At 52.4% G+C, this 57,671-nt stretch carries 53 protein-coding genes, 3 tRNA genes and 1 other RNA gene (1 of these 57 running past the window's edge); 19 read left to right on the forward strand and 38 right to left on the reverse strand.

The genetic code is table 11. The features are described from left to right. Positions 1 to 43 precede the first annotated feature (43 nt). Complete coding sequence (gene pgl, locus WCT94_RS07340) at positions 44 to 1,042, reverse strand: 6-phosphogluconolactonase (RefSeq protein WP_336868866.1); 999 nt, start codon at positions 1,040 to 1,042, stop codon at positions 44 to 46. 246 nt (positions 1,043 to 1,288) lie between these two features. Here pgl and WCT94_RS07345 point away from each other — a divergent pair, with 246 nt between their 5' ends. Then, positions 1,289 to 1,651, forward strand: coding sequence for a DUF4186 domain-containing protein (locus WCT94_RS07345; RefSeq protein ID WP_336868867.1), 363 nt, complete (start codon positions 1,289 to 1,291; stop codon positions 1,649 to 1,651). Between the two features lie 102 nt (positions 1,652 to 1,753). On the opposite strand, the gene WCT94_RS07350 is transcribed toward WCT94_RS07345, so the two are convergent. Next, positions 1,754 to 1,841: transfer RNA gene (locus WCT94_RS07350), tRNA-Ser, on the reverse strand. A 273-nt stretch (positions 1,842 to 2,114) separates the two neighbouring features. Between WCT94_RS07350 and WCT94_RS07355 the strand changes: the two genes are divergently transcribed. Further along, a complete protein-coding gene (locus WCT94_RS07355; protein ID WP_336868869.1) occupies positions 2,115 to 2,936 on the forward strand; it encodes a pyridoxal phosphatase in 822 nt (273 codons plus the stop codon). 71 nt (positions 2,937 to 3,007) lie between these two features. On the opposite strand, the gene glk is transcribed toward WCT94_RS07355, so the two are convergent. Beyond that, the gene (gene glk, locus WCT94_RS07360) at positions 3,008 to 3,973 is read right to left on the reverse strand and encodes a glucokinase (protein ID WP_336868871.1); all 966 of its coding nucleotides are present in this window, start codon (positions 3,971 to 3,973) and stop codon (positions 3,008 to 3,010) included. A 187-nt stretch (positions 3,974 to 4,160) separates the two neighbouring features. Here glk and WCT94_RS07365 point away from each other — a divergent pair, with 187 nt between their 5' ends. From WCT94_RS07365 to WCT94_RS07380, 4 genes are all read left to right on the forward strand, one after another. Further along, the gene (locus tag WCT94_RS07365; RefSeq protein ID WP_336868872.1) at positions 4,161 to 5,405 is read left to right on the forward strand and encodes an MFS transporter; all 1,245 of its coding nucleotides are present in this window, start codon (positions 4,161 to 4,163) and stop codon (positions 5,403 to 5,405) included. A gap of 138 nt (positions 5,406 to 5,543) precedes the next feature. Continuing rightward, complete coding sequence (locus tag WCT94_RS07370) at positions 5,544 to 6,614, forward strand: sugar phosphate isomerase/epimerase family protein (RefSeq protein ID WP_336868873.1); 1,071 nt, start codon at positions 5,544 to 5,546, stop codon at positions 6,612 to 6,614. Beyond that, on the forward strand, positions 6,611 to 7,762 hold the full coding sequence (locus tag WCT94_RS07375; protein ID WP_336868874.1) for a Gfo/Idh/MocA family protein: 1,152 nt from the start codon (positions 6,611 to 6,613) through the stop codon (positions 7,760 to 7,762). The genes WCT94_RS07370 and WCT94_RS07375 overlap by 4 nt, the downstream gene beginning before the upstream one ends. A 124-nt stretch (positions 7,763 to 7,886) precedes the next feature. After that, positions 7,887 to 8,867, forward strand: a complete 981-nt coding sequence (locus WCT94_RS07380) for a LacI family DNA-binding transcriptional regulator (protein WP_336868876.1) — start codon at positions 7,887 to 7,889, stop codon at positions 8,865 to 8,867. A 76-nt stretch (positions 8,868 to 8,943) separates the two neighbouring features. Here WCT94_RS07380 and WCT94_RS07385 read toward each other — a convergent pair whose 3' ends face one another. The 5 genes from WCT94_RS07385 to WCT94_RS07405 all read right to left on the reverse strand — a co-directional run bounded on the left by WCT94_RS07385 (position 8,944) and on the right by WCT94_RS07405 (position 12,985). Next, entirely contained in the window at positions 8,944 to 9,807 is an 864-nt protein-coding gene (locus tag WCT94_RS07385; protein WP_336868878.1) for a sugar phosphate isomerase/epimerase family protein, read from the reverse strand. 235 nt (positions 9,808 to 10,042) lie between these two features. Beyond that, positions 10,043 to 11,101, reverse strand: coding sequence for a molybdenum ABC transporter ATP-binding protein ModC (modC, locus tag WCT94_RS07390; protein ID WP_336868879.1), 1,059 nt, complete (start codon positions 11,099 to 11,101; stop codon positions 10,043 to 10,045). Continuing rightward, positions 11,101 to 11,790, reverse strand: a complete 690-nt coding sequence (modB, locus tag WCT94_RS07395) for a molybdate ABC transporter permease subunit (RefSeq protein ID WP_015839546.1) — start codon at positions 11,788 to 11,790, stop codon at positions 11,101 to 11,103. The genes modC and modB overlap by 1 nt, the downstream gene beginning before the upstream one ends. Further along, a complete protein-coding gene (gene modA / locus WCT94_RS07400) occupies positions 11,790 to 12,560 on the reverse strand; it encodes a molybdate ABC transporter substrate-binding protein (RefSeq protein ID WP_336868881.1) in 771 nt (256 codons plus the stop codon). The genes modB and modA overlap by 1 nt, the downstream gene beginning before the upstream one ends. A gap of 269 nt (positions 12,561 to 12,829) precedes the next feature. Then, on the reverse strand, positions 12,830 to 12,985 hold the full coding sequence (locus WCT94_RS07405; RefSeq protein ID WP_039275566.1) for an AcrZ family multidrug efflux pump-associated protein: 156 nt from the start codon (positions 12,983 to 12,985) through the stop codon (positions 12,830 to 12,832). Positions 12,986 to 13,305: 320 nt separating this feature from the next. Here WCT94_RS07405 and modE point away from each other — a divergent pair, with 320 nt between their 5' ends. The 10 genes from modE (at position 13,306) to gpmA (ending at position 25,887) form a co-directional block, all read left to right on the forward strand. Then, positions 13,306 to 14,097, forward strand: coding sequence for a molybdenum-dependent transcriptional regulator (gene modE, locus WCT94_RS07410; RefSeq protein WP_336868883.1), 792 nt, complete (start codon positions 13,306 to 13,308; stop codon positions 14,095 to 14,097). 49 nt (positions 14,098 to 14,146) lie between these two features. After that, positions 14,147 to 15,622, forward strand: coding sequence for a molybdate ABC transporter ATP-binding protein ModF (modF, locus tag WCT94_RS07415; protein WP_336868884.1), 1,476 nt, complete (start codon positions 14,147 to 14,149; stop codon positions 15,620 to 15,622). A 198-nt stretch (positions 15,623 to 15,820) separates the two neighbouring features. Beyond that, positions 15,821 to 16,840, forward strand: coding sequence for a UDP-glucose 4-epimerase GalE (gene galE / locus WCT94_RS07420; protein WP_336868885.1), 1,020 nt, complete (start codon positions 15,821 to 15,823; stop codon positions 16,838 to 16,840). Positions 16,841 to 17,026: 186 nt separating this feature from the next. Further along, a complete protein-coding gene (gene galM, locus WCT94_RS07425) occupies positions 17,027 to 18,073 on the forward strand; it encodes a galactose-1-epimerase (RefSeq protein WP_336868886.1) in 1,047 nt (348 codons plus the stop codon). A gap of 150 nt (positions 18,074 to 18,223) precedes the next feature. Further along, positions 18,224 to 18,676 (forward strand): hypothetical protein, encoded by a 453-nt coding sequence (locus tag WCT94_RS07430; RefSeq protein WP_336868887.1) that lies wholly within the window; start codon positions 18,224 to 18,226, stop codon positions 18,674 to 18,676. 74 nt (positions 18,677 to 18,750) lie between these two features. After that, complete coding sequence (locus WCT94_RS07435) at positions 18,751 to 19,101, forward strand: copper-binding protein (RefSeq protein ID WP_336868888.1); 351 nt, start codon at positions 18,751 to 18,753, stop codon at positions 19,099 to 19,101. Positions 19,102 to 19,113: 12 nt separating this feature from the next. Then, positions 19,114 to 20,373, forward strand: a complete 1,260-nt coding sequence (locus WCT94_RS07440) for a TolC family protein (RefSeq protein ID WP_336868889.1) — start codon at positions 19,114 to 19,116, stop codon at positions 20,371 to 20,373. Then, positions 20,370 to 21,863: an efflux RND transporter periplasmic adaptor subunit gene (locus WCT94_RS07445; RefSeq protein WP_336868890.1), complete on the forward strand. Its 1,494-nt coding sequence runs from the start codon at positions 20,370 to 20,372 to the stop codon at positions 21,861 to 21,863. Before WCT94_RS07440 ends, WCT94_RS07445 begins: the two co-directional genes overlap by 4 nt. Further along, positions 21,860 to 24,997, forward strand: coding sequence for an efflux RND transporter permease subunit (locus tag WCT94_RS07450; RefSeq protein ID WP_336868891.1), 3,138 nt, complete (start codon positions 21,860 to 21,862; stop codon positions 24,995 to 24,997). The genes WCT94_RS07445 and WCT94_RS07450 overlap by 4 nt, the downstream gene beginning before the upstream one ends. 137 nt (positions 24,998 to 25,134) lie before the next feature. After that, entirely contained in the window at positions 25,135 to 25,887 is a 753-nt protein-coding gene (gpmA, locus tag WCT94_RS07455; RefSeq protein ID WP_015839535.1) for a 2,3-diphosphoglycerate-dependent phosphoglycerate mutase, read from the forward strand. 84 nt (positions 25,888 to 25,971) lie between these two features. Here the strand turns inward: gpmA and aroG are convergent, their stop codons facing one another. After that, a complete protein-coding gene (gene aroG / locus WCT94_RS07460; protein WP_336868892.1) occupies positions 25,972 to 27,027 on the reverse strand; it encodes a 3-deoxy-7-phosphoheptulonate synthase AroG in 1,056 nt (351 codons plus the stop codon). 295 nt (positions 27,028 to 27,322) lie between these two features. Between aroG and zitB the strand changes: the two genes are divergently transcribed. After that, on the forward strand, positions 27,323 to 28,288 hold the full coding sequence (gene zitB, locus WCT94_RS07465) for a CDF family zinc transporter ZitB (RefSeq protein WP_336868894.1): 966 nt from the start codon (positions 27,323 to 27,325) through the stop codon (positions 28,286 to 28,288). Between the two features lie 7 nt (positions 28,289 to 28,295). Here the strand turns inward: zitB and pnuC are convergent, their stop codons facing one another. Next, a complete protein-coding gene (gene pnuC / locus WCT94_RS07470; RefSeq protein ID WP_336868896.1) occupies positions 28,296 to 29,021 on the reverse strand; it encodes a nicotinamide riboside transporter PnuC in 726 nt (241 codons plus the stop codon). 395 nt (positions 29,022 to 29,416) lie between these two features. Beyond that, complete coding sequence (gene nadA, locus WCT94_RS07475; protein ID WP_336868898.1) at positions 29,417 to 30,478, reverse strand: quinolinate synthase NadA; 1,062 nt, start codon at positions 30,476 to 30,478, stop codon at positions 29,417 to 29,419. A 227-nt stretch (positions 30,479 to 30,705) separates the two neighbouring features. Here nadA and WCT94_RS07480 point away from each other — a divergent pair, with 227 nt between their 5' ends. Continuing rightward, on the forward strand, positions 30,706 to 31,104 hold the full coding sequence (locus WCT94_RS07480; RefSeq protein ID WP_336868899.1) for a YjaA family stress response protein: 399 nt from the start codon (positions 30,706 to 30,708) through the stop codon (positions 31,102 to 31,104). Positions 31,105 to 31,118: 14 nt separating this feature from the next. Here WCT94_RS07480 and WCT94_RS07485 read toward each other — a convergent pair whose 3' ends face one another. The 24 genes from WCT94_RS07485 to sdhC all read right to left on the reverse strand — a co-directional run bounded on the left by WCT94_RS07485 (position 31,119) and on the right by sdhC (position 53,419). Then, positions 31,119 to 31,835: a DUF554 domain-containing protein gene (locus WCT94_RS07485; protein ID WP_336868901.1), complete on the reverse strand. Its 717-nt coding sequence runs from the start codon at positions 31,833 to 31,835 to the stop codon at positions 31,119 to 31,121. A 234-nt stretch (positions 31,836 to 32,069) separates the two neighbouring features. Beyond that, a non-coding RNA gene (locus WCT94_RS07490) (RtT sRNA) lies at positions 32,070 to 32,199 on the reverse strand. 118 nt (positions 32,200 to 32,317) lie between these two features. Next, positions 32,318 to 32,393, reverse strand: a tRNA-Lys gene (locus WCT94_RS07495). 37 nt (positions 32,394 to 32,430) lie between these two features. Beyond that, positions 32,431 to 32,506, reverse strand: a tRNA-Lys gene (locus WCT94_RS07500). A 175-nt stretch (positions 32,507 to 32,681) separates the two neighbouring features. Then, the gene (gene cpoB / locus WCT94_RS07505) at positions 32,682 to 33,458 is read right to left on the reverse strand and encodes a cell division protein CpoB (RefSeq protein ID WP_180742392.1); all 777 of its coding nucleotides are present in this window, start codon (positions 33,456 to 33,458) and stop codon (positions 32,682 to 32,684) included. Between the two features lie 9 nt (positions 33,459 to 33,467). Continuing rightward, the gene (pal, locus tag WCT94_RS07510; protein WP_010299226.1) at positions 33,468 to 33,977 is read right to left on the reverse strand and encodes a peptidoglycan-associated lipoprotein Pal; all 510 of its coding nucleotides are present in this window, start codon (positions 33,975 to 33,977) and stop codon (positions 33,468 to 33,470) included. Between the two features lie 40 nt (positions 33,978 to 34,017). Further along, a complete protein-coding gene (gene tolB, locus WCT94_RS07515; protein ID WP_336868903.1) occupies positions 34,018 to 35,310 on the reverse strand; it encodes a Tol-Pal system beta propeller repeat protein TolB in 1,293 nt (430 codons plus the stop codon). Positions 35,311 to 35,448: 138 nt separating this feature from the next. Then, the gene (tolA, locus tag WCT94_RS07520; RefSeq protein WP_336868904.1) at positions 35,449 to 36,636 is read right to left on the reverse strand and encodes a cell envelope integrity protein TolA; all 1,188 of its coding nucleotides are present in this window, start codon (positions 36,634 to 36,636) and stop codon (positions 35,449 to 35,451) included. Between the two features lie 64 nt (positions 36,637 to 36,700). Continuing rightward, entirely contained in the window at positions 36,701 to 37,126 is a 426-nt protein-coding gene (gene tolR / locus WCT94_RS07525) for a colicin uptake protein TolR (protein WP_005973933.1), read from the reverse strand. A 12-nt stretch (positions 37,127 to 37,138) separates the two neighbouring features. Further along, the gene (gene tolQ, locus WCT94_RS07530) at positions 37,139 to 37,825 is read right to left on the reverse strand and encodes a Tol-Pal system protein TolQ (RefSeq protein WP_129703655.1); all 687 of its coding nucleotides are present in this window, start codon (positions 37,823 to 37,825) and stop codon (positions 37,139 to 37,141) included. After that, a complete protein-coding gene (ybgC, locus tag WCT94_RS07535; protein WP_039348462.1) occupies positions 37,822 to 38,226 on the reverse strand; it encodes a tol-pal system-associated acyl-CoA thioesterase in 405 nt (134 codons plus the stop codon). The genes tolQ and ybgC overlap by 4 nt, the downstream gene beginning before the upstream one ends. A gap of 133 nt (positions 38,227 to 38,359) precedes the next feature. Then, the gene (gene ybgE, locus WCT94_RS07540; protein WP_039302106.1) at positions 38,360 to 38,653 is read right to left on the reverse strand and encodes a cyd operon protein YbgE; all 294 of its coding nucleotides are present in this window, start codon (positions 38,651 to 38,653) and stop codon (positions 38,360 to 38,362) included. Further along, complete coding sequence (gene cydX / locus WCT94_RS07545; protein WP_015839522.1) at positions 38,650 to 38,766, reverse strand: cytochrome bd-I oxidase subunit CydX; 117 nt, start codon at positions 38,764 to 38,766, stop codon at positions 38,650 to 38,652. The genes ybgE and cydX overlap by 4 nt, the downstream gene beginning before the upstream one ends. Positions 38,767 to 38,782: 16 nt before the next feature. Next, positions 38,783 to 39,922, reverse strand: a complete 1,140-nt coding sequence (cydB, locus tag WCT94_RS07550) for a cytochrome d ubiquinol oxidase subunit II (RefSeq protein WP_256599680.1) — start codon at positions 39,920 to 39,922, stop codon at positions 38,783 to 38,785. 13 nt (positions 39,923 to 39,935) lie between these two features. Next, positions 39,936 to 41,504, reverse strand: a complete 1,569-nt coding sequence (gene cydA / locus WCT94_RS07555; protein ID WP_319847086.1) for a cytochrome ubiquinol oxidase subunit I — start codon at positions 41,502 to 41,504, stop codon at positions 39,936 to 39,938. Between the two features lie 722 nt (positions 41,505 to 42,226). After that, on the reverse strand, positions 42,227 to 43,396 hold the full coding sequence (locus tag WCT94_RS07560; RefSeq protein ID WP_442955483.1) for a tetratricopeptide repeat protein: 1,170 nt from the start codon (positions 43,394 to 43,396) through the stop codon (positions 42,227 to 42,229). Between the two features lie 226 nt (positions 43,397 to 43,622). Beyond that, positions 43,623 to 44,495: a succinate--CoA ligase subunit alpha gene (sucD, locus tag WCT94_RS07565; RefSeq protein WP_014914674.1), complete on the reverse strand. Its 873-nt coding sequence runs from the start codon at positions 44,493 to 44,495 to the stop codon at positions 43,623 to 43,625. After that, positions 44,495 to 45,661 (reverse strand): ADP-forming succinate--CoA ligase subunit beta, encoded by a 1,167-nt coding sequence (gene sucC, locus WCT94_RS07570; RefSeq protein ID WP_015839518.1) that lies wholly within the window; start codon positions 45,659 to 45,661, stop codon positions 44,495 to 44,497. The genes sucD and sucC overlap by 1 nt, the downstream gene beginning before the upstream one ends. A gap of 207 nt (positions 45,662 to 45,868) precedes the next feature. Beyond that, entirely contained in the window at positions 45,869 to 47,092 is a 1,224-nt protein-coding gene (gene odhB, locus WCT94_RS07575; protein ID WP_040034611.1) for a 2-oxoglutarate dehydrogenase complex dihydrolipoyllysine-residue succinyltransferase, read from the reverse strand. A gap of 15 nt (positions 47,093 to 47,107) precedes the next feature. Continuing rightward, the gene (gene sucA / locus WCT94_RS07580) at positions 47,108 to 49,915 is read right to left on the reverse strand and encodes a 2-oxoglutarate dehydrogenase E1 component (RefSeq protein WP_336868906.1); all 2,808 of its coding nucleotides are present in this window, start codon (positions 49,913 to 49,915) and stop codon (positions 47,108 to 47,110) included. A gap of 274 nt (positions 49,916 to 50,189) precedes the next feature. Next, positions 50,190 to 50,906, reverse strand: coding sequence for a succinate dehydrogenase iron-sulfur subunit (locus WCT94_RS07585; RefSeq protein WP_319847083.1), 717 nt, complete (start codon positions 50,904 to 50,906; stop codon positions 50,190 to 50,192). 16 nt (positions 50,907 to 50,922) lie between these two features. After that, complete coding sequence (sdhA, locus tag WCT94_RS07590) at positions 50,923 to 52,689, reverse strand: succinate dehydrogenase flavoprotein subunit (protein ID WP_336868908.1); 1,767 nt, start codon at positions 52,687 to 52,689, stop codon at positions 50,923 to 50,925. Then, positions 52,689 to 53,036, reverse strand: a complete 348-nt coding sequence (gene sdhD / locus WCT94_RS07595; protein ID WP_010284997.1) for a succinate dehydrogenase membrane anchor subunit — start codon at positions 53,034 to 53,036, stop codon at positions 52,689 to 52,691. Before sdhD ends, sdhA begins: the two co-directional genes overlap by 1 nt. After that, on the reverse strand, positions 53,030 to 53,419 hold the full coding sequence (sdhC, locus tag WCT94_RS07600) for a succinate dehydrogenase cytochrome b556 subunit (protein WP_015839512.1): 390 nt from the start codon (positions 53,417 to 53,419) through the stop codon (positions 53,030 to 53,032). The genes sdhD and sdhC overlap by 7 nt, the downstream gene beginning before the upstream one ends. Before the next feature lie 653 nt (positions 53,420 to 54,072). Here sdhC and WCT94_RS07605 point away from each other — a divergent pair. Further along, complete coding sequence (locus WCT94_RS07605) at positions 54,073 to 55,359, forward strand: citrate synthase (protein ID WP_336868909.1); 1,287 nt, start codon at positions 54,073 to 54,075, stop codon at positions 55,357 to 55,359. A gap of 176 nt (positions 55,360 to 55,535) precedes the next feature. On the opposite strand, the gene nei is transcribed toward WCT94_RS07605, so the two are convergent. The 3 genes in view from nei to pxpA are tightly spaced (at most 43 nt apart) and all read right to left on the reverse strand, a layout consistent with a single transcriptional unit that may run on beyond the window. Beyond that, the gene (nei, locus tag WCT94_RS07610; RefSeq protein ID WP_336868910.1) at positions 55,536 to 56,327 is read right to left on the reverse strand and encodes an endonuclease VIII; all 792 of its coding nucleotides are present in this window, start codon (positions 56,325 to 56,327) and stop codon (positions 55,536 to 55,538) included. A gap of 43 nt (positions 56,328 to 56,370) precedes the next feature. Next, positions 56,371 to 57,018 (reverse strand): pyroglutamyl-peptidase I, encoded by a 648-nt coding sequence (gene pcp, locus WCT94_RS07615; RefSeq protein ID WP_336868912.1) that lies wholly within the window; start codon positions 57,016 to 57,018, stop codon positions 56,371 to 56,373. 30 nt (positions 57,019 to 57,048) lie between these two features. Further along, positions 57,049 to 57,671 carry the 3' portion of a 5-oxoprolinase subunit PxpA gene (gene pxpA, locus WCT94_RS07620; protein ID WP_336868914.1) on the reverse strand. It continues 115 nt past the right edge of the window, so only the last 623 of its 738 coding nucleotides appear in the window; its start codon lies off the right edge, out of view; the stop codon is at positions 57,049 to 57,051.

The raw sequence follows: 57,671 nt of genomic DNA on the forward strand, positions 1-57,671 counted from the left end.
CGGATCAATGCAGGGCTTAACCTCAATGTTGTGACTGGCTTGTTTAGTCCAGCGCCAACACCGACACCCACATTGGCCCCTGACCAACGGCGTAACGCGCCAGCGGTTGCAGATTGCCCGTATTCTGATCGATGTGATACACCTCGATGTGCTGAGATTTTTGGCCTGCTGAAATCAGGAACTCACCGGTGTTGTCGATATTGAAACCGCGCGGCTGCGTTTCGGTCGGCTGATGACCGGTCAGCGTTAACGTGCGGCCGTCTTCAGACACCTGGAAAACGCTCAGCAGGCTGGCAGTACGATCGCTGATATACAGGAAACGACCATTCGGCGTAATGTGAATATCTGCCGCCCAGCGCGTGTCGCTGAAACCTGCTGGCATGGCATCCAGCGTTTGTACTTTCTGCAATTCGCCGCTGGCTGCATCCAACTGATATACGTCTACCGAACTGTCCAGTTCATTCACACAATAGGCAAAACGCTGATTGGGGTGGAAAGCCATATGGCGTGGGCCAGCCCCCGCTACCGTCGTCATTTCGGCCTGACGATGCACACTCAATTCGCCCGTCTCATCCAGATCGTACAGGCGGATGCGGTCTTCTTTCAGGCAAGGAGCCCACACAACAGTATTCGTTGGATCAATATTGGTAGAGTGGCACCCTTCGAGTCCGTCCAGTTGTTGGATCGGCTCGCCGACAACGCCATCAGCACCAATCGGGCTAACGCTAACGCAAGCACCGCTGTAAGACGCGCTGAACAGGAAACGTCCGTCATTATCGGTAGACAGGTGCGTCGGGCTACCCGGTAAAGACGCCACACCCGCTTGCGCTAATTTACCCTGCTCATCAATACGATAGCTCAGAACCCTGAAATCAGGACGTACGCCGACATACAGATGACGCTTATTCGGTGCAATCACCATCGGCTGAACTTGCCCTGGAACCTCAACGGTCTGCAATAATGTCAGATTTCCCTGAGCACCGAGCTGCCAAACGTGGATCTGTTGGCTTTCCGGGCTGGCGACATAAACAACTTGCTGCATCGTATTCTCCTTATTTCACGCGAATGTGACGGCTCAGGAAGGCTCAAAAGCGGTTCATTGAAAGGATAACGAACTTGCTCAACCTGACGCACGGTATACCATAAATGACCAATCACTCTATTCTACAGAGACAGCGCAAGGCTACTATTGATTTAAGCAATGGCTGATTTAAGTCATGACTGATTGATACGGCAGCGTCCGCATGTCCCTATTTTTGCATCGTTCATGTTTTACGGACTTTAGGTTATGACCACGTTTGATTCGCTGTTTTCCCGGCTGTCGCGTTCCGCTTTCCGCCAGCGTTTTACGTTGGGTGCCAAAGAGCGTGACTATTGCTACAGCAAAGGTAAGGAAACGATCGCCACCCACGCCGCCGATTTTATCGCGCGTAGGCTGGCACCGGCGGATCCGGCCAATGATGGCAAGCAGACACCGATGCGCGGCCATCCCGTGTTTATTGCACAGCATGCCACCGCAACCTGCTGTCGGGGATGTCTGGAAAAATGGCATCACATCGCCCAACACCAGCCGCTGAGTGACGAAGAGCAGCGCTATGTCGTTGAAGTCATTCTGTACTGGCTGGAAAACGATTTGATCAGCAGACGCTAAAGATGCAGCGATGACAAATAAAGCAAAAATTATGACGGCGAATCGTCAGAGATAATCAAGAAGAGAGAGAATGAATGAAATAAGAAAGGTCAAGATTGAAAGTGGCGGAGGAGTAGAGATTCGAACTCTAGAACACTTTCGCGTCGCCGGTTTTCAAGACCGGTGCCTTCAACCACTCGGCCACTCCTCCGCAATGACGCGCACTATAAACAGTACATCGCACATTGTAAAGCCGCGTTTTGGTCAACTGCTTAAAAAATAGATGATAAACCGTTGAAAGCATAGAAAATCGACAACGGCATTGCCAAACTGTCTGTTTAGCTTACTTTTCCGCCGCCGCACGACACCTTTCGCCATCAAATGGACCTCAGGCACTTTTATCTCGTTGTTGTCTGTCTATTTTTCGCCGCGTCCTTTATCGTAAGGCTCATTCGATATCCACATTTTTATTTGCGAGACAACGATGACCTACCGAGTAATTGCACTTGATCTTGATGGTACGCTGCTGAATCAACAGAAAAAAATCCTGCCCGAATCGCTTAGCGCACTCGCGCTGGCCCGCCAGCAAGGTATCAAAGTGATGATCGTCACCGGGCGCCACCACTCTGCCATTCACCCTTTTTATCAGGGATTGCAGTTGGATACGCCCGCTATCTGCTGTAACGGCACCTATGTCTATGATTACCAGAAAGGCCAGGCATCGCACACCAATCCGCTCTCTGTTGAACAGGCAAAAAATGTCATCACGCTGCTAGAAGAATTTGATATTCACGGGCTGATGTATGCCGATGACGACATGTATTATCAGTACCCTACCGGACACGTAGTGCGCACGCTAGCGTGGGCGGCTAACCTGCCGGAGCAACAGCGTCCTCGCTTTGCACAGGTGGAAAATCTGGTGCGTCAAACGGAAGCATCGCACGCTATCTGGAAATTCGCGACCACGCACGCCGATGTCCCCACGCTGAACCATTTTGCCGCAGAAGTAGAAAAACAGCTCGGACTGGCCTGCGAGTGGTCGTGGCAAGATCAGGTTGATATTGCTCAAACAGGCAACAGCAAAGGCAAACTGCTTCAGCAATGGCTTGGCGAACAGGGCATCAGCATGAAAGACGTCGTGGCATTCGGCGACAACTTTAACGATATCAGCATGCTGGAAGGCGTAGGATTAGGTGTCGCCATGGGCAACAGCGCCGACGAAATCAAAGCGCGTGCCGATCTGGTGATTGGCAGCAATGAGGAACCCAGCATCGCCGATCTCATCCGCACCCGCATTCTGGCATAACCAACGATGATGCCATCAGGCGAGTGAGTCGCGCCTCACTTTGCCTGATGGCGTTTGACTATCAAGCTGACTTACAGCGCATTGCCCAGCACCTGTCTCAAGTAAGCGCCTGCCCCCATTAATCCCGGCTGTTCATGGGTAATCAGGTACACGGGAATATCCTGCATATAGCTTTTAAACCGCCCTTTGTCTTCAAAAGCTGCCCGAAAGCCGGAAGCTTTAAAAAACTCCAAAAAGCGCGGTACGATACCGCCCGCAATATACACACCACCAAATGTGCCTAAATTTAACGCCAGATTGCCACCGAAGCGTCCCATGATGACACAGAATAGCGACAGCGCGCGGCGACAATCCACATCCGAGTTGTTGACGGCCCGTTCGGTAATATCTTTCGGCTCCAGCGCCTCTGGCGTGCGGTCATCGGACAGCACCACGGCACGGTAAATATTCACCAGCCCCTGCCCAGAGAGTAAGCGCTCTGCGGAAACGTGCCCCAGCGACTGGCGCAATACCGCCAGAATGTTGTCTTCTTCGTCGCTATTAGACGCGAAATCCACGTGCCCGCCCTCACCCGGCAAACTAATCCATTGACCGGCAGCATGCACCAGATGAGCGACGCCTAACCCCGTACCTGCACCATATACGGCAACGGGCTTACCCGGCACAGGCTCCCCGCCACCGAACTGGAGCAGACTCTCACTCCCCATCACCGGCACCGCCATGGAAACGGCGGTAAAGTCGTTGATGACCTCAAAGTGGCGTAAGCCCAGGCTCGCTTTCATTTCAGCGATGGAAAATGCCCAGGTGTGGTTCGTCATCGCCACCCAGTCACCGGTAATCGGGCAGGCAATCGCGATACAGGCATCCTGCACCGTAACCTGTCGCGAATCGAGATAATCACGGACGGCCCCTTCCAGAGAAGGGAAATCCAGCCCGGAATAAGTCTCGATTTGCGACAGCTCGCCCGTCATGGCATCACACAGCGCCAAACGCGTATTGGTGCCACCGACATCGCCCACTAAAACAAAGTGCGTCATTCTTCTTTTCCCCTCAAGCAAAGCAGATACCCGATCATTGCGCGAAAACAGCCAGCTACGCTATGGCTATATAACTTTCTAGTGATAAGGATCTCATTTATGGCTAAAAGCTGCGGTTAAGTTAAAAGTAATCGATTACATTTAAAAAACACAGATTGTAATCGATTACTTTTAAGAGGGATACCACATGGTTTCTTCATCTGAAAACACAGCTACCAAATCGTTACAACCGGCCTTCGTAGTTCCCAGACTGTCACTCATGATGTTTTTAGAGTTCTTCATCTGGGGTTCATGGTCGGTTACGTTAGGCCTGGTTATGACACAGCATAATCTGGCTGCCATGATTGGCGACGCCTTCTCCGCCGCACCGATCGCCTCGATCCTGTCCCCGTTTGTACTGGGTATGGTGGTCGATCGCTTCTTCCCCTCGCAGAAAGTCATGGCGCTGCTGCATCTGGCAGGCGCTGTCATTCTGTTCTTTGTACCCAACGCGCTGATCAGCGAGAACGGCACACAGCTGCTGATCCTTCTGTTCGCCTACACGCTGTGCTTTATGCCTACGCTGGCATTAACCAACAACATTGCGTTCCATAACCTGAGCAACAGCGAGAAGAGCTTTCCTGTCGTACGGGTCTTCGGCACGATCGGCTGGATCGTCGCCGGTGTCTGTATCGGAATGGCGGGCATCTCCGCAAGCGTCACTATTTTCTACGTTGCTGCCGCATGTTCCGCCATTCTGGCGGCCTACAGCCTGACGCTACCGCATACCCCTGCCCCCGCAAAAGGCTTGCCGCTGGCGCTGCGCGATCTGTTCTGTGCCGATGCGTTTGCGCTGCTGAAGAAAAGCCATTTCCTGGTGTTTGCCATCTGCGCCATGCTGATCTCTATTCCGCTGGGCACCTACTACGCTTACACCGCATCCTTCCTGAGCGATGTCGGCATCAGCAACGTCAGCACCGCCATGTCATTCGGCCAGATGTCCGAAATCTTCTTCATGCTGATCATTCCGCTGCTGTTTAGAAGACTGGGCGTGAAATACATGCTGTTCATCGGCATGTTGGCGTGGTTCGTACGCTATGCGTTCTTCGCACTCGGCGTGAGCGAAGAAACCCGCTGGCTGCTCTATCTCGGCATCCTGCTGCACGGCGTGTGCTATGACTTCTTCTTCGTCATTGGCTTCATCTACACCGACCGCATCGCCGGAGAAAAAATCAAAGGTCAGGCACAAAGTCTGGTGGTTCTGTTCACCTACGGTATCGGCATGCTGCTCGGGTCACAGGTTTCCGGTGCAATTTATAACCGCCTCTTCGACAACGGTGCGCTAAATGAGCCCGCGATCTGGACGTCCTTCTGGTGGATCCCCGCCGTTGCCGCTGCCGCTATCGCCATCATTTTCCTCTTCTCGTTCAAATATAAAGAGGAGCGGGCCTAACCGTCTGATACAGATTATTTAAGGAGAAAACGGGATGAGGCCGCCTGGGGCACCTCATCCCAACGTATTTTTCGCTACGGCTATCGCAATCGTGCAACGGTACTCATAACCTCAACCCCGTTGCCAAAGGAGGTAATAATGAAAACGTTAAAAGGACCGGGTATTTTTCTCGCCCAGTATATTGGCGATCAGGCTCCCTTTAACACGCTGGAAAATCTGGCGCAATGGGCAGCCGGATTAGGCTTTAAAGCGCTGCAAATTCCCTGTAACCATCCACATATTTTCGATTTAGCAACGGCCGCCGATAGCCAAACTTACTGTGATGAGGTGAAAGGCCTGCTGGCACAGCACGGGCTGACCGTCAGCGAACTGTCGACCCATCTGGAAGGACAGCTCGTTGCCGTCCACCCCGCGTATGACGATGCCTTTGATGATTTCGCACCACCGGCTTACCGCCGCAATCCACAAGCTCGCCAGCAGTGGGCTATTGCGGCAATCAAGCAGGCAGCAAAAGCGTCTTCACGCTTAGGCCTAAGCGCCCATGCTACGTTTTCCGGTGCGCTGGCCTGGCCCTATTTTTACCCTTGGCCACCGCGTAAAGAAGCCCTGATTCAGGAGGCTTTTAAAGAACTCGGCCGCCTGTGGACGCCGATCCTCGACTGTTTTGACGAGCACGGTGTGGACGTGTGCTACGAGCTTCACCCCGGAGAGGATTTACACGACGGCGTGACCTTTGAACGCTTCCTTGATGTCGTCAATCATCATCCACGCGCCAACGTTCTTTACGATCCCAGCCATATGCATTTGCAGCAGATGGACTACCTCGGCTTTATCGATCGTTACCATGCGCGAATCAAAGCGTTCCATGTGAAAGATGCGGAATTTAACACGTCGAGCAAAAGCGGCGTCTACGGCGGCTATCAGTCATGGGCTGAACGCGCCGGGCGCTTCCGCTCTCCGGGAGATGGTCAGATCGATTTCGGCGGCATCTTCAGCAAGCTGGCCCAATACGACTACGACGGTTGGGCGGTACTGGAGTGGGAATGCTGCCTGAAAGACAGCAACTGCGGGGCGAAAGAAGGGGCGGCTTTTATCAATCGCCACATTATTCCCGTCGCAGGACGCGCTTTTGACGATTTCGCCGCCACCCGCGACGATCGCCCGTTGGTAAGAAAAATGTTGGGATTAAAAGAGGAGAACGCAGAATGATCCGCGTTGGCATTATTGGTTCCGGTTTTATTGGCCCGGCACATATAGAAGCGATTCGTCGCCTTGGTTTCGTTGAGGTGGTGGCGCTGGCAGAAAACTCGCTGGATATCGCTCAGCAGAAAGCCCTCCAGCTCAATATTCCTCATGCCTACGGCAGTGTCGCTGAGTTGTTAACTCATCCAGACCTCGACGCGATCCACAACTGCACACCAAACCATCTCCATGCCGCGATCAATAAACAGATTATTCAGGCCGGCAAGCATGTCTTTTCGGAAAAGCCGCTGTGTATGACCAGTGAAGAAGCGCGTGAACTGGTGGCGCTGGCGGAAGAAAAAGGCGTTGTTCACGGCGTCAGCTTTGTCTATCGCCAGTTTGGCATGGTGCAACAGGCTGCCAGCATGATTAAGCGTCAGGAGATCGGTCGCGTCTTTGCGGTACACGGCGGCTATCTGCAAGACTGGATGCTGCGCGATACCGACTATAACTGGCGCGTTGAACCGGAGTACGGCGGCATTTCCCGCGCGGTGGCCGACATCGGCTCGCACTGGTGCGATACGGTGCAGTTTATTTCTGGCCGGAAAATTGTCGAGGTTTTCGCGGATTTCGCTATCGTCCATCCGATCCGAAAATCCAACCGGAACGGCACTGCCACGTTTTCATCGTCCGATGCGCCACCCGAGTACGACGACAAGCCGGTCAAAACCGAAGATTACGCGACGGTTTTACTGCGTTTTGATGATGGCAGCCGCGGTTCCTTTACCGTTTCTCAGGTCAGCGCAGGTCGGAAAAACCGCCTGACGTTTGAAGTAAACGGCAGTGAACGATCGCTGGCCTGGGATCAGGAAACACCGCAGCAGCTGTGGATCGGTCATCGTGATAAGCCGAATCAACTATTGTCGGACGACCCTGGGTTACTGAACCCGGAAGCAGCCGCCGCCGTCCACTTCCCCGGTGGACATATCGAAGGCTGGCCGGATGCCTTTAAGAATATGATGGCGAATTTTTACGCCTATCTGCGCGACGGCAAACGTCCGGGCGTCGATCCGTTCAACTTTGCCACCTTCTATGACGGCGCGAACATCATGTTCATCATTGATGCCATCGTACAAAGCCATCAGCAGCAAACGTGGGTGAAGGTCGCTAATTAAGGCATCAGGCCGTTCATTCTCTTATGTTATTCATCCCGCAGGTGCGACGCCTGCGGGATGCAGCCAGAGATATTTATGGTAATCTGCTCAGCCAAGCATAAGTAGCGTGAGTGCCTTCTGAATTATGTCGATTCAAAAAATAGCACGGATAGCGGGTGTTTCGGTCGCCACCGTTTCACGGGTGTTGAATAACATCGATACCGTGAAGCCGCAAAACCGGGAACGTGTTCTCAATGCGATAAAAAGCAGCAACTATCAGCCGAACTTACTGGCCCGCCAGCTGCGTACCGCACGTAGCCATATGCTATTGGTCATGGTTTCCAACATTGCCAACCCCTTCTGCGCCGATGTGGTGAAAGGTATCGAGGCGGAAGCGGAAGAAAACGGCTACCGCATTCTTCTGTGTAATTCAGGCGCCGATATTGTTCGCGCCCACTCCAGCCTGCAATTACTGTCCGGTAAAATGGTCGATGGCGTAATCACCATGGACGCGATTTCAACGCTTTCCGCGCTTCAGGACATGATTGGCACCGCCCCTTGGGTACAGTGCGCCGAGCATGACGATACATCCGCTATTTCATCCGTTGGGATTGATAACGCGGAGGCATCCCGCTTTGTGATTAATCACTTTATTGGCAAAGGCCGTCGCCGTATCGCCATGATTAACCACGATATGAATTATCTCTACGCCCAGCAGCGAGAGAAAGGTTATCGCGATGCACTCGCGGAAAATGCGTTTGATTATGACAAAGTCGAATACGCCAGCACGTTAAGCTATCAGGGTGGAAAGGCGGCAATGGCGGCGCTGCTTAACGCGCCGGATCGGCCGGATGCCGTCTTTGTGGTGTCCGATACTTTGGCAGCAGGCGCACTGTCGGCAATCTGCGAGGCGGGGCTGAGCGCGCCGCAAGACATTGCGGTGATCGGTTTTGACGGCTCGGAGCTGGGTTACATCACCTCGCCCCAGCTCAGTACCATTCAGCAGCCGTCCGCACATATCGGCAGAGAAGCCGTGAAGCTGCTATTGCAACAGATTGACCAGCCTGACAGCAAAACAGAAAAACGCTTACTGGAATGGACGTTTGTCGAACGGGCATCCAGCTAGCCCACGCAACATTTACCTTTCGCTATCCCATTTCTGACCACCTGCGGTCCACTGACCGCAGGTGGATAGCGATTCCTTACTTACTCTTCACCTTACTCAGCTTTTCATACAGAGACTGGTAAGCAGCGGAAATAATGGCCTGCGGATCTTTCGGCAAGTCATGCTCAGCAACAAACCATTGCGTGCCCGCTCTGGACGCTGCCGGGATAATCTCTTCCCACGCCAGAATACCCTCGCCCGGTGGGGCAAAGTTCATTTCATCATCGCGGATACCGATGGAGGTATTGTCTTTCGCATGAATCGAGTAGATACGCCCTTTGTAGTGGCGCAGGAGACGCACCGGATCCTGCCCTCCCCGGGATACCCAGGCAACATCCATTTCCAGCATCAGATTCTCTGGCTCCGCGGCATCTAACATGATTTCCAGCGCCGTTTTACCGCGATACTTCTTCATCTCAAAATTATGGTTGTGATAAGCCAGTTGCATGCCCTGCTTCTTCAATTCACGCCCAAGATCGTTCATTTCCGCACCAAAGCGCTGCCATCCCTCTGCGCTATTCGGCCGGTCTTCAACATTGAGCCACGGCACGATAATCATGCGGTTGCCAATCGCTTTGTTAAAGGCGACAACCTCAGCCATATTGCTTTTCAGTTCGCCAAACTGGACATGTGCAGCAATGGCTTTCAACTGATATTTCCCCAGTAACCCCTTCATTTCTGAAGCGCTAATACCGTGCGTCCCCACCAGCTCAACGGCCTTAAACCCGGCATTGTGTGCCATGGAAAATTGCTCATCGAGCGTATTCAGGCTGCGCAGTGTATACATCTGCAACGCTATTTTCTGGTTTTCCGCCGGGCGCTCAGCAAGTGCCAAACCTGATGAAACCATTAATAACAGCGGTATAGCGAACGCTCGGCGCAATAACGTCATACAAGGCATGTCCTTCTCCTATTTTTATCCCGTAGCACAGGTGAAAATAAAAAGTAATCGATTACTTTTCATGATGAAAAAATAATAACGCGGAGATAATTTATCTGACTACCTTGTTCACACGGTAGAAAAAACGAATTGAAAATCACTCTCAATATTCATTTTGTTATCTTAGTCACAGAATAGCGCGAGGTTAACGCATCAAACCGAGCGATGTGGCACTGCCGCACCGCTCAGCCTGTATTTATGCCGTAATCGACACGCTCTTAACCTGCGCATAGAGCGTTTGCCCAGGATGGAGTGCGAGATCGTCCCGTGCCCACGGTGTGATACGGGACCACAGCGTCTGCTGACCGACCGCGAGTTTTACTTCAACCTGTCCGTCGACATCAAGGTATTCCACCACGCTGGCACACAGCACATTACGGATACTGCTTTTTTCCGGCGGCTGTAGTACCAGAGAGACATCAGCAGCATTCACACGAATGCGCAATGCAGCATCCTGCGGCAGTTCAACTTTACCGACCCATACCTTCTGGTCGCCTAATGCCAGCGCCGTCATCGCGTAATGTTCATGTTGAGCCAACACGCGCGCACTCAGAATACTGCTCTGCTCTTCTTTCGGTAACCAGGGGCGCAGTGCGCTGCTGGCCCACACCTCTTCCAGAACCCCTTGTGCTTTCACTTTGCCTTTATCGAGCACCACGACACGATCGGCTAGTCGGACAATCTCTTCCAGACTGTGGCTGACATACAGAATCGGAATATTGACCTCTTTCGCCAGACGCTCCAGATACGGCAACAGCTCACGCTTTCTGGGCAAATCCAACGACGCCAGCGGTTCATCCATGAGCAGCAGTTCCGGCGCAGTCAGCAATGCCCGACCAATCGCGACACGCTGTTTTTCTCCACCAGACAGCGTCCGTGGATAGCGATTCAGCAACGGTTCGATACCCAGTAAATTGACGATGTCATCGAACTGCGATTCCATGGTCTCAGCCATACCGTAGCGCAAATTGCCACGTACGCGATAATGCGGAAACAGGCGGGCGTCCTGAAATACATAGCCGATTCGACGCTTTTCCGGTGGAATAAAAATACGCTGCTGCGTATCCACCAAGACATGATTATTGAGCACAATTCGCCCGCTATCTGGGCGAGTCAGGCCAACAACGGCATTGATCAGCGACGTTTTCCCCGCCCCGGACACACCGAAAATCGCGGTAATCCCGTTCGCGGGCAGTTCAGACTGAACGCGGAGTTCGAGGCTGCCCAGCTGTTGATGAAAATCGAGTTGCAGCATTATCCCCCCAACCGCTTGCGGCTCCAGTTTGTTAACCATTCCGATGCCAACAGCGCTGCCAGCGACAAGACAATGGCAATGATACACAGTCTTGCTGCATCAGCCTCCGCGCCGGGCGTTTCAATCAGGGTATACATCGCCAGTGGAATGGTTCGGGTTTCGCCGGGAATATTAGAAACAAACGTAATTGTCGCGCCAAATTCACCAAGCGAACGGGCGAACGCCAATACGGTTCCCACAACAATGCCGGGAAAAGAGAGAGGTAATGTGATGGTGAAAAACACACGCCAGGGTGTGGCACCCAGTGTTCGTGCGGCCTGTTCCAGATGCTTATCGACAGCATCCAGTGACAGCCGAATCGCTCGAACCATCAGCGGGAACGCGACAATCGCCGACGCTAATGCGGCTCCGCGCCAGCTAAAACTAAAGCTGAAGCCGAACCAGTCATAGAGCCAGGAACCGATTACGCCGCGTCTTCCCATCGCCACCAGCAGCAGATAACCAATGACCACTGGCGGCAACACCAGTGGTAAATGGATAATGCTATCTAACAGCGATTTACCGGGGAATCGACAGCGCACCAAAATCCACGCCATCAGTATCCCAAACGGCAAGCTGCATGCCACCGCCACAACGGAAACTTTGAGGCTCAGCTCAACCGCCTGCCATTCGTAATCACTCAGCATCATTAACGTGGCGCGAAGCCATAGCGTTTAAATACGGCTGCCGCTTCCGGCGTTTTCAGGTAGTCATAAAAACCGGTAACCGCTGGGTTTTTATGTTCTTTTACTATCGCCATCGGATATTCAACAGGCTTATGGCTCGTTGCCGGGAATGTACCGACAACTTTAACTTTGTCGCTGGCAACCGCGTCAGAACCGTAAACAATGCCCAGAGGCGCTTCTTCACGTTCCACCAGCGCCATGGCTGCACGCACGTTGTTCGCCCGCGCCATCAGCGGGGAGAGTTCATCCCAGGCTTTCAGATTCTGTAACGCTTCTTTGGCATAGATGCCGGCAGGCACATGATCCGGGTCGCCAACAGCCAGACGTCCGCCTTTCAGCAGACTTTTCCAGTCAGTTTTATCGTCAATGTTGAGATCTTTCTGCGCACTCGCCTTCGGCGCAATCACCACCAGCTCATTGCCCAGCAGCGTGTGACGCGTGGCGGTATCCATCAGGTTTTTGTCCTGCGCGTAGTCCATCCACTGTTGGTCAGCGGAGATGAACAGATCGGCGGGCGCACCTTGCTCAATCTGACGTGCCAGTGTTGAAGAGGATGCGTAAGACGCCACGACGGCAACGTTTTTCTCTTTCTGATATTGCGTGGCAATGTCCTGCAACGCATTCGTCAATGATGCGGCGGCGAACACGGTAACTTTATCTTCTGCTGCCGCAGGCAGCGCCATTCCTGCACTGAGGGTCAGTGCGGCAAACCATTTTAACCATTGCTGCTTCATTCTTGTCTCCTGACAATTATCGTTGTGTAAATAATGATATAACGAATTATGAAGCAGTGTCATGCGCTTTAAAGAGGTAGATTACCCGTCATACTTCAAGTTGCATGTACGTTGGCTGCGTTCACTCACCCGAATCACTTACCTGAGTAAGCTCATCGGGACTCCTTCTCTTGCCGCCTTCCTGAAACTCGAATTATTTAGGGTATATAGGGAGTAGAAAAGAAATGTCCGGCAAGAAGCCGGACATCAAAATAGAAAAGGATCGTGAATCAGTGCTGATTCTTTGCGCGCTGACCGTCGGAATGGCCGATACGGGACAACACGTTAAACACTTCGCCCAGGCAATAAATCGCGCCCATGATAATCACCATCATCACAGGAACCATGGCAACTGCAAACAGCAGGCTCTTCAATAACTCCAACATGCTTACCTCACTTATTGCAACGGTTACCGCTACTTTAGCCCGTCTATCCCCGTCATACTTCAAGCTGCTTGTGCGTTGGCGCCCTTACTCACCCCAGTCACTTACTGGTGTAAGCTCCTGGGGATTCGCGCGATTGCCGCCTTCACGCAACCCGAATTATCTAGGGTAAAATGCGCTATTTCACTGTAAGCCGAGATCGTCGTAATTGCCACGTAGTCTACCGCAGTAATAGAAAATAGTGCGTCTATTTGTGCGATTTGCCCCTGATGAAGAAAATAGCGACAATACAGAGAATTAAACTCACCAACGGTGCCCTCACTATGCAGGCTGAAATTCTTCTCACCCTGAAACTCCAACAGCGTTTATTCGCCGATCCGCGGCGCATTGAATTGCTCAAGCAAATTCGTCATACCGGTTCAATCAGTCAGGGCGCCAAGCTGGCAGGGATTAGCTATAAAAGCGCATGGGATGCCATCAATGAGATGAATCAATTGGCCGAACAGACCATCGTCGAACGTATGACCGGTGGCAAAGGCGGTGGCGGGGCTCAGCTCACCCGCTACGGCGAACGTCTTCTCCAGCTGTACGATTTGCTCGCGCAGATTCAGCAAAAAGCCTTTGATGTCTTGCAGGAAGACGGGTTGCCGCTGGATAGCTTACTGGCAGCCATCGCGCGTTTCTCGCTGCAAACCAGCGCGCGTAACCAGTTTTTTGGAACCGTGCTCGCACGCGGTGAAGAACAGGTGCAACAACACCTGGATCTTTTACTCGCCGATGGTAAAACAACGATCAGCGCCCTGATTACGCAACAAAGCGCCGAGCGCCTGCAATTACAGAAAGGGAAAGAGGTGCTGGCACTGATTAAAGCACCGTGGATCGATGTGTACGCTGCCACGTCCGCTGCCCCCGCCGTTGATAACGTCTTATCAGGGCGAATTCAGACCATTCAGCACGGTGTGGAAAACAGTGAAGTTCTGATTACGCTGACAGGGGGAGAAACGCTGTGCGCTATGGTGCCGAACGCCCTGCTTGAGCAGCAAAAGCTGCAACAGGGAACGGACGTAAAGGCCTGTTTCAAGGCCGACAGGGTCATCATCGCCACGCTTTGTTAACATTTACCTTGCTTAACATTGCTTATCGCCGTCTGACGAAGGATAGAAAATGTCATTGTTAAAAATCACTCAGGGGCTGTTTCGTCTCAGCGACACCCGCATGCTGCGTCTGGACGAACTGACGCTCGACGAAAACCAGTGTTGGGCCTTTGTCGGGGCCAACGGGAGTGGTAAATCGGCGCTGGCGCGGGCGCTATCCGGCGAGCTGCCGCTATTGCGTGGTGAACGAACAACGGGATTCCAACGCCCCGTTCGTCTGTCGTTTGAACAATTACAAAAACTGGTTTCCGACGAATGGCAACGCAATAACACCGATCTACTGAGTGAAGGTGAAGATGACACCGGCCGCACCACGGCAGAAGTGATTCAGGACAGCTTCAATAACCCCGCACGTTGCCAACAGCTGGCACAGCAGTTTGGTATTGCACATTTGCTGGAGCGCCGTTTCAAGTACCTCTCTACGGGGGAAACCCGTAAGGCGATGCTGTGTCAGGCGCTGATGCCCCAGCCCGACTTGCTGATTCTGGATGAGCCTTTTGATGGGCTGGACGTTGCCTCGCGTCAGCAGCTTGCCGATGAGCTGCGGAAACTAGCCGGTACGGGTTATACGCTGGTGCTTATCCTCAATCGCTTTGACGACATCCCTGACTTTATCAACCATGTTGGTGTACTGGCAGACTGTACGCTGACCCGCCTCGGCGAGCGTGAAACAATCCTCTCAGAAGCGCTGGTGGCTCAGCTCGCGTTTAGTGAAAAACTGTCGGGAAGTTCGCTGCCAGAACCGGAAGATCCGCAGCGATACATGACACTTCCCGCTGACGAGGCCCGCATTCGGCTGCGTAACGGCGTAGTGCAGTATAACGATCGCCCTATTCTGCATGAGCTGACATGGGAAGTGCTACCTGGACAACATTGGCAGATTGTCGGCCCTAATGGTGCAGGAAAATCGACGCTGCTGAGTCTGATTACTGGCGATCATCCGCAAGGCTACAGTAACGATCTCACGCTGTTTGGCCGCAAACGCGGCAGTGGGGAAACCATCTGGGATATCAAGCGCCACATCGGCTACGTGAGCAGCAGTTTCCATCTGGATTACCGCGTCAGCACCAGCGTGCGCAACGTTATCCTGTCAGGCTTTTTTGACTCTATCGGCATTTATCAGGCCGTTTCCGACCGTCAGCGCCACCTGACCGAACAGTGGCTCGCCTTGCTTGGGCTTAATGGCGCGATCGCCGATACGCCATTTCAGTCGCTCTCCTGGGGTCAGCAGCGTCTGACGCTGATTGCTCGCGCGTTAGTCAAACACCCCGCCCTGCTCATTCTTGACGAACCCCTACAGGGGCTCGATCCGCTCAATCGCCAACTGGTGCGCCGCTGGTTGGATATCCTGATTGGCGAGGGCGAAACGCAGCTCCTCTTTGTCTCTCACCATGCTGAAGATGCGCCAGAGTGCATCACGCACCGGCTCACTTTTGTCCCGCACAACGACATCTATCGCTACCAAATTGATGAACTATGTAAATAACGCCTAAAAACAGGGATGATAACGCTACCACAAAATAAAATGTAGGGAAGCAAGCCAGGCTCATTTACACTGTAGCCTACGCTTTACTACGCTTATTTGTGGAAAAACTATCGATAACAAAGGCAGATTCTCGCTGCAGATCACCTTTTTCAGCGTCTAGCCATGTTATTTTGCAGCATTGCGATAATAGGGGTCATTATGAACGTTCTCGTCACAGGTGGTAGCGGTTACATAGGAAGTCATACTTGCGTACAATTGTTGGCTGCCGGGCACACTCCCGTCATTCTTGATAACTTGTGCAACAGCAAGGCCAGCGTCGTTAAAACCATTACACGTTTAACCGATAAAACGCCTATTTTTTATCAGGGAGATATCCGCGACAGCGCACTGCTGGACGACATTTTCGCTAAGCATTCAATTGATTCCGTCATTCACTTTGCCGGCTTGAAAGCCGTGGGGGAATCGGTGCGTGAACCGCTGAGTTATTATGATAATAACGTCTACGGTACGCTTGTGCTGGTTGAGGCTATGAAGAAAGCAGGCGTGAAAAACCTGATTTTTAGTTCCTCCGCCACCGTCTATGGCGATCAGCCGCGCACGCCCTATCAGGAAAGTTTCCCGACGGGGCACCCTGCCAGTCCCTATGGCCGTAGCAAGCTGATGGTCGAGCAAATCCTGCAAGACTTACAGCATGCAGAGCCGGAATGGAGTATTACGCTGTTGCGTTATTTCAACCCGGTTGGCGCACATCCATCGGGTGAGATGGGCGAAGATCCACAGGGTGTGCCCAATAACCTGATGCCTTACATCGCTCAGGTTGCCGTCGGGCGTCGCGACTCTCTGGCGATCTTCGGTAATGACTACCCTACCGTTGACGGCACTGGCGTACGCGATTACATCCATGTCGTCGATTTGGCTGACGGTCATATCGCCGCCATGAACACGCTGCAAAATCGTGCTGGCGTGCACATTTACAATCTGGGAGCCGGTGTAGGCTACAGTGTATTGCAGGTCGTTGAAGCCTTTAGTCAGGCTTGCGGTAAACCACTGCCTTACCATTTTGCCCCGCGTCGTCAGGGCGATCTGCCAGCTTATTGGGCAGATGCCGAACGAGCAGCAAACGATCTTAACTGGAAAGTCACACGCTCATTGCAAGAAATGGCGCAGGACACCTGGCGCTGGCAATCCAACCACCCCAACGGTTACGAAGAAGCCTAACGGCGTTTTTTTACGTCAGATGACACATTAGGGGAAGATAAGCAGAGCTGATTCAGACCGTCGACGAACCCATCTACGGAACGAGAATGGCGAACTTTGTCAGCAAACTCATTTCTGCTGAATTCCCCAGCATTGCACGCATCGATCAACGCTCTCTATCTTGTCGGGCCTCTACAGGAGCAAGTCATGTTGAATGAAAGTCTTACTATGCTGGCACCCGATGGCCAGCCGTTTCAATTAACAACCTTGCAGAATCAGGCAGGCATGCGCGTGTGCCTGATGGACTGGGGTGCAACCTGGCTTTCCTGTGAGATCCCGTTACCGGAGGGTGAGGTGCGAGAGGTGCTATTGGGCTGTGCATCACCCGAGCAGTATCCACAACAAAGCGCTTACCTCGGCGCATCGATTGGCCGCTATGCCAACCGCATAGCCAAAGCCACATTCAGTCGAGAGACCGAAACCTTTCATCTGGTTCCGAACCAGAATGAGCATCAGTTGCACGGTGGCCCGGAAGGCTTCCATGCTCGCCGCTGGCGAACCGTCAGTCAGGATGCAACGCAGGTCACTTACCAACTGCACTCACCGGATGGCGATCAGGGATATCCAGGGCACCTCAACGCACAGGTGACCTACGCGCTGACCGAACATAATTCGCTGGAAATCTCGTATCAGGCGACCGTGGAGAAAGCCTGCCCTGTCTGCCTGACTAACCACGCCTATTTCAACCTTGACGGCGATCTGACTGACGTACGTAAACACCAATTGCAGCTGTTTGCCGACTATTATTTACCGGTCAATAGTTCGGGGATTCCCAACGTCGACCTGACATCGGTAAATGCTACCGGAATGGATTTCCGCCAGCCAAAAACGCTCGAAGAGGATTTCCTGCGCGACAGCGATCAAATGGCCGTCGGCGGTTACGATCACGCCTACTTACTGCATCGCACCTGTGGTTCCAGCGAAAGTCCGGCTGCCAATTTGTGGTCATCCGATGGCCGCGTGCTGATGAGCGTCTTCACCAGTGCCCCTGCGTTACAGCTCTACAGCGGCAACTTTCTGGCCGGAACGCCTTCGCGAGACGGTGGTCAGTATGAAAACTATGCCGGCGTCGCGCTGGAAAGCGAATTCCTGCCAGACAGCCCGAATCATCCTGACTGGCCGCAGCCCGACTGCTGGCTGAAACCGGGGAAAGTCTACCGCTCGGATACCACGTACCAGTTTCTCGTACAGTAACCGAACAGCAAAAGATAATTAACTCATTGATAACATTGGCAGATGATATCTGCCAATTTACAAAACGGCTTTACAAAACTATGCCATTCCTCGCTTGCCCCCTTCCCACTCAGACGCTTACACTCCCGGAATACCCAAAAAGGAAATGCCATGTCCGCATCATCACGGTCTCCATTATTCATTCATCATCTGCGCCATAAAGGCAGATGGGGATGGCTATTGGCGCTGTGCTGGCTTTTCCTGAATGCACAACTGGCTATCGCGGGTCACCAATGTGATATGACCCTCAGCCAGACATCCCCCACTATCCAGCATCAGGCACATCTGCAACAGGCTGATGTTCAGTCTCTATCATCTCACGCTCAGCATACGGCTAAAGCGTCTTACGCTGCCGACCAGCAAACGCCGCTGTGCGAAAAACACTGCGTACCGGATAGCGTTAAGCAGGATAACGGCTCGCTGGCATTATTAGCGCTGCCGGTCAGTGGTGAACTGGTTTTAGCGGATAACCCTGTCACCCTTAATCAGGCGTGCGATGCCTGGCTCTCACCTCCTGCGGCAGGCCCTCCGGCTGAGATCCGCTTCTGTCGATTCAGAGAATAACCCAAGCGATTGATAACCCCTGCGCCAGTAGGCGCAATGCCTTGTTTATCAATTATTTTATTGGGATTATTTTTATGCGTATCACTTATCTGGCTCTGATTAGCGGCCTGCTTTTTTCTGTCTCTTCCGTTACCTTTCCCGCGTGGGCAAACGACCACCAGCATCATGCGATGATGCATAGCACTCCTGCTGCCACTACAGCGGTTTATCAGAGCACCGGGATTGTTAAGCAGTGGAACGCCGACAGCGTAACGCTCTCTCATGCCCCGATTGCCGACCTAAAATGGCCTGCCATGACGATGGCCTTCACGCTGCCATCCAGTGGAGACATCAGGCCGTTACCCGTCAACACACCCGTTACGTTCAGCTTTTTCCAGAATGACAGCGGCTACACCCTGACCGCGATTACGCCACAGCAGCCTTAACCGGAGCACATCATGAATTTATCCAAACACGACGCCGTGCGCGCGTGTCTGGCGATGTTGTTGTGGCTGCCTGCTGCCGTCTTTGCGGCAGATCTGAGTCTTGAACAGGCATTACAGGCGGCGGAACGCTACTCCGCCGATCTGTCCGCCAATCAACACCAGATTAACGCACTACAGAACATGGCCGACTCCGCCACGCAACTCCCCGATCCAAAGTTGAAATTTGGTGTCGAAAATTTGCCATTAGGTGGCAACAACGGTAGCCGCCTCACGCGGGAAGGAATGACGATGCAGCGCATCGGCGTCATGCAAACCTACGTCAGCAGCCGTAAGCGCGATAGTAAGGCGCAGGCTATCCGGGTCGAAGCCGACGCGCTGCAAAGCAATAGCGAAAGTATCCGTGCTCGTCTGCAACGGGAAACGGCACAGGCATGGCTGGATCTGGCACTCTCGCAAAAAGCGTTGGCCGAAGTCACTGCGCTGGTCAATGAAAGCCAGCGACAGGTCGCCTCACAGAAAGCAAGCGTGGCGGCGGGCAGCGAAGCCAGTAGCGTACTGGATGCCCGTCTGACGCTGGCAGCCATGCAGGACAAACTGGCCGACGCCGAGCGGGATACGCGTATCGCGCATGCACGTTTGGTGCAGCTTACCGGCATGACGGATATCAATGTGCACGGCGAACTGCCCCGCTTTGAACGCCTGCCAGCGTCACCAGCAGTCCTCAGCAGTGCCATTCACCAGCACCCAGAAATGCAGCAGGCACAGCGTGAAGCCGAGCTGGCTCAGGCTCGCTCGGCACAGTCAGCCGTCGCTGCCATCCCCAATGTCGATGTTGAAGTCTATTACGCGAAACGCGGAGACAATTACGACGACATGGCGGGCATGATGGTGACGGTCGATCTGCCGCTGTTCACATCCAAACGTCAGGATAAGGACTACGCCGCGGACGTCTCTCGCAGCATGGAAGCGCGCGACAAAGTCTTGCTCACCGAACGAGAACATCAGGCGCAACTCGATACGCTAATAGCTCAATATCACGCCGCACAGTCACGCTGGCAGCGTCAGAACGGCGAGATTCTTCCGTTGCAACAGCAGCGTATCAAACTGATTCAGGCTCAGTATCAATCCGGCAGCAGTAATCTCTCTGCCGTGCTGGATGCCCGCCGGGCACTGCTCGAAAGCCGGATCGCGGTTCAGGATACCGCCCGAGAGATGGCTCAATATTGGGCCGCCATCCGCTATCTGACGCCACAAGGAAGCCCTGCGCAATGAACAAAACCGTAACGAAAAAATCACTGACGTTTAGCCTGATAACGCTGGCTATCCTCAGTGCGGGTGGCGTGGGCTACCTGGTAGGCAAACAGCACGCGCCACTTGCTCCCTCTGTCGCAAAGCCGGAACGTACCGTCCTCTATTGGTACGACCCGATGGTGCCGGATAAACGTTTCGACAAGCCGGGAAAATCGCCCTTTATGGATATGGAACTGGTGCCCCGCCATGCCGATGAAGCACAGGATGACGGCGGTATCACCGTCAGCGCCCGCCAGCAGCAAAATCTTGGCGTTCGCACAGCGCGTGCGGAAATACGCGAACTTGCCAACCACAGTACGGGTTACGGCACCGTCGCGATCAACGAGCGTGGATTGCACACGCTGGTCGCGCCCAGCGGCGGCATTGTCGAAAAACTCACAGTCAATGCACTGCAACAGCAGGTGAAGAAAGGCGAGACGCTCGCCACGTTGTGGAACCCGACCTGGGCGGCGGCGCAGCGTGAATATCTGGCGGTACGACAGTTGGGCGACGACGTTCTGACTCAATCAGCCCGCCAGCGGCTAGCACTGCTGTTCATGTCGGAAACGGTTATTCGTCAGGTCGAGCGTAGCGGCAAGCCGCAGGATCGAATCGCCATTACCGCGCCGGAAGACGGCTACGTGAATAAGCTTGAGGTGCGGCAAGGCATGCAGTTAAGCCCTGCCCAGCCGTTATTTGAACTTGCCAGCCTGAATCCGGTTTGGGTCGATGTCGATTACCCCGAAGCTCAGGCGGCTCAGCTCACTCTCGGCAACGATATTAGCGCCGCCAGCAGTGCCTGGCCGGGTAAAACCTTCCACGGCAAGATCAGCGAACTGTTGCCCGTGCTGGATAGCACCACGCGCACGCTAAAAGCGCGCGTCGTGCTCGACAATCCGCAGCAGCAGCTTAAACCCGGCATGTATCTCACCGTACAACTTTCTCACGCTCAGGCACAGCCGCGTCTGGCGATCCCACAGGAAGCACTATTGGTCAGCGGCAGCCAAAATCGGGTCTTGCTGAGCGATGGCAATGGCCATTTCACTCCGCGTAACGTCACTGCGGGCGCGTCGCTAGGCGATTGGGTCGAAATCATCGATGGCTTGAAGGTTGACGACAGCGTGGTCACCTCCGGTCAGTTCCTGATTGATTCCGAAGCCAGCCTGCGCAACGCCCTGCCGCAATTTGCTACTGACACATCGGCAGCACCCGCTGCTCCCGTCGGCTATCAAACTCAGGGTGTGATCAAAGCGATAAATGGCAATCAGGCCACCATTGAACATGAAGCCGTTCCGGCGCTCAACTGGTCGCCGATGACGATGGATTTCACGCTGCCATCGTCAGGGCTGCCTCAAGGGGTGGGAATCGGCAGCACCGTCAGTTTCCAGTTCAACATGGACGACAGTGGGATACACGTCCTGCATTTTTTACCCGCTGACGATCCGCATGCCGGACACGGAGGCCATCTATGATTGCCTATGTGATTCGCTGGTCGCTCAACAATCGCCTGCTGATTTTACTGGCGGCGCTGTTCATGGCGGCGTGGGGGCTGATCTCTCTGCAAAAAACGCCGCTGGATGCCCTGCCCGATCTGTCTGACGTACAGGTCATCATTCGCGTCAGCTATCCGGGCAAGGCGCCGCAGGTGGTGGAAAATCAGGTGACCTATCCGCTGACCACCACCATGCTTTCCGTACCGGGTGCCAAGACAGTACGGGGCTTTTCCATGTTTGGTGATGCTTACGTCTATGTGCTGTTTGAAGACGGAACCGATCCCTACTGGGCACGTTCCCGCGTGCTGGAGTACCTCAGTCAGGTGCAATCCAGCCTGCCTGCTGAGGCCAAAACCGCGCTTGGCCCGGACGCCACCGGTGTTGGCTGGATCTACGAGTACGCGCTGGTGGATCGTAGCGGTAAATACAGTCTGGCCGACCTGCGCGGCTTTCAGGACTGGCTGCTGAAATATGAACTGAAAACGGTGCCTGATGTGGCAGAAGTCGCCAGCGTGGGCGGCATGGTCAAGCAATATCAGATCGTCGTCGATCCAGAACGTATGCGGACGCAGGGCATCACCCACCAGCAGATCGTCAGTGCCGTTCAGGCGGCGAATCAGGAAAATGGCGGTTCGGTGCTGGAACTGGGCGAAGCGGAGTACATGGTGCGTACCACCGGCTACCTGAAGACCGCGCAAGACTTTAACCATGTAATGATCACCACCCGTAACGGCATCCCTGTGCTGTTGCAGGATGTCGCTACGCTCAGAGAAGGGCCGGAGATGCGGCGCGGCATTGCCGAATTGAATGGTGAAGGCGAAGTGGCAGGCGGCATTATCGTTCTGCGCTATGGCAAAAATGCGCTGAATACGCTGCATGCCGTCAAGGCTCGGTTACAGGAGATACAAAAAAGCCTGCCAGTCGGCGTTGAGATCGTCCCAACTTACGATCGCTCTCAGCTTATTGAGCATGCTATCGACACGCTCAGCTTCAAACTGCTGGAAGAGTTTATCGTTGTCGCCGTCATCTGCGCACTGTTTCTGTTCCACTTCCGCTCGGCGCTGGTGGCAATCATCAGTCTACCGCTGGGGATTTTGGGCGCGTTTATCATCATGCGCTATCAGGGCGTGAACGCGAATATTATGTCGCTGGGTGGTATCGCGATTGCCATCGGCGCCATGGTGGATGCCGCGATTGTGATGATAGAAAACATGCATAAAGTCATTGAGCAGTGGCGGCATGAAAACCCCGGCAAACAGCCACAGAATAACGAATGGTGGCAGTTAGCGGAGCGGGCTGCGGTGGAAGTGGGGCCTGCGCTGTTTTGCAGCCTGCTGATCATTACGCTGTCGTTTGTGCCCGTGTTCTCACTGGAAGCGCAGGAAGGCCGCATGTTTTCACCGCTGGCCTTTACCAAAACCTATGCCATGGCCGTCGCCGCCGGATTAGGCATTACGCTGGTTCCGGTATTAATGGGGTATTTCGTGCGCGGTAAGATACCGGACGAACAGGCAAACCCGATTAACCGTTGGCTGATTGCACTCTATCATCCGGTGCTACAAAAAGTGCTGAGCTACCCGAAGATCACGTTGCTGGTTTCCGGCCTGCTGTTGCTGCTGACGCTCTTTCCTCTAAGCCGCCTGGGCAGCGAATTTATGCCACCGCTGGATGAAGGCGATCTGCTGTATATGCCTTCGACCCTGCCCGGCATCTCCGCGCGTGAGGCGGGTCGCCTGCTACAACAAACGGATCGGCTGATTAAAACCGTGCCCGAAGTTGAATCGGTTTTTGGTAAGGCCGGTCGTGCCGAAACAGCAACCGACCCCGCCCCGCTCACCATGCTGGAAAGTACGATTCGGCTGAAACCACGCGACCAATGGCGCGAGGGCATGACCATGGACAAACTGGTGGCCGAGTTGGATCGCACCGTCAGCCTGCCGGGTATCGCCAACGTGTGGGTGCCACCGATTCGCAACCGGCTGGACATGTTGGCTACCGGTATCAAAAGCCCGGTGGGCATCAAGGTCAACGGCAATAATCTGGCAGACATCGAACGCACCGCCGAGCAAATCGAACAGGTGGTCAAACAGGTTCCTGGCGTGACCTCTGCGCTGGCGGAACGGTTAGCGGGCGGGCGCTATATCGATATTGATATCGACCGGCAACGCGCCGCACGCTACGGCGTATCCGTCGAAGAGCTTCAGTCGGTGGTCGCGACGCTCATCGGCGGGCAGAACATCGGTGAAACCATTGAAGGCCGCCAGCGTTACCCCATCAATATCCGTTACCCGCGTGAATTACGTGATTCGCTACAAAAATTGCGCGACCTGCCCATCGTGACGGCAAACGGCAGCAGAGTGGCGCTGGCAGAACTGGCTGATATTCGCGTCAGCGAAGGGCCACCGATGCTGAAAAGCGAGAACAGTCGTCTGTCGGACTGGATTTATGTCGACCTGCGCGGCCGTGATCTGAAATCCGCCGTTGAAGACATGCAACAGGCCGTTGCCCAGCAGGTCACGCTGCCGGAAGGGGTTTCGCTGAGCTGGTCCGGTCAATTTGAGTATCTGGAACGCGCCACGGAAAAAATGAAAGTCGTCGTGCCTTTTACGTTGCTGATCATTTTTGTGCTGTTGTACGTGACCTTCAACCGCATCAAGGACGCCTTGCTGATTATGGCAACGCTGCCGTTCGCGCTGATTGGCGGCGTCTGGCTGCTCTATATCCTTGGCTATAATCTTTCTGTAGCCGGTGCTGTGGGCTTTATTGCACTGGCGGGTGTCTCGGCGGAGTTTGGCGTCATTATGCTGCTGTACCTCAATCATGCGGTGGAGAAACACCGTGTGGCCGGTCAGGCGCTGTCGCGCCAGCAGTTAATGGATGCCATCCACGAAGGGGCGGTTCTGCGCGTACGGCCAAAAATGATGACCGTAGCGACGATTATGGCTGGGTTACTCCCCATTATGTGGGGTGGAGGCAGCGGGTCTGAAATCATGCAGCGGATCGCTGCACCGATGATCGGCGGGATGGTGAGCGCCCCCCTGCTGTCTATGCTAGTGATCCCTGCGGTTTATCTGCTATTGCACAAGGGGGAATCCGGTTTGCTGAAACGGTAAAGCCAGAGCGTGATTTTACGCAAATAACCTGCGGATAAATCACGCTTGCCATCGACTATCGATTGCCGATAACCGTTCTCCGCCCCTATAATGAAATCAGTTATCACAGAAATCTTAGGATAGGAAGGAGTTTAGCTATGGCTGTAACTAAGCTGGTACTGGTAAGACACGGTGAGAGCCAGTGGAACAACGAAAACCGCTTCACGGGCTGGTACGATGTCGATCTGTCCGACAAAGGCCGTTCAGAAGCCAAAGCCGCAGGTCAGCTGCTGAAAGACGAAGGTTTTGCCTTTGATTTCGCGTATACCTCCGTGCTGAAACGTGCCATTCACACACTGTGGAACGTACTGGACGAGCTGGATCAAGCCTGGTTGCCAGTTGAAAAATCCTGGAAACTGAACGAGCGCCACTACGGTGCGCTGCAGGGTCTGAACAAAGCCGAAACCGCTGAGAAATACGGTGACGAGCAGGTTAAACAATGGCGTCGTGGTTTCGCAATTACGCCTCCAGAGTTGACGCGTGATGACGAACGTTTCCCTGGCCACGATCCGCGTTACGCTTCTCTGAGCGACAAAGAGCTGCCGCTGACTGAAAGCCTGGCGCTGACCATCGAACGTGTTGTGCCTTACTGGAATGAAACCATCCTGCCACGCATCAAGAGCGGCGAGCGCGTTATCATCGCGGCTCACGGTAACTCACTGCGTGCACTGGTGAAATACCTGGACAACATGGGCGAAGACGAAATTCTGGAACTGAATATTCCAACTGGCGTGCCGTTGGTTTATGAGTTCGACGAGAACTTCAAGCCAATCAAACGTTACTACCTGGGCAACGCAGACGAAATCGCTGCAAAAGCTGCTGCAGTAGCAAATCAGGGTAAAGCGAAGTAATTTACCGCTGAATGAGAAAAACCCGGCCTGTGCCGGGTTTTTTATTTATGTTCTATGGCGCGCCAGCTAGCACGCCATTCGATACTACTTGCTGCGGCGTTCGCGTACCGCAGACGCTAACTGACGCAGCAGGGATTCCGTGTCTTCCCAGCCAATACACGCGTCAGTTACGCTACGGCCATAAACCAACGGTTCACCGCTTTCCAGACTTTGGTTGCCTTCAACCAGATGGCTTTCTACCATCACGCCCATAATCGCTTTGTCGCCCTGAGCGATCTGCCCACTGACGTCAGTACAGACATCCATCTGCTTTTTGAACTGCTTGCTGCTGTTCGCATGGCTGAAATCGATCATGACCTGCGGTGTCAGGCCCGCTTTTTCCAAGCCAACCTTCACGTCTTTAACGTGTTCAGCGCTGTAGTTCGGCGTTTTACCACCGCGCAGAATGATGTGGCAATCGTTGTTACCGCTGGTGTTCACGATAGCCGAATGGCCCCATTTGGTCACAGACAGGAAACAGTGCGGTGCGCTGGCGGCGTTAATCGCATCAATCGCGACCTTGATGGTGCCGTCGGTACCATTTTTAAAGCCAACAGGGCATGACAGGCCAGACGCTAATTCACGGTGTACCTGGGATTCTGTCGTACGTGCGCCGATAGCGCCCCAGCTCATCAAATCCGCCAGGTATTGCGGGGTGATCATGTCCAGAAATTCACCCGCCGCTGGCAAACCGGTGTCGTTAATTTCCAGCAACAGCTGGCGTGCAATACGCAGGCCATCATTGATCTGGAAGCTATTGTCCATGTGCGGATCGTTGATGAGCCCTTTCCAGCCAATCGTGGTGCGGGGTTTTTCAAAATAAACCCGCATGACCACTTCCAGATCGTCGCTCAGTTCATCACGCAGCGCCAGCAAACGCGCGGCGTACTCTTTTGCCGCTTTCGTGTCGTGGATCGAGCAAGGACCAATCACCACCAGCAGGCGATCGTCATTGCCGTTGAGAATTTTATGGATGGCAGTACGCGCGAACGATACCGTTTCCGCTGCCTTCTCCGTGGCTGGAAACTTTTCTAACAAAGCAACCGGCGGCAAAAGTTCATTAATCTCTTTAATTCTTAAATCATCATTTTGGTAATTCATAAATAAATCCATCGGTTCCGAAACGGTATGTTAACCCCATCCAATACGCGCCATCCCGCCTATACGGGTAGCCTGAGAAACGGGATGTTTCATATTGAAGATTGATTATTATATGTCAAGCTGGTGTTATCAGGGCGCTGAAATCAACGGGATTTACGCGATCAAATGCTCTCAGATGGCGCATCCGTCCTATTTTCACCAGAAAATCGCACAACCAACAGGTCAGTGAACCGCAGAATAGGTTTTCTCTGCGGATTTCAGTAAAGTGGAATAAAACCGCTACTCAGGGTGATCTATGGCACATAACCACAGCCACGCAGAATCAGGCAACAGTAAACGCCTGCTGGCCGCGTTTATCATTACCGCCACGTTTATGGTGGCCGAAGTTATTGGCGGCCTGTTGTCCGGCTCCCTCGCCCTGCTCGCCGATGCGGGGCATATGCTGACGGACGCCGCCGCGCTGTTCGTCGCGCTTGTCGCCGTGCGTTTTGCACAGCGTAAGCCCAATGCCCGCCATACCTTCGGCTATTTGCGACTCACGACCCTCGCCGCTTTTGTGAACGCACTGACGCTGATACTGATTACCGCGTTCATCTGTTGGGAAGCCATCCAACGCTTCTATGAGCCACAGCCCGTTGCTGGCGTGCCTATGCTACTTGTCGCCATCGCCGGGTTACTGGCAAACATCGTGGCGTTTTGGCTATTACATCACGGTAGCGAGGAGAAAAATATTAACGTCCGCGCGGCGGCGCTGCATGTGCTGGGCGACCTGCTCGGCTCCGTCGGCGCGATTGCCGCTGCCGTGATCATCCTTTATACCAACTGGACGCCTATCGACCCGATTCTTTCTATTTTGGTATCGTGTCTGGTACTGCGCAGTGCGTGGGCGCTATTGAAAGAAAGCATTCACGAATTGCTGGAAGGCACACCTAACCAGCTTAGCGTTGAGGTTCTACAGAAAGATCTGACGCTGAATATTCCCGAAGTCAGAAATATCCACCACGTTCATTTATGGCAGGTGGGCGAAAAGCCGATGATGACACTGCATGCGCAGGTGGTTCCGCCTCACGATCATGATGCGTTGTTAAGACGTATTCAGGAATATTTACTGCAGAACTATCAGATTGAACACGCGACGGTACAGATGGAATATCAACGCTGTGATGATGACCACTGCGCTTTCCACCATCAGGAAAGCCATCATTCGGCTATTCATTATGGTGAAAAGAATGAGGCTGAAGGTCACCACCACAAGCATTAAGTTTGGATTACACCCCGTGTGAAACCGCGTTAACGCGGTTTTCCTGTGCGCTCTTAATCCATAGCCAGGAGCCGTTCAGGGCGATTAGCGTCAGGATGGCGTACTCGACTGCCATCGCGTAGACGCCCTGATAAGCAAAAATCACCACGCTTATCACATCAATCACCACCCACAGCAGCCAGTTTTCGACGTATTTACGCGTCATCAGGATCATCGCGACGATCGACAACACCATCATGGTGGAATCCCAGAATGGGAACGCATCCGGCTGGAGGGTCGGCATCTGTACTGACAGCCCCAGCCCCTGCATACCGGAAACGGCAATACGCGTCAGCACGGCAAACACCGCATCAATGTAGAACGTCATCAAGCCAATCACGACAACACACGCCACCGACCAGCCAATCAGCTTCTGCACTGGCAGCCAGCGGATGCGCAGTTCCACTTCCTGCGAGTCCGTCTTACGCGTCCAGGCATACCAGCCATAAATATTGGCGGCAAAAAAGAAGATTTGCAGCAACAGGCTGGCATAGAGCTGAATCTGGAAAAAGATCACGGCGAACAGCGTGACGTTAATCAACCCAAACAGATAGTTGATGGTTTTTTCCTGACTCGCGAACCAAATACACAGCAGGCCAAACAGCGTACCGATCGCCTCAATCCAGGAAAGATCGTATCCCCCTTCCCCCAAAGGAATATGAATTAAAATGTTGCTGGTACTAAAAAAATCCATCTCACCACCCTGTCTCAATTATTGTAAGAAATGTCTATACCCGTCATACTTCAAGTTGCATGTGCGTTGGCTGCGTTCAAATACTCGGCCCGTCGTGGGCCTCGCCCTGAAGGGCCGCTGCAAGCAGCGTTCAAATCTGCTCCCGGCAGATTTGTCACACGAATCACTTACCTGAGTAAGCTCATCGGGATGAGGGAGAGACATCCTGTCTCTCACCGGAGGCCAGCCGTTGGCTGGTCAAATTCGTTCCCGACGAATTTGTCCTTCCCTTGCCGCGTTATTCGGCCTAGGCCTCACCCCTTCGGGGCCAGCGCAAGCGCTGTTCAAAAACGCTTTGCCGTTTTTGTCCTGAAACTCGAATTATTTAGGGTATATCGAGATGCCCTGATTCGCCGTCAGGCATTCCCTTTCACACGCAATTTTAGCGAAGCCGCAAAATCCAGCATGCGATTCAGCGGGATTAGCGCGCCTTCTCGCAGAGCGGCATCAACATGAATCTCATGAGCACGTCCCCCTTGTTCCAGGCCGTTAGCAATCGCTTCCAGCCCATTCATCGCCATCCACGGGCAGTGCGCACAGCTGCGGCAGGTCGCCCCTTCACCCGCTGTCGGCGCTTCCAGCAACGTTTTATCCGGGCAAGCCTGCTGCATCTTGTAGAAAATACCGCGATCGGTCGCCACAATCAGTTCGCGCTGCGGCAGCGTTTTCGCCGCCTGAATCAGTTGGCTGGTCGACCCAACGGCGTCAGCCATCTCTACCACGCTTTGCGGCGATTCTGGATGGACCAGGATTGCCGCATCCGGGTACAGGATCTTCATGCGCTTCAGCGCCTGCGTTTTAAATTCGTCATGCACAATGCACGCGCCTTGCCAGCACAGTACATCCGCCCCTGTCTGCTTTTGTACATAGCTTCCCAGATGACGGTCCGGTGCCCAGATAATCTTTTCTCCCAGGCTATCCAGATGCTCGATCAACTCCACCGCGATACTGGATGTGACCACCCAATCGGCGCGCGCTTTTACCGCCGCAGAGGTATTGGCATACACCACCACTGTGCGATCCGGGTGTGCATCGCAAAAGCGGCTAAATTCATCAACGGGGCAACCGAGATCGAGCGAGCATTCTGCTTCCAGCGTGGGCATCAGAATCGTCTTTTCTGGATTGAGTATCTTGGCGGTTTCCCCCATAAAGCGAACACCCGCGACCAGCAGCGTCGAGGCTGAATGGGTGCTGCCGAACCGCGCCATTTCCAGCGAGTCCGCCACGCAGCCGCCAGTTTCTTCTGCCAACGCCTGAATTTCAGGATCGGTATAGTAGTGCGCTACCATGACGGCGTTTCTTTCCCGCAGCAGTGTTTTTATCCTGCTACGATAGTGCTGCTTCGCCTCAGCCGATAATGGCTTCGGTTTCGGCGGAAACGGATAAATGGTCTCATTACTATCAAAAAGGGTACTCATATGGATTTCCACGATGACAACTCGGGTTGTAACACCTAATACTGGTTTACCACCAGCATCGGAGTTTTTTATCCTAAACAAAATACCGAAAAAACGCCCCAAAGTCGCGGTGTTTTTTCCAGAAAACTGACCATTTTGTTTAATATGCTTAAAATAGTGATATCCAATGTGTGAATGGTATTGCTTGTCGAAAAGCGACGTAGAAGAGAGACAAGGAGAGAAATGGCATGGCCAGCCTCTATATCAGAATATATCGCGATACCCTGACCGTCAGAAACGTGGAGACAAAACAAGAGGTGACAGAGACGTCAGCAACGCCTTTTACCACCACACGCTTACTGCTCGGTCAAATGATTCCGGCGATGAAACTATTGGATCGACTCACGCGCAAGGTGGCAGCCAAGCGGCTGATTAATTTGTTCTCCTCGCACAATGTCATCATTCATGCCATGGAAATGAATGAAGGCGGACAAAGCCAGGTCGAATTTGCCAGCTACATAGAGCTAGCCAAGAGCATCAGCCCGCAGGGAAAGCATATTTATGTCTGTAGTAAGAATGTGCCGCTGACCGACCAGGAAGTCACACAAATTTTTAGCGGCGACATGCCCTCGATCGTCAGCCGCTAATCAGACGTCGCCCTTTAGGCGAAGAGGCGATGCCAGTACAGAGAGATAGGTATAACCAGAACCAAAGCAGGCAGGAAGTTAACCACCGCAAAGGATTTGATCTGCGCGATCCTCAGCCCTACCGCAATCATGATAATACCGCCACAGGCAGAAAAGTCACCCATCGTGATATCGGTCATAAAGGGCATAATCAATTTGGCAGAGAAGAACAGCAGCGTCTGGACAATAACCTGTGGTATCGCAATCGACATCACAGCAAGACCCAGCGTGATGGAAAAAATCAGCGCGGTAAAAATATCCAAAGCAGATTTGATGATCAGCAGTTGATAATCACCGGTTAATCCTTCCGTCAATGCGCCGACCACGCCGGTGCCGCTGGCACAAAACAGAACAATTAATGCGGTAAAGTTCTGAGTGTAGACATCCTGCGGCAAGCGGTGCTCTTGTGCAGGCAGTACGCGGTTTAGCGCCCTCTGAATCATCGTACCAGCCCACTGCACACCAGACTCCATGCGGAGCAGCTCGCCTAACGCCACGCCAATCACGATAGCCAACGCCACCGCAGGCAACTGCTGGACTTTAACCACCAGCGTGATCCCCATTGCAATCGACACCATCGCAAACGCTGGCGGAAGGCCATCTTGCAAACGTTGAGGGATAAAGCGACGCAAAACAATGCCCAAGCCACTACCAATCAAGATAGCAGCACCATTAATCAAAGGACCAATCATATATCTTCCTAAACAGGGCTACACGCGCTTCCCTGTGGCAATGACTCCATCCCTGCTCGATAGGATTAAAAAACAGTTCCTGACGGGTTATATAGTCCATGGAGAGGGGTAAACGCCTAATATACTCCAAAGCCTGAACAAGCAGGGAATGATAATGAGTTTTATCGTATCGATATGACACGTGCTATGTGGCTTAAAGTGGACTTATTTGAGGAAGGGATACTACTGCTGAAATGGTGGGTCGTGCTGGATGACTCGTCCTTCGGACTCGCCCCTCCGGGGTCAACGCTAACGCGTTGCTGTCTCGCTTCGCTCGGCTCGAACCTGAGCGCAGGTTATTCGTCTTATTCTAAGACTCACCCTTGTAGGGCCAACGCAAGCGTTGTTCAAAACCATTTTCAATGGCTTTGTCTCACCTACACGACACGTGCGATATATGACTTAAAATGAATTTATTCGAGAAAGGAATGCTACTGCTGAAATGGTGGGTCGTGCAGGATTCGAACCTGCGACCAATTGATTAAAAGTCAACTGCTCTACCGACTGAGCTAACGACCCGCAATGCGGAACTACGTACTGATATTACTCTTGAAATTGGTGGGTCGTGCAGGATTCGAACCTGCGACCAATTGATTAAAAGTCAACTGCTCTACCGACTGAGCTAACGACCCAATTTCATGCTGCTTTAGCGTTTTGCTGTTTGCCTTGGCAACGGCGGCACATATTACTGATTTAAATTTTCAGCGCAACCTATTTTCTTAAAAAACTGTTTGATTGCTTACTCTTAAGACGTTTAGGCACAAAAACCACTCATGCTGCGCAATTTTTGTGCCAATTAATACGGTATTACGATCCAGCCAAACGCTTTTGCGCCTGCTTTGCACTTTCTGTATTGGGGTACATTTTTACAACTTGCTGGTAAACGGCCTTGGCTTTATCCGCCTGACCTTTTTCCTGCATGATCACCCCAACCTTCAGCAAGGCTTCGGAACTTTTTGGTGACTTGGGATAATTTTTAACAACGTTGGCGAAATAGTACGCCGCATCGTCCTTTTTCCCCTTGTTGTAATTCAACTGACCAAGCCAATAGTTAGCATTAGGTTGATACGTTGAATCGGGGTACTTCTTGACGAATGCCTGAAATGCGCTGATCGCCTGATCGTACTGTTTTTTCTCCAGTACGAGCGCGACAGCAGCATTGTAATCAGTATTCGCATCACCCGTACTGGCCGGTGCCGCCGTATTGGCCGCACCGGTGTCAGTACCCGCAGCAGCGGCAGGTGTGCCATCTGTCGTCGGTGTAGAAGATGATTGCGAACTTAATCCATCAATCTGCTGATAGATCTGCTTCTGCCGTTCAACAACCTGATTCAACTGATACTGACTTTCCTGAATCTGCCCACGGAGGCTATCAATATCACGCTGATTATCAGAGATCTGTTGCTGAAGTTGGGTTAAAAGCTGACTGTGAGCGTTAGAAATACGCTCCAATTGAGTGACACGGTCTTCGACCGAGCCTGAGCCGACATTACTGATTGGCGCTTGGGCAGTAGCGGCCCATGGGACCGCTACGCCAACCAGTAACGACAGACCCAACAAGTGACGTCTGAAGTTACTGCTCATGCGATTCTCTTAATATACCAGAACGGCACGACGGTTTTTGGCATATGCCGCTTCGTCATGACCGAGAACAGCTGGTTTCTCTTTACCGTAAGAAACGATAGAGATCTGATCGGAAGAAACGCCTTTACCCTGCAGGTACATTTGTACCGCATTGGCACGACGCTCACCCAGAGCGATGTTGTATTCTGGCGTACCGCGTTCGTCCGCGTGACCTTCGATAGTCACTTTGTAAGACGGGTTGCTACGCAGGAATGCAGCGTGGGCGTCCAGCATCTGAGCGAATTCAGAGCTCACATCGTACTTGTCCAGACCGAAGTAAACGATGTTGTTGCGCTGTAATTCTTGCATCTGCAAACGAGCTTGCTCAGAAGAAGACATGTTGCCGCCGTCCATCATGCCGTTGTTACCAGCACCCATGGAAGATTGGTCATTGTCCGCATTCTTGTTGGAGCTACAAGCGGCCACTGCCAGTACCGGCAGAGCCAACATCAGGCCTTTCAGCACTTTATTGAATTGCATTTCTTATGTCCTTTGACGAGTTTATTGTACATATCTGTACTTATAGATACGGCGACCAGGCAGGGAATTTAACCTGTCCATCAGTAGCCGGAAGACGCGCTTTGAAACGCCCATCTGTCGAAACCAGCTGTAGCACTGACCCCAGCCCTTGTTTAGAGCTGTAGATCACCATCGTGCCATTCGGTGCGATACTTGGCGTTTCGTCCAGGAACGTGTCCGTTAATACTTGTACGGCACCCGTTACCAGATCCAGTTTGGAAATATGCTGAGCTCCACCATTAGAGCCAACCGTTACCAAAAATTTCCCGTCGGCGCTCACGTCAGCATCCTGATTCTGGGCACCTTCCCAGGTCAGGCGCTGTGGTGCACCGCCGTTAGCATTAACTTTGTAAACCTGAGGACGACCAGCCTGGTCTGAAGTATAGGCCAAGGTCTGGCTGTCAGGGAACCACGTTGGCTCCGTATTATTGCTACGGCCATCCGTCACCTGGCTGATTTGCCCAGATCCCAGATTCATTACATACAGGTTCAGGCTACCGCTCTTGGAGAGCGCGAATGCCAGTTTGCTGCCATCAGGAGAGAAAGAAGGCGCACCGTTATGACGTGGGAAGGAAGCAACCTGACGGATTGCACCATTTGCCAGCGTCTGGATAACCAGCGCAGAGCGGCCACTTTCAAACGTGACATAAGCGAGTTTGCTACCGTCAGCAGACCAGGCCGGAGACATCAGCGGCTGTGGTGAACGGTGAACAACAAACTGGTTGTAACCGTCATAGTCCGCAACGCGCAGTTCATAAGGGAACTGACCGCCGTTGGTCTGAACAACGTAAGCGATACGGGTACGGAATGCCCCTTTGATGCCGCTCAGCTTCTCAAACACTTCATCACTGGCCGTGTGCGCAGCATAACGCAACCATTGCTTGGTAACTTTGAACTGGTTCTGAGCCAGAACGTTACCAGGGTTACCCGAGGTATCGACGAGCTGGTAGGAAACCAGATAGCTGCCATCGGCGCTCGGTTGAACCTGGCCAACCACAACCGCATCAATACCCAGTGCTGTCCATGCAGCAGGCGTGACTTCAGATGCCGTCGCAGGCTGCTGCGGCATGCGGTTTGCATCGATCGGATTAAATTTACCGCTGTTACGTAAATCAGCACCCACGATGCCGCCTACGTCTTCAGGCGCAGCGCCCGGCCCCGCCCATTTGAACGGAACTACACCAATAGGGCGCGCAGAGTCTACCCCTTGGGTAATCTCTATACGTACTTCCGCGTGCAGCGCCGCTGCCCACAGCATTAAAAAGCTTACTGCAACTTTCAGTACATGCTTCATCTCATCTCCCTTATCCAGACACGAAGTCTACGATAAATTAGCAGAATTTTAACAAAAACAAACCAATGTCAACAAAACAACATAACCTGGTTTATTTACCATCGTAATAATCTTAAATCTATTGGGTAAACAGCCCGGTTACTGCGGTTTAAAGTCTATTGGCGCATTTTTGAAAGCCTCATAAACCTCTGTGCTCGGTGGCTTCGGTATTTTGGCCTGTTTGGCAGCCGCAATAGCCGCCTGGCACAATGCCGGATCGCCGCCTTCAGCAGTGACGTCAATCAGCAAGCCATCTGGCGCCAGTTTAATCCGTAATGTACAGGTGCGCCCTTTGTAGAGTTGCCAGTCATAAAACTTGCTCTGAATGGCTGAACGCACCTGACCACCATAACTATCCAGCGCCGCACCTGATGCACCGCTTTTCTTATTGCTGCCTGCGCCCGCAGGCGCGCCGCCACCAGACTTCGGCGCATTTTTCGATGAAGCCAAACCGCCCAGCAAATCATCAACGGCACTTTCCTGCTTAGCCGCTTCTGCTGCTGCTTTCTTTTTCTCATCAGCGGCTTTCTTAGCCGCTGCGGCTGCCTCTGCTTTTTTTGCTGCTTCAGCATCGGCTTTTTGCTTAGCGGCCTCGGCTGCTGCTTTTTGTTTAGCCTGTTCAGCTTCTTTTGCTGCCTCTGCGGCAGCCTTTGCTGCTTCCGCTTTCGCGGTTTCTGCCGCCTTCTGCTTAGCGGCTTCAGCAGCTTTTTCTTTAGCCTCTTCTTCCGCCTGCTTCTTAGCAGCAGCGGCTGCAGCCGCCTGTTTCTTCACTTCGTCTTCCGCTTTCTTTTTAGCGTCTGCTGCAGCTTTCGCCTGCTGTTCAGCTTCAGCCTTCGCTTTTGCAGCGGCGGCTTCGGCTTGCTTCTGCTGTTCTTTTGCCTGCTGAGCTGCCGCTTCAGCCTGCTTACGCTGATCTGCCTGTTCCTGAGCCTGCTTTTTCGCCTCTTCCTGCGCTTGCAGACGCTCTTTTTCCAGCTCTTTCAGCCGCTGCTGCTCAGCGGCTTGCTTCTGCTGAAGCTCTTCGGCCTGCCGTTCAGCCTGCTTTTGACGCTGCTGCTCAGAACGTTTCGCATCGGTCTGTTGCTGCTGCTGGCGGTTATACTGCTCCACCACTGCGCTCGGATCGACCATCACAGCATCAATTGACGAGCCTCCGCCGCCCCCGCTGGCATCCATCGTTTGCGTCGACGAACTCCAAAGCAGCAAAGCAATCAGTATGACGTGCAAAACAGCCGAGATAATAACGGCGCGTTTCAGCTTATCGTTTTGTTCGTTTGCCTTTAACACAAGCGATTCCCAAAAACAGTGTTGCCAGAAATAGGCTTAACGATCATTACCGTGATGTGCTCATTTAAATCGGTTGTGTCATCAAACCAACGGATTTTACGCCAGCCTGATGCAACAAATTCAACGCTTTAATGATCTCATCATAAGGAACATCTTTCGCGCCACCAATCAAAAAGACCGTCTTAGGGTTGGTTGCCAGCCGCGATTGCGCTTCGGCAACCACCTGCTCTGCCGGGAGTTGCTCCATACGGTTTTGCTCAACAACCAGACTATATTGCCCTATACCTGAAACCTCTACGATCACAGGCGGATTGTCGTTGCTGGAGACCGTTTTTGAGTCGGTCGCATCAGGCAGATCCACCTCGACGCTCTGCGTAATAATCGGCGCAGTCGCCATAAAAATCAGCAACAGCACTAACAGTACGTCCAGTAGCGGAACAATGTTGATCTCGGATTTCAGCTCACGACGGCCTCTGCGTACTCGTGCCATGATCCCCCCTGATTACTTGCTGTTGTCGCTGGAGAACGCCTGACGGTGCAGGATCGCGATGAACTCTTCGGTAAAGTTGTCGTAGTTCTGCTCCAGTTTGCCCACCCGCAAGCTCAGGCGGTTATACGCCATGACCGCAGGAATCGCTGCAAACAAGCCGATCGCTGTAGCAATCAAGGCTTCGGCAATACCAGGGGCAACCATCTGTAGGGTTGCCTGCTTTACAGCACCCAGCGCGATGAAGGCATGCATAATCCCCCAAACGGTACCGAACAGGCCGATATACGGACTGATAGAACCAACGGTGCCCAAGAAAGGAATGTGCGTTTCCAACGTTTCCAATTCACGGTTCATCGAAATACGCATTGCGCGGGACGCCCCTTCCACCACGGCTTCCGGCGCATGACTGTTAGCACGATGCAGCCGTGCAAATTCTTTGAAACCTGAATGGAAGATTTGTTCAGTGCCCGTCAGGCTATCGCGACGGCCCTGACTCTCCTGATAGAGACGCGACAGTTCGATGCCCGACCAAAATTTGTCTTCGAACGCCTCAGCCTCGCGCGTCGCCGAATTCAGGATTCGGGTACGTTGGATAATGATCGCCCAGGAAGCGATAGAAAAACAGATTAAAATCAGCATGATTAGTTTGACCAGAAGGCTTGCCTTCAGGAACAAATCAAAAACGTTCATGTCAGTCACTGCTTGAACTCCGCGACAATAGACTTAGGAAGCGCAATTGGCTTCATTTGATGTGGATCGATGCATGCGATCAAAACTTCAGCATGGCTTAGCAGGGTGCCATGAGCATTGAGAATACGCTGAGCGAAAGTCAGAGAAGCGCCACGCAGCGAGATAATCTCACTTTGCACTTCCAGCATGTCGTCGAGGCGAGCAGGAGCAAGATACTCCACCGTCATCCGACGAACAGCAAACGCGACATGCTCACTTAGCAAGGCTTGCTGGTGAAAGTTGCGCTCACGCAACGCCTCGGTTCTTGCCCTTTCATAAAAGGCAACATAGCGCGCATGGTAGACAACGCCACCTGCATCAGTGTCTTCAAAGTAGACTCGAACTGGCCAGCGAAACAACGAATTACTCACTCTACATCCCGGTAATGCATTAAACCTCGCTACTATACGCAAGAGAAATGAGGTTTGGAATGGATTGTGACAGCGGAAAGAAAATAATTATGGGCTGCAAGCAACCCATAACTAAATGGAATAGGAGACTATTTTAACCGAAGAAATAGTACAATCCTGCGCACAGGATCACAAAGGCGGGAAGTGGTGCGAAAAACGCGCGCCAGAGCAGGCGGTGCGGACGAAAACCAACGCCGTGAACAACGCCAGCGCAAACGGCCCAAATCAGCAGCAGCCCCTGCCAAACCGCGAGTTCACTGGTGCGCGCCGCGAAGCGCGTCGGATCCCAGAATACACAGCCCGCCAGCAGCAACGCCATGATAAGGGAAAGAGCCCTTATCGGGCTCTTATCCATCAGGCGATAGAGTTTATCGACCAGATCACTCATTGCTTATCTTCTTCAGCCGCTTTGCTTGCCTCACTCTGCTCAAGCGCCAGGGCCGTAATAATCCCCAGTGAGCAAGCAAGAAGCGTTCCGAGTATCCAGGCAAAATACCACATAAATTAAGCTCCTTACTTAGTACATAGAGTGAGTGTTTTGCTCAATCTGCTCTTTGGTAATGCGACCGAACATCTTGTAGTAACACCATGCGGTATAAGAAAGCACGATAGGAACGAAAATAATCGCAACCACGGTCATCACTTTCAGCGTAAGCAGGCTCGACGTCGCATCCCATATCGTCAAGCTGACGTTAGGCACGGTCACTGACGGCATGATGAACGGGAACATGGCGATCCCTGCAGTCAGAATCACACAAGCAATCGTCAGAGAAGAGAACAGGAATGCCCATGCACCTTTTTCTGCGCGCGCCATAAGGGTAGTCAGCACAGGCAATACTACGCCCAGAGCAGGAATCGCCCACAAGATCGGATGATTATTGAAGTTGATCAGCCAGGCACCCGCCTGATGAACGACTTCTTTACGCAGTGGGTTAGATTCAGCGGCGGTGTTAATCGCAGACGTCACGACGTAACCATCAATACCGTAAACAACCCATACGCCAGCCAGAGCAAATGTCACCATCATCACCAGAGCGGAAATCTGCGCGGCAGATTTGGAACGCACATGCAGATCGCCCGTAGTCCGCATCATCAGGTAGGTTGCACCCTGAGCAAGAATCATCGTCAGACTCACCACACCCGCCAACAGACCAAACGGATTCAGCAGTTGGAAGAAGTTTCCGGTGTAGTACAGACGCAGATATTCATCGACGTGGAACGGCACACCCTGCAACAGGTTGCCAAACGCAACGCCAATAACAACCGGCGGAACAAAGCTACCGATGAAGATGCCCCAGTCCCACATGCCACGCCAGCGAGGGTCTTCGATTTTTGAACGGTAATCGAAGCCGACAGGACGGAAGAACAATGAGGCCAGCACCAGAATCATGGCAATGTAGAAACCGGAGAACGCAGCGGCGTAGACCATCGGCCAGGCAGCAAACAGCGCGCCACCTGCGGTGATCAACCAGACCTGGTTACCGTCCCAGTGTGGCGCAATGCTGTTAATCATGACACGACGTTCGGTATCGCCACGTCCCATCAGACGCACCAGAATGCCCACGCCCATATCAAAACCATCAGTGATAGCGAAGCCAATCAGCAAAATACCGATCAACAGCCACCAGATAAAACGTAAGACTTCATATTCAAACATAGTGGACTCCTGTTTACCGTGCTTCCTGCGCAGCCGCTATAGGTTGTTCAAAATGGTAGCGCCCTGTTCTCAGGCTGCTCGGCCCCAGACGTGCGTATTTGAACATCAGATACATTTCTGCAACCAGGAAGAGCGTATACAGACCACAGATCAGCGCCATTGAGAACAGAATGTCTCCTGCTGTCAGCGATGATGTAGCGACAGCCGTTGGCAGAATTTCACCGATGGCCCACGGTTGACGGCCGTATTCAGCCACAAACCAGCCTGCTTCAATAGCGATCCACGGCAGCGGAATACCATACAGTGCAACGCGGTGCAGCCAGCGTTTCTGACCAATTTTGCCACGCAGAACGGTCCAGAAAGACAGGCCGATGATCAGCAGCATCAGAATGCCGCAGCCCACCATGATACGGAAAGAGAAGTACAGCGGCGCAACGCGTGGGATAGAATCCTTAACCGCTTGTTTAATCTGCGTTTCTGTCGCGTCAGAGACTTTCGGAGTATAGCGTTTCAGCAGCAGACCATAGCCCAGATCCTGCTTAGACTGATCGAATGCTTCTTTTACTGCTGGATCGGTATTACCCGCGCGTAGTTCTTCCAGCAACTGGTAAGCTTTCATACCATTGCGAATACGCACTTCATGCATCGCCATCAGTTCTTTCAGACCCGTGACTTCTTTGTCAGTAGAACGTGTGGCAATGAGTCCCAGAGCATAAGGGATTTTGATGGCATAGTTATTTTCCATCGTATCCTGGTTCGGGATGCCAATCAGCGTAAAGGATGCCGGAGCCGGCTGGGTTTCCCATTCGGCTTCAATTGCTGCCAGTTTGGTTTTCTGCACGTCGCCCATTTCATAACCGGATTCATCACCCAGAACGATAACGGACAGAACAGAAGCCAGACCGAAGCTTGCTGCGATAGCGAATGAACGCTTGGCAAACGCAATGTCACGGCCTTTCAGCAGATAGTAAGAACTGATACCCAGAATGAACATCGCGCCCGTACAGTAACCTGCAGCCACCGTGTGAACGAATTTCACCTGAGCAACCGGGTTCAGCACCAGATCGGCGAAGCTCACCATTTCCATACGCATGGTTTCGAAATTGAAATCCGATGCGATGGGGTTCTGCATCCAGCCATTGGCAACTAGGATCCACAGTGCGGAGAAGTTGGAGCCCAGCGCGACCAGCCAGGTAACGGCCATATGCTGTACTTTTCCTAAACGGTCCCAGCCGAAGAAGAACAAGCCAACAAAGGTCGATTCCAGGAAGAATGCCATCAGGCCTTCAATCGCCAACGGCGCGCCGAAAATATCCCCGACGTAGTGAGAGAAATATGACCAGTTGGTCCCGAATTGAAACTCCATGGTCAATCCGGTAGCGACCCCCAGAGCGAAGTTAATAGCGAATAACTTGCCCCAGAATTTGGTCATATCTTTATAGATTTGTTTGCCAGACAGCACATATACCGTTTCCATAATCGCCAGCAAAAACGCCATCCCCAGCGTTAATGGTACGAATAGAAAATGGTACATTGCAGTTAAGGCAAACTGTAAACGTGACAGTTCGACTACATCAAACATTTTGACTCCTTGCTCCTCGCAGGAAGGGATTAGCTTGCAAACGCTGACAAGCTGCCAAACATCCGGCCATTACACCCAAAAGAACACAACAAGAATTGCTTTAACACAGGCTGTAACAAACGCTATAAATACCGTTCACCAGGGCAGTCATACCCCGACAGCAAGTTCAAGATAAATCACAAGTATTACAAGTAGCGTACCCCATAGGGAGGTAGCCGTATATTACGCCTGTAATCCCCTACAATAAATAGGTTTTTACGTGACCCAGACTAGGTTTTTGGCTTCAAATCAACTTTTCAGCTAAAAGACACGAAAGGCGATAATTGACCTCGCGCAATTTAAGCCTATTTCAGAAATTATATCCAGAGGCGTTTTTTGATCTAAAACAATTTAGCGCTTTTCTCGTGATTGATGCGTTGCATTAATTTCTTTATTGCACCTATTGTTAATACATTGTGACTTTTCGGTTTAATTAAAATTAATTCAGCAATATATTTTTTACTTTCAGTTATCGATTATTCACATGCTTTTCTTATCTTCTATTTTATGTCAGATTTTTATTTTTTATTGCTGACAACGACGCGGTATTTCTTATCAAATGGCAGTGAACTCCCTGCCCTTCCCCAGTGCGCCGTCGGTTTGTCACGCTGCATGCAAAAGCGGAGGCCAAGAGGCCTCCGCGGTGATTACAGATAAGGTGAGACGAAGCACACTGCGGTGATTTACCTCTTCGCTTTCATGCGTTCGATGGCCTTATCGTAAACTGTGTTACTTTTCTCACTTTTCGCAAGCTCATAATGCTGAAGTGCATCACTGAACTGACCCGCATTCTCGTAGATTTTTGCGATGTTGTAGTACGAACTGGCACGCGTGGTTGCCGCATTGCTACCGTTTGCCAGCGCAATCGCTTTACGGTTAGCCCAAATAGCTTCGGCAATGTTACCCCGCTTTTGATAAGCCAAACCCAGATTGCTGTATGCCTGACCAAATGCGCTGTCCTGCTCGATCGCGGCCAAGAACAGTGTCGTGGCCTGTTCCAGTTCACCGCGTCCATAAGCAGCCTCGCCGTCACGGTTGAGCGTTTTTGCCAGTGCGGTATTTCCGGTAACTGAAGTGGCTGTCTGCGCCGGGTTAAGCACCATTGGCAACGCATTACCATCCTTCGCTTTTGAGAAATCAGCCTCGCCAACAGCATTGATATCTTCAAAATCACCGTTAGGGTTAAGACGGAAAACCGTCCAGATATTCCCTGTCTTATTCAGTGGTACGGAATACGTCCGCACTAATGAACTCCCTACATAGACAAATACTTTTGCACTACTTGCGGAAAGTGCTGGTGAATTATTTTTATCACCGTTCGTATAATCATGAACAGCATAAATATAACTTTCACCTAAACGCTTTTTATCAATAGTGATGGTTTCCGGCCCAAAGCTATCGGTATCATCAACATCAAGATTGGCATCACGTCCTTTCTTGTGTTGGAAATAAATATGATTATCCGGATAAATAAGATGAGAATCTAAATCGAAAGGTCTTTCCCCCCAGGTTAATACAATTCTCATACCATCCAGGTTTTTCATTACTGGACTAATAGCATAAGTCATTCCATCACACGGACACTTCACTACCAGATCGGAATAGCCTTCTTTTTTAATGATCAGCAGACTGTCCTGATCCACCGCAAGCGGTGCATTAAGCGCCACGCGGCCAGCGGCATCAGAGCGAGCGGTTACTGACTGCGCGCCGTTCTTCTGTAGAATCACCGCCGCATCATCAATCTTTTTATCTTTAACGGTCGCACTCAGCACTTCAATATTAATAGACTGTGCGCTGGCAGCGCAGGTAAATACAGATAATGCCAACATCAGCGCTTTTATATTTCCTTTCACACAACATCCCCTTAAGGCAAATTAATTAATCATTCCCTGTTTACATGAACTCAATGAAATATTCTTCATTTCTGCTTATCACTAATCAGCCTTTTCAGGCGCGCGAATTATCCAATAAAACCACGAAAAAGTCATGTGCAATTCAATTGCGTCGATTAACCTCATGGCTAAATTTGAATAAAAAAAGCCACCCGAAGGTGGCTAGAGTATTTAATCAAATAATCGATTAACGCGCTAATATCGCTTTTACTGCATCACCGATATCCGCCAGGCTGCGAACGGTTTTAACACCCGCTGCTTCTAACGCCGCGAATTTATCGTCAGCAGTACCTTTACCACCGGCGATGATTGCACCAGCGTGGCCCATGCGCTTGCCTTTCGGCGCCGTCACACCCGCAATGTAGCCGACAACTGGCTTAGTCACGTGTTCTTTGATGTACGCTGCCGCTTCTTCTTCCGCCGTACCACCGATTTCGCCGATCATCACGATGGCTTCGGTCTGCGGATCCTGTTCAAACAGCTTCAGAATATCGATGAAGTTAGAGCCAGGGATCGGGTCACCGCCGATACCGACACAGCTGGACTGACCCAACCCGGCATCGGTCGTTTGCTTCACCGCTTCATACGTCAGCGTACCTGAACGAGAAACGATACCCACTTTACCCGGCAGGTGGATATGGCCTGGCATAATACCGATCTTACATTCGCCTGGGGTGATCACACCTGGGCAGTTCGGACCGATCATCCGCACGCCGCTCTGGTCGAGTTTCACTTTCACCGTCAGCATATCCAGCGTCGGGATACCTTCGGTGATACAGATAATCAGCTCGATACCTGCGTCAATCGCTTCCAGAATGGAGTCTTTACAGAACGGAGCCGGAACGTAGATAACGGATGCGGTTGCGCCCGTCGCTTCTACTGCCTCACGCACCGTATTAAATACGGGCAGGCCCAGATGTTCCGTGCCGCCTTTACCTGGCGTCACGCCACCGACCATTTGTGTACCGTAAGCAAGTGCTTGCTCAGAGTGGAATGTCCCCTGACTACCGGTAAAACCCTGACAGATAACTTTGGTATTTTTATTAATCAGAATGGACATTATTTCCCCTCCACTGCTGCAACAACCTGCTGAGCGGCACCCGTCAGGCTGGTCGCGGCGATAATATTCAGGCCGCTATCCGCCAGTTTCTTGGCACCCAGCTCCGCATTGTTTCCTTCCAAACGCACAACAACCGGTACATTAACACCCACTTCGGCTACCGCGCCGATGATGCCGTCGGCGATCAAATCGCAACGCACAATGCCGCCAAAGATGTTAACAAAGACAGCTTTTACCTTGTCATCAGACAGGATAATTTTGAACGCTTCGGTAACACGTTCTTTCGTCGCGCCGCCGCCAACATCAAGGAAGTTTGCAGGAGAACCGCCGTGCAGTTTCACGATGTCCATGGTGCCCATCGCCAGACCGGCGCCGTTCACCATACAACCAATATTGCCGTCCAGCGCAACATAGTTCAGTTCCCACTGTGCTGCATGCGCTTCACGGGAGTCTTCCTGGCTTGGGTCACGCATTTCGCGCAGCTCAGGCTGACGGAATAACGCATTGCCGTCCGCGCCCAGTTTGCCATCCAGACACACCAAATCACCCTGCTTAGTGATCACCAGCGGGTTGATTTCTACCAGTGCCAGATCGCGCTCCAGGAACAGCGTCGCCAGACCCATGAAGATTTTGGTGAATTGAGCAACTTGCTTACCGCTCAGGCCCAGTTTGAAAGCCAGTTCGCGCCCCTGATAAGGCTGTGGGCCTACCAGTGGATCGATCGCCGCTTTATGGATCAGTTCCGGCGTCTCTTCCGCCACTTTTTCAATTTCTACACCGCCTTCGGTGGATGCCATGAACACCACGCGACGCGTGCCACGGTCAACAACTGCACCCAGATAAAGCTCTTTGTCGATATCTGTTGCCGCTTCAACCAGAATTTGATGAACCGGTTGACCCTGTGCGTCAGTTTGATAAGTAACGAGTTTTTTACCTAACCAGTTTTCAGCAAAGGCGCGGATATCTTCTTTGTTACTGACGACTTTAACGCCGCCCGCTTTACCGCGACCGCCTGCGTGAACCTGACATTTTACGACCCACGGACCCGCACCAATTTTAGACGCGGCTTCTTCCGCTTCACGCGGTGTGGTACAGGCATAGCCGGTCGGTGCCGGTAAACCATATCGAGCAAAGAGTTGTTTTGCCTGATACTCGTGTAAATTCATGATGTTCTATCCATTTAGGTTTGGAGATAAGTCGGCAGGTGGTTTTTCTTCACCGACTCTTTCGGTAGCGAAAAACGCCAATAACTCTCTGATATATTTGGATAACGCCGCTGAAAAAAGCGACCTGCATAGCACTTAATCTGGTATATCGCTTCGGGCGGGAACCGTCAGGGTTATCCGCCCGAGATCAAACGTCTATCTGTCGGACTACACGTCTAACAGCAGACGTGCCGGATCTTCCAGCATCTCTTTCACCGTCACCAGGAAGCCAACGGATTCACGGCCGTCAACCAAACGGTGATCGTAAGACAGCGCCAGATACATCATCGGCAGAATAACGACCTGACCATCCACCGCCATTGGGCGATCTTTAATGGCGTGCATACCCAGAATCGCACTCTGCGGTGGGTTGATGATCGGGGTAGACATCAGAGAACCAAAGACGCCGCCGTTGGTAATCGTGAAGTTACCGCCCAGCAGCTCTTCAACCGTCAGTTTGCCGTCACGGCCTTTCACGGCCAGATCTTTGATACGTTTTTCAATGTCGGCCATGCCCAGCGCATCCACATCACGCAGCACTGGCGTAACCAGACCACGCGGAGTCGAAACCGCAATGCTGACATCGAAATAGTTGTGGTAAACCACATCTTCGCCATCAATAGAGGCATTCACTTCAGGGTAACGCTTCAGCGCTTCAACCACGGCTTTGATGTAGAAGGACATAAAGCCCAGACGCACACCGTGACGTTTCTCAAACGCTTCGCCGTATTGCTTGCGCAGATCCATAATGGGCTGCATGTTGATTTCGTTGAACGTCGTCAACATGGCCGTGCTGTTTTTCGCTTCCAGCAGGCGCTCTGCAACACGCTTACGCAGGCGCGTCATCGGTACGCGTTTTTCACTGCGCGCACCCAAAGCCGGTGCCGGAGCAGCCGGAGCCTCAGACTTAACCGCTTTGCCAGATTCTTTCTTCTGAGCAGCCAAATGCTTATCGACGTCTTCACGAGTAATTCGACCACCTACGCCGCTGCCTTTGATAGCAGAGGCATCGAGATCGTGCTCGGCAATCAGACGGCGGATCGCTGGGCTTAGCGCGTCGCTATTCTCTTCTTCCAGCCCAGCCGTATGGCGCTGTGCCGGTGTTGATTCTTTGCTCTGTGACTTCTCACTGGTTTCTTTACCAGAGCTGTCGCCACGGCGGATGCGGCCCAGCAACTGGCGAGACGTTACCGTAGCACCTTCTTCTTCCAGCACGGCATCCAGAATGCCAGCTTCAGAGGCAGGCACTTCCAGTACAACTTTGTCAGTTTCAATTTCAACCAGTACTTCATCGCGCTGAACGCTATCGCCTGGTTTTTTATGCCAGGTCGCAACAGTGGCGTCAGCGACGGATTCAGGCAGGTCGGGTACAAGAATATCTACGCTACTCATTATCTATCCTTTTATTTAATCAACGTTCAGCGCGTCATCGACCAGATCTTGCTGTTGTTTCTGGTGTACGGACATATAGCCAACGGCGGGTGATGCAGACGCCGGGCGTCCTGCGTAACGTAAAGAAGCCCCAAACGGAATCACTTCACGGAAATGGTGCTGACTGCAATACCAGGCTCCCTGATTCAGTGGCTCTTCCTGACACCACACGAAATCGTGAACATGGGCAAAAGATTCCAGCGCCGCTTGTACTGCCTGATGCGGGAACGGATAAAGCTGTTCGATACGGACGATCGCGACATCTTTTTGCTCGTTCTTGCGGCGCTGCTCCAGCAAATCATAGTAGACCTTACCGGAACAAAGCACGACACGCTTCACGGCTGCTGGATCTAATTCTTCTATTTCACCAATCGCTGGCTGGAAGGAGCCGTTCGCCAGTTCTTCCAGTGAAGAGATCGCCAGCGGATGGCGCAACAGGGATTTCGGTGACATAACCACCAGCGGACGGCGCATTCCGCGCAGCGCCTGACGGCGAAGCATGTGATACACCTGTGCAGGCGTTGATGGAATACAAACCTGCATATTTTGCTCAGCGCACAATTGCAGATAACGTTCCAGTCTCGCAGACGAGTGCTCTGGGCCCTGTCCTTCGTAACCGTGCGGCAGCAGCATAACCAGACCACACATCCGGCCCCACTTCTGCTCGCCGGAGCTGATGAACTGGTCGATAACCACCTGCGCACCGTTGGCGAAGTCACCAAACTGCGCTTCCCAGATGGTCAGCGTGCGCGGTTCTGCGGTCGCATAACCGTATTCGAACGCCAGAATCGCCTCTTCGGACAATACGGAGTCCCAGACGTTAAACGCGCCCTGCCCGTTATGCACATGATTCAGCGGTGTGTAGCTGGAACCGTTTTTCTGGTTATGCACAACAGCATGGCGATGGAAGAACGTACCGCGGCCGCTATCCTCACCGGACAGGCGAATCGGAATGCCCTCGTCAACCAGCGTCGCGTAGGCCAGCGTTTCCGCTCCGCCCCAGTCAAATGGCTTGTTGCCAGCGGCCATTTCGGCACGGTCAGCATAAACTTTGGCAACGCGAGGATGAACGTCAATCCCTTCCGGCACTTCACTGATACGCTTCGCCAGTTCCTGCAAGCGTTTCATTTCTGTTGCGTGCGGATAAGGCTCATCCCACTCATGGTTCAGATACGGCGTCCAGGTAAAGGACTGCATATCCATTTCACGCCATTCTTCCACCACGCACTCACCCGCATCGAGCGCGTCGCGGTACAGATTGACCATTTCAGTGGCATCTTCCAGCGTGATGGATTTTTCCTGCTCCAGACGGTCGGCATAGACCTTACGTGGCGTAGGATGTTTTTTGATCTTCTGGTACATCATCGGCTGCGTTGCACTTGGCTCATCAGCTTCATTATGACCATGACGGCGATAACAAATCAGATCGATGAACACATCGCGCTTAAACTCATTACGGAAATCCAGCGCCAGACGCGTAACAAACGCCACCGCTTCGGGATCGTCTGCGTTGACGTGGAAAATAGGCGCCTGCACCATTTTGCCGATATCGGTACAGTATTCGGTGGAACGGATATCCAGCGGGTTAGACGTGGTGAAGCCGATACGGTTGTTGATAACAATACGCAGCGTGCCGCCAACTTCGTAGCCACGCACCGTCGACATATTCAACAGTTCCTGCACCACACCCTGACCACTCACTGCCGCATCGCCGTGAATAGTGATTGGCAGAACACGCGGACCACTCTGGCTATTAAGACGATCAAGACGCGCACGAACCGATCCCGTCACAACCGGGCTGACGATTTCAAGATGCGAGGGGTTGAACGCCAGCGCCAAATGCACCAGGCCGCCAGCAGTCTCGAATTCCGACGAGAAGCCCTGATGATATTTCACGTCACCCGTACCCAGGTGTTCTTTATGCTTGCCGGCGAATTCGTCGAACAGATCCTGAGATTTTTTGCCCAATACGTTGATCAGCACGTTGAGGCGGCCACGGTGCGCCATCCCCAATACCACTTCACGGGTGTCGTTCGCGCCCGCATGGCGAATCAGCTCTTTCAGCATCGGAACCAACGCATCGCCGCCTTCCAGCGAGAAACGCTTCGCACCGGGATACTTAGCACCCAGATAACGTTCCAGCCCTTCGGCTGCGGTTAATTCTTTCAGGAAACGACGCTTTTCTTCGAGAGAAAATGACGGCTGCCCCATTACCGATTCGATACGCTGCTGGATCCAACGTTTCTCTTCCGTACTGGTCATGTGCATATATTCCGCACCGATAGAACCGCAGTAGGTGCGTTTCAGTGCTTCATACAGATCTTCCAGCTTCATGGTGTCTTTGCCGATGGCAAAAGAGCCCACGTTGAAGGATTCCTGTAGATCATCCTGCGTCAGATTGTGGTAATCCAGATCCAGTTCTGCAACTGGCTCCTGAGGGCGCAGGAAAATCGGGTCCAGGTTAGCGCGCTGATGTCCACGGAAGCGGAACGCATTGATCAGCTGCAATACCTTGACCTGCTTAGCATCAATATCGGGATCGGTGACTGATGAGGTAAAGCGTGAAGAGTCTTTCGCCAGACGGCGGAAATATTCACGCGTTTTGGAATGGAGTTGATCCGGTTTGACCCCACTCGTAGGCAATTGCTGGAAGATCGAGCGCCAGCTATGTTCGATCGAGTCAGGATCGGTTAAAAAATCTTCATAGAGTTGCTCTATGTAGGACTGATTCGCACCCGCCAAATAGGAGGAATCCAGCCAGGCCTTCATTGCGCCGTTCTGCATTATGATCCCTTAAGCTAATAAGCTTCAGTTTTCGCCGTGGTTAACATGTAATTAGTGCCCGTATATCGTTTACTATACAAACGGTTCACTTGTCGTACATCGGTACGCGCTTAGGGTATCCATCCCCCCTAAGGAACCTTTAAAAACCGGTTCTGGCGCGTAAGCCGGTTTTTAAAGGTTTCCTGCGCTCCCTCTGAAGAATAGCAACTTCAGAGGGAGATACATGTTTTACTACTTATCTTTATGCAATAACGCGTTACGTACTGACTATCCGTTACGCGCTGCGGTGCAACAGCATCGATTTAATATGACCGATAGCCTTGGTCGGGTTCAGCCCTTTCGGGCACACATTGACGCAGTTCATGATGCCGTGGCAGCGGAAGACGCTGAACGCATCGTCCAACTCGTCCAGTCGTGGCTTGGTTTCCGTATCGCGGCTGTCGATCAGGAAACGGTAAGCCGCCAGCAGCCCCGCAGGCCCAACAAACTTGTCCGGGTTCCACCAGAACGACGGGCAAGACGTTGAACAGCAGGCGCACATGATGCATTCATACAACCCATCCAGCTTGGCACGTTGTTCAGGCGATTGCAGATGCTCGCGCGCCGGCGGATTTTTCCCATTATTCAACAGGTAAGGCTTTATTTTCTCATATTGGGCATAGAACTGTCCCATGTCCACTACCAAATCACGTACAACCGGTAATCCAGGTAAAGGACGGATAACAATTTTGCTGTTTCCGCGACGTAACGCGGAAACCGGCGTAATACAGGCCAGCCCATTTTTGCCGTTCATGTTAACGCCATCGGAACCGCAGACGCCTTCACGGCAGGAACGACGGAATGACAGCGTCGGGTCCTGCTCTTTCAGCAACATCAGCGCATCCAGCAGCATCATGTCGCGGCCTTCTTCCGCTTCCAGTTGGTAATCCTGCATCCGCGGAGCATCATCAACATCCGGGTTGTAACGATAAATAGAAAATTCGAGTTTCATCGTTTGATCTCCGCAATTAATAAGTACGTATTTTCGGCGGGAACGCCGGACGCAGTTTAGGCTGCATGTTCACCTCACGGCGCGTCATGCTGTCGGTTTGCGGCAGATACAACGAATGGCACAACCAATTCTCATCGTCACGTTCTGGGTAATCGAAGCGGCTATGGGCACCACGGCTTTCTGTACGGAAGTTAGCCGAAACCGCCGTTGCATACGCAGTTTCCATCAGGTTATCCAGTTCCAGACACTCAATGCGCTGGGTGTTGAATTCGCTGGATGTGTCATCCAGACGCGCATTTTTCAGGCGTTCACGGATCACTTTCAGCTCTTCCAACCCTTTCGCCATCGCATCACCTTCGCGGAAGACCGAGAAGTTATTCTGCATACAGGATTGCAACGCCTTGCGGATTTCCACCGGATCTTCACCAGAACGAGTATTGTTCCAACGATTCATGCGGTCGAGCGACGCTTCAATATCGGATTCACTGGCATCACGGCTTTCGCCCTGCTCTTCCAGAGACTCTTGCAGATGAATACCCGCCGAGCGACCAAATACCACCAGGTCGAGCAGCGAGTTACCGCCCAGACGGTTGGCACCATGAACCGAGACGCAGGCAATTTCACCCACGGCGAACAGCCCTGGAATCACCACGTCTTCGCCTTTCTCATTCACCGTCAGCGCCTGGCCGCTCACTTTGGTCGGAATACCGCCCATCATGTAGTGGCAGGTTGGAATAACTGGAATCGGCTCTTTCACCGGATCGACGTGCGCAAACGTGCGGGACAGCTCCAAAATACCCGGCAGACGGGATTCCAGAACATCTTTACCCAGATGGTCCAGCTTCAGCTTGGCGTGTGGTCCCCACGGGCCATCGCAGCCACGGCCTTCACGAATTTCGATCATGATAGAACGCGCAACCACGTCACGGCCCGCCAGATCTTTCGCGTTCGGCGCGTAGCGTTCCATGAAACGTTCACCGTGCTTGTTCAGCAGGTAGCCGCCTTCACCACGACAGCCTTCGGTCACCAGCACACCCGCGCCAGCAATACCGGTCGGGTGGAACTGCCACATTTCCATATCTTGCAACGGAACGCCGGCACGCAATGCCATGCCTACGCCGTCACCTGTATTAATGTGTGCGTTGGTCGTGGATTGATAGATACGGCCTGCGCCACCGGTTGCCAGCACAGTCGCTTTCGCTTTGAAATAAACGACTTCACCGGTTTCGATACAGATCGCCGTGCAGCCGACTACTGCGCCATCCTGATTCTTCACCAGATCGAGGGCGTACCACTCGGAGAAGATAGTCGTATGGTTTTTCAGGTTCTGCTGATACAGCGTATGCAGCAGCGCATGGCCAGTACGGTCAGCGGCAGCTGCGGTACGCGCGGCCTGCTCGCCGCCAAAATTCTTGGACTGACCGCCGAACGGACGCTGATAAATGCGACCATCGTCCAGACGGGAAAACGGTAAACCCATGTGTTCCAGTTCCAGAATCGCTTCCGGGCCGGTTTTACACATATATTCAATCGCGTCCTGATCACCAATGTAATCTGACCCTTTTACGGTGTCATACATGTGCCATTCCCAGTTATCTTCATGGGTGTTACCCAGCGCAACGGTAATACCACCCTGCGCAGAGACAGTATGGGAACGGGTTGGGAACACTTTCGATAACAGGGCGCAGGACAGGCCCATTTGGGAGATTTGCAGCGCGGCACGCATACCTGCGCCACCCGCACCAACAACCACTGCATCAAATTCTCTGACTGGCAAATTCATCACGCACCCCACACCACAATAGTTCCATAAATGACGTACACCAACAGCGCCACGACAATCGCTAACTGTAAAGTCAGGCGTAAGGCCAGCGGTTTAATGTAGTCGGTCAGCACTTGCCACATCCCTATCCAGGCATGAACCAGAATGGAAAATAACGTTAGCAGTGTGAATACTTTGGTGAGAGCCATCGCGAAGAAACCACGCCAGATTTCATACGTGATATCGCCAGCTGTAGCAATAAAACCAATAATATAAATTACATACAGAACAATGACGATGGCGGAAGCGCGAATCAGTAACCAATCGTGTACGCCATTGCGTCCTAACGCAGAAGCATTGCTTACCATACGAGGACTCCAGCCAGAATTGAAAGCACGACAGTAATAATAAAGGAGATATTTGCAGAACGCTTACCTGCGGCAAGATCTTCTTCTATATAGCCAAAATCCATCAAGAGATGACGTAAACCACCAACAATGTGATAAGCCAACGCAACGAGGATGCCCCAAACGATAAATTTGACGATGAAGCTATCCATAATTTCCGCAGCACGCAGGAACCCTTCCTCTGAAGAAAGAGAAGTGCCCAACAGCCACAGTAAAATACCGACAGCGACAAAGGTGATAACGCCGGAGACGCGGTGAAGAATAGATGCTATCGCAGTAACGGGAAACTGGATCGTCTGCAATTCCAGATTGACAGGTCTTTGTTTTTTCACGGATTTGCCCACACAGCTTTTATTATTGTTTCTTCCTCCGGGCCTGATGTGAGGTCAGACAGTATGAAAGTTGCAGCCCTGAAGAGTGGGTTTACGATACGCGCTCAAACATCGACATTCCGGTGTCTAAACAGCGCATGATCCTTTCATACTGGGTGCTCCTACTGCAGGGTGATTCCGGAGACCTGGCGGCAGTATAGGTCCTTCACATTCCTATTACAATTCCCATACAAACTGTTTGGTGACATTTGCCCCGAACAGTGATTTAGATCACGAATTTCACAATTTATATAAAATTAATTATCTGATTTGACAAAAGTTCAACATTTCAATTACAACTAGGGGATTGAGTTCCTTATGATGTGTTAAAGCACACGGCGACACTTCCACACTGGCGTAACTTGTGTAACAGTGGGGAGAGAGTCCACGTAAAAGTCATAGGTAATGACTAGAATCTATTCAGAGCGCAACTCATTATCTGAATATTGTTAATTACCTGGAGAACGAATTTTTCATCCTGAATGCGGCAATCCGCCTTACTCTGTATCCTATTTGACGACGGTGTCACGACAGAGTTTCATCGGCCATTTTCTTTGCCGGTGCACAGGCATGACGGTATTTCTTCAGTGAAAATTTTTAAAATTAAAGCGCTAAGGAGACTGTAAATGGCTGATAAAAAAGCAACACTTACTCTAGAAGGTAAAGAACCAATTGAGCTAAATGTCCTATCCGGCACTCTAGGACATGATGAGATTGATATTCGTCCCCTCGGTTCTAAAGGTTACTTCACATTTGACCCCGGTTTTACCTCTACTGCATCTTGCGAATCAAAGATTACCTATATCGACGGTGACGAAGGCATTCTGCTGCACCGCGGCTTCCCAATTGCCCAACTGGCTGAAAAGTCTAATTATCTTGAAGTATGTTACATCCTGCTGTTCGGTGAAGTCCCGACGGTAGAACAGTATGAAACCTTCAAGACAACCGTGACGCGCCACACCATGATCCATGAGCAGATTACCCGTCTGTTCCACGGTTTCCGTCGCGATTCACACCCAATGGCCGTATTGTGCGGTGTGACTGGCGCGCTGGCGGCGTTCTACCACGATTCACTGGACATTAACATTGAGCGCCACCGTGAAATCGCGGCCTACCGCCTGCTGTCCAAAATGCCGACCGTCGCGGCAATGTGCTACAAATATTCACTGGGTCAGCCGTTTGTTTATCCGAAAAACAACCTGTCCTATGCGGGTAACTTCCTGCACATGATGTTCTCTACGCCTTGCGAAGAATATGTTGTGAATCCGGTGCTGGAACGCGCCATGGACCGTATTCTGATCCTGCATGCCGATCACGAACAAAACGCCTCAACCTCTACCGTACGTACCGCTGGCTCTTCTGGCGCGAACCCGTTTGCCTGTATCGCCGCGGGGATCGCCTCGCTGTGGGGACCGGCGCACGGCGGCGCGAACGAAGCCTGTCTGCGTATGCTGGAAGAGATCAGCAGCGTGGAACACATCCCGGCGTTTATCGAACGTGCAAAAGACAAGAACGACTCCTTCCGCCTGATGGGCTTCGGCCACCGCGTGTACAAGAACCACGATCCACGCGCCAAAGTCATGCGTGAAACCTGCCACGAAGTGCTGAAAGAGCTGGGCAGAAAAGACGATCTGCTGGAAGTGGCGATGGAGTTGGAGCATATTGCGCTGAACGACCCGTACTTCATTGAGAAGAAACTGTACCCGAACGTGGACTTCTATTCAGGTATCATCCTGAAAGCAATGGGTATTCCATCTTCCATGTTTACGGTTATCTTCGCGATGGCGCGTACCGTGGGCTGGATTGCGCACTGGAACGAAATGCACGACGACGGCATCAAGATTGCCCGTCCGCGTCAGCTGTATACTGGCTATGACAAACGTGACTTCGCGTCTAATCTGAAGCACGATTAATCTATTCAGTATCTACATAAAAAGGCCGGACTTTCCGGCCTTTGTTTTTTTACCTCATACTGAGATTTATCTAGATTGGAATACGGAAATCAGTACTGAGAGAACCATCCCTAATATCATTTCTATTACTCACACGAAATCCTTTTCAATTAATCTAAAAAATGGCACGTCTTCCTTTATTTCTGGCAGTGCGGGCACCAATAGAACGGGCGTGATGACAGCATCGTTCTTTCGATGATTCCGCCGCAGCGCTCACAGCTTTCCCCTTCACGATGAAAAACCTTGAACGAGAAAATTGCGCCATGATGGTGGTTTTCATCAACGGTGCCGCGCGTGTTGTAGGATAGCCGGGGAATCTCCAGTAGCGCCTGACTTAACATCTGCAACTGTTCCTCATTCAGCTCTGCTGCCGTGTGTTGCGGCGCCAGCTGTGCCTGCCAGAGAATCTCGACGCGCAGGTAATTCCCCAGTCCCGCAAGAAATGCCTGATCCAACAGCAACCCACTAAACTGGCGACGACGAAAACGCGGTAGTAGCAGACGCTCATACACCTGTTCTGGCGTCAGTGAGAGATCCAAGACATCAGGGCCAATACGTTGCAGGAAAGGATGCACGGTGAGCGCCTCCGGCGTCAGCATTTCAATATCGGACGCGCTGTAAAGCAGAATGGCACGATCCTGCGTTTCCAGCCGGACGCGCAAATCCCGCTTCGTTTCCGGCGATTCGCCGGCATTCACCACGCGCCACACGCCATACAGCTGGTTATGGCTATACAGCACCCGATCGTTGCCAAAATAGGTCAGCAGCGCTTTTCCGCGCGTTTCAATCTGCCTGACCTGCTGCCCGACCAATTCCGCCTCGTACGGCTTCAACTCAGGAAACGCAAACCAGACACGCGTCAGCGTTTTTCCCACAACGGCCTCAACCAGCTTATCGGCCGCCCGGCGAATTTCCGGTCCTTCCGGCATACCTTACTCCCTGAAATTCGGACATATTGCGCGATTAACCACTCTAATGCAGCGCGCCCCCCGTCACCGCCACATCCACGTGCTGCACCAGCGACTGCTTGATCATCACTTCCAGCGCCGCCGTGACTAGCGGCGTGGGCATGCTCGGCTCACCGGGATGTCGCGCAGCCTGTTCCGGCGAATAGGGAATGTGAACGAACCCGCCGCGAACCACATCACCCTGTTGGTGCAGATGATGTAAAAGCCCGTACATCACATGGTTGCAGACAAACGTCCCTGCGGTTTGCGACACCGAGGCGGGAATGCCCGCCACACGTAACGCCTGCACCAGCGCTTTCACCGGCAGCGTCGAGAAATACGCCGCTGGCCCCTTTTCGACTACGGGCGTATCAATCGGCTGGTTGCCTCGGTTATCGGCAATACGGGCATCATTAATATTAATCGCCACGCGTTCGACAGAAATATCAGCACGACCGCCCGCCTGCCCCACCGCAATCACCACTTCCGGCTGCCATTCCGCGATGGCACGGTAAAGCTGTTCTAACGACAAATCAAAAACACAAGATAAACGGCAGGCGACCACGCGCGCGCCGCCGACTTCCCGCTGATGAAGCACTTTTACCGCTTCCCATGAGGGATTAATCGCTTCGCCCTCAAAAGGTTCAAACGCCGTGATCAAAACGGTTTTCATCGATTATCCCCGTCCTACAAAAAATAATGATTATGCCGCAGCAACCGTTATCTGGTGCTCGTTAAAGCAGCTACGCAATTTGCGAGCAAACAACAACGCATGTTGTCCATCGCCGTGAATACACACGGTATCCGCCTGCACAGCAACCCAGGAACCGTCGATTGCCCTGACCCGCTGGCGCTGGATCATTTCCAGCGTCTGCGCCAGCGCCAGCTCATCGCTGTTAATCAGCGCCCCCGCCTGAGTGCGCGGTACCAGCGTTCCGTCAGGAAGATAACAGCGATCGGCAAATACTTCCTGACGTGTTTCCAGCCCCAGCCGTTGACCGGCGCGGATTAATTCGCTTCCAGCCAGCCCGACTAAGCGTAACGCCGGATTCACCACTTTCACCGCCTTAGCTATCGCATCGGCCAGCGCCGGTTCACATGCAGCCTGATTGTAAAGCATACCGTGGGGCTTTACGTGCGACAGCGTGCCCCCTTCGGCAGCGACAATCGCGCTGAGCGCGCCAAGCTGATACACCATCTGTGCAAAGACAATTTCCGCAGGTACATTCATTGCCTTACGGCCAAAATTTTCACGATCGGGAAAGCTCGGGTGAGCGCCAAGCGCAACCCCATAGCCGATTCCCCAACGCACTGACTGACGCATGG

The organism is Pectobacterium sp. 1950-15 (genome assembly GCF_037136835.1).
In the GTDB taxonomy this organism is placed as follows: domain Bacteria; phylum Pseudomonadota; class Gammaproteobacteria; order Enterobacterales; family Enterobacteriaceae; genus Pectobacterium.

Excerpts from the sequence above, each read along its gene's own strand:
- nei (WP_336868910.1), bottom strand. The coding sequence starts at position 56,327 with ATGCCGGAAGGACCGGAAATTCGCCGGGCGGCCGATAAGCTGGTTGAG.
- pal (WP_010299226.1), bottom strand. The coding sequence starts at position 33,977 with ATGCAATTCAATAAAGTGCTGAAAGGCCTGATGTTGGCTCTGCCGGTA.
- aroG (WP_336868892.1), bottom strand. The coding sequence starts at position 27,027 with ATGAATTACCAAAATGATGATTTAAGAATTAAAGAGATTAATGAACTT.
- WCT94_RS07480 (WP_336868899.1), top strand. The coding sequence starts at position 30,706 with ATGGCCAGCCTCTATATCAGAATATATCGCGATACCCTGACCGTCAGA.
- tolR (WP_005973933.1), bottom strand. The coding sequence starts at position 37,126 with ATGGCACGAGTACGCAGAGGCCGTCGTGAGCTGAAATCCGAGATCAAC.
- pgl (WP_336868866.1), bottom strand. The coding sequence starts at position 1,042 with ATGCAGCAAGTTGTTTATGTCGCCAGCCCGGAAAGCCAACAGATCCAC.
- galE (WP_336868885.1), top strand. The coding sequence starts at position 15,821 with ATGAACGTTCTCGTCACAGGTGGTAGCGGTTACATAGGAAGTCATACT.
- WCT94_RS07370 (WP_336868873.1), top strand. The coding sequence starts at position 5,544 with ATGAAAACGTTAAAAGGACCGGGTATTTTTCTCGCCCAGTATATTGGC.
- sdhA (WP_336868908.1), bottom strand. The coding sequence starts at position 52,689 with ATGAATTTGCCAGTCAGAGAATTTGATGCAGTGGTTGTTGGTGCGGGT.
- WCT94_RS07585 (WP_319847083.1), bottom strand. The coding sequence starts at position 50,906 with ATGAAACTCGAATTTTCTATTTATCGTTACAACCCGGATGTTGATGAT.
- modE (WP_336868883.1), top strand. The coding sequence starts at position 13,306 with ATGCAGGCTGAAATTCTTCTCACCCTGAAACTCCAACAGCGTTTATTC.
- cydB (WP_256599680.1), bottom strand. The coding sequence starts at position 39,922 with ATGTTTGAATATGAAGTCTTACGTTTTATCTGGTGGCTGTTGATCGGT.
- ybgE (WP_039302106.1), bottom strand. The coding sequence starts at position 38,653 with ATGAGTGATCTGGTCGATAAACTCTATCGCCTGATGGATAAGAGCCCG.
- modC (WP_336868879.1), bottom strand. The coding sequence starts at position 11,101 with ATGCTGCAACTCGATTTTCATCAACAGCTGGGCAGCCTCGAACTCCGC.
- zitB (WP_336868894.1), top strand. The coding sequence starts at position 27,323 with ATGGCACATAACCACAGCCACGCAGAATCAGGCAACAGTAAACGCCTG.
- WCT94_RS07355 (WP_336868869.1), top strand. The coding sequence starts at position 2,115 with ATGACCTACCGAGTAATTGCACTTGATCTTGATGGTACGCTGCTGAAT.
- WCT94_RS07450 (WP_336868891.1), top strand. The coding sequence starts at position 21,860 with ATGATTGCCTATGTGATTCGCTGGTCGCTCAACAATCGCCTGCTGATT.
- WCT94_RS07385 (WP_336868878.1), bottom strand. The coding sequence starts at position 9,807 with ATGCCTTGTATGACGTTATTGCGCCGAGCGTTCGCTATACCGCTGTTA.
- WCT94_RS07375 (WP_336868874.1), top strand. The coding sequence starts at position 6,611 with ATGATCCGCGTTGGCATTATTGGTTCCGGTTTTATTGGCCCGGCACAT.
- odhB (WP_040034611.1), bottom strand. The coding sequence starts at position 47,092 with ATGAGTAGCGTAGATATTCTTGTACCCGACCTGCCTGAATCCGTCGCT.
- nadA (WP_336868898.1), bottom strand. The coding sequence starts at position 30,478 with ATGAGTACCCTTTTTGATAGTAATGAGACCATTTATCCGTTTCCGCCG.
- tolB (WP_336868903.1), bottom strand. The coding sequence starts at position 35,310 with ATGAAGCATGTACTGAAAGTTGCAGTAAGCTTTTTAATGCTGTGGGCA.
- WCT94_RS07440 (WP_336868889.1), top strand. The coding sequence starts at position 19,114 with ATGAATTTATCCAAACACGACGCCGTGCGCGCGTGTCTGGCGATGTTG.
- sucC (WP_015839518.1), bottom strand. The coding sequence starts at position 45,661 with ATGAATTTACACGAGTATCAGGCAAAACAACTCTTTGCTCGATATGGT.
- modF (WP_336868884.1), top strand. The coding sequence starts at position 14,147 with ATGTCATTGTTAAAAATCACTCAGGGGCTGTTTCGTCTCAGCGACACC.
- WCT94_RS07445 (WP_336868890.1), top strand. The coding sequence starts at position 20,370 with ATGAACAAAACCGTAACGAAAAAATCACTGACGTTTAGCCTGATAACG.
- WCT94_RS07435 (WP_336868888.1), top strand. The coding sequence starts at position 18,751 with ATGCGTATCACTTATCTGGCTCTGATTAGCGGCCTGCTTTTTTCTGTC.
- WCT94_RS07405 (WP_039275566.1), bottom strand. The coding sequence starts at position 12,985 with ATGTTGGAGTTATTGAAGAGCCTGCTGTTTGCAGTTGCCATGGTTCCT.
- sdhD (WP_010284997.1), bottom strand. The coding sequence starts at position 53,036 with ATGGTAAGCAATGCTTCTGCGTTAGGACGCAATGGCGTACACGATTGG.
- WCT94_RS07380 (WP_336868876.1), top strand. The coding sequence starts at position 7,887 with ATGTCGATTCAAAAAATAGCACGGATAGCGGGTGTTTCGGTCGCCACC.
- pcp (WP_336868912.1), bottom strand. The coding sequence starts at position 57,018 with ATGAAAACCGTTTTGATCACGGCGTTTGAACCTTTTGAGGGCGAAGCG.
- modA (WP_336868881.1), bottom strand. The coding sequence starts at position 12,560 with ATGAAGCAGCAATGGTTAAAATGGTTTGCCGCACTGACCCTCAGTGCA.
- sucD (WP_014914674.1), bottom strand. The coding sequence starts at position 44,495 with ATGTCCATTCTGATTAATAAAAATACCAAAGTTATCTGTCAGGGTTTT.
- WCT94_RS07485 (WP_336868901.1), bottom strand. The coding sequence starts at position 31,835 with ATGATTGGTCCTTTGATTAATGGTGCTGCTATCTTGATTGGTAGTGGC.
- WCT94_RS07430 (WP_336868887.1), top strand. The coding sequence starts at position 18,224 with ATGTCCGCATCATCACGGTCTCCATTATTCATTCATCATCTGCGCCAT.
- cpoB (WP_180742392.1), bottom strand. The coding sequence starts at position 33,458 with ATGAGCAGTAACTTCAGACGTCACTTGTTGGGTCTGTCGTTACTGGTT.
- pnuC (WP_336868896.1), bottom strand. The coding sequence starts at position 29,021 with ATGGATTTTTTTAGTACCAGCAACATTTTAATTCATATTCCTTTGGGG.
- cydA (WP_319847086.1), bottom strand. The coding sequence starts at position 41,504 with ATGTTTGATGTAGTCGAACTGTCACGTTTACAGTTTGCCTTAACTGCA.
- modB (WP_015839546.1), bottom strand. The coding sequence starts at position 11,790 with ATGATGCTGAGTGATTACGAATGGCAGGCGGTTGAGCTGAGCCTCAAA.
- glk (WP_336868871.1), bottom strand. The coding sequence starts at position 3,973 with ATGACGCACTTTGTTTTAGTGGGCGATGTCGGTGGCACCAATACGCGT.
- gpmA (WP_015839535.1), top strand. The coding sequence starts at position 25,135 with ATGGCTGTAACTAAGCTGGTACTGGTAAGACACGGTGAGAGCCAGTGG.
- galM (WP_336868886.1), top strand. The coding sequence starts at position 17,027 with ATGTTGAATGAAAGTCTTACTATGCTGGCACCCGATGGCCAGCCGTTT.
- WCT94_RS07345 (WP_336868867.1), top strand. The coding sequence starts at position 1,289 with ATGACCACGTTTGATTCGCTGTTTTCCCGGCTGTCGCGTTCCGCTTTC.
- WCT94_RS07605 (WP_336868909.1), top strand. The coding sequence starts at position 54,073 with ATGGCTGATAAAAAAGCAACACTTACTCTAGAAGGTAAAGAACCAATT.
- cydX (WP_015839522.1), bottom strand. The coding sequence starts at position 38,766 with ATGTGGTATTTTGCCTGGATACTCGGAACGCTTCTTGCTTGCTCACTG.
- sucA (WP_336868906.1), bottom strand. The coding sequence starts at position 49,915 with ATGCAGAACGGCGCAATGAAGGCCTGGCTGGATTCCTCCTATTTGGCG.
- WCT94_RS07365 (WP_336868872.1), top strand. The coding sequence starts at position 4,161 with ATGGTTTCTTCATCTGAAAACACAGCTACCAAATCGTTACAACCGGCC.